General features: G+C 63.3%; 62 protein-coding genes. 34 read left to right on the top strand and 28 right to left on the bottom strand.

Annotated features, from left to right (window positions below):
• Positions 1 to 1,114 (top strand): Tn3 family transposase (locus tag ABFX23_RS17655; RefSeq protein WP_346034185.1); only part of this gene is annotated, 1,114 nt, incomplete at its 5' end.
• Positions 1,115 to 1,172: 58 nt separating this feature from the next.
• On the top strand, positions 1,173 to 1,547 hold the full coding sequence (locus ABFX23_RS17650) for an SOS response-associated peptidase family protein (RefSeq protein ID WP_346034184.1): 375 nt from the start codon (positions 1,173 to 1,175) through the stop codon (positions 1,545 to 1,547).
• A gap of 42 nt (positions 1,548 to 1,589) precedes the next feature.
• Here ABFX23_RS17650 and ABFX23_RS17645 read toward each other — a convergent pair whose 3' ends face one another.
• From ABFX23_RS17645 to ABFX23_RS17575, 15 genes are all read right to left on the bottom strand, one after another.
• Complete coding sequence (locus tag ABFX23_RS17645; RefSeq protein ID WP_346034183.1) at positions 1,590 to 2,438, bottom strand: LPD7 domain-containing protein; 849 nt, start codon at positions 2,436 to 2,438, stop codon at positions 1,590 to 1,592.
• Complete coding sequence (locus tag ABFX23_RS17640; protein WP_346034182.1) at positions 2,428 to 4,326, bottom strand: type IV secretory system conjugative DNA transfer family protein; 1,899 nt, start codon at positions 4,324 to 4,326, stop codon at positions 2,428 to 2,430. The genes ABFX23_RS17645 and ABFX23_RS17640 overlap by 11 nt, the downstream gene beginning before the upstream one ends.
• On the bottom strand, positions 4,304 to 5,296 hold the full coding sequence (gene virB11, locus ABFX23_RS17635; protein ID WP_346034181.1) for a P-type DNA transfer ATPase VirB11: 993 nt from the start codon (positions 5,294 to 5,296) through the stop codon (positions 4,304 to 4,306). Before virB11 ends, ABFX23_RS17640 begins: the two co-directional genes overlap by 23 nt.
• A complete protein-coding gene (gene virB10 / locus ABFX23_RS17630; protein ID WP_346034180.1) occupies positions 5,293 to 6,537 on the bottom strand; it encodes a type IV secretion system protein VirB10 in 1,245 nt (414 codons plus the stop codon). The genes virB11 and virB10 overlap by 4 nt, the downstream gene beginning before the upstream one ends.
• Before the next feature lie 4 nt (positions 6,538 to 6,541).
• The gene (locus ABFX23_RS17625; RefSeq protein WP_346034179.1) at positions 6,542 to 7,387 is read right to left on the bottom strand and encodes a TrbG/VirB9 family P-type conjugative transfer protein; all 846 of its coding nucleotides are present in this window, start codon (positions 7,385 to 7,387) and stop codon (positions 6,542 to 6,544) included.
• Entirely contained in the window at positions 7,384 to 8,070 is a 687-nt protein-coding gene (locus tag ABFX23_RS17620; RefSeq protein ID WP_346034178.1) for a VirB8 family type IV secretion system protein, read from the bottom strand. Before ABFX23_RS17620 ends, ABFX23_RS17625 begins: the two co-directional genes overlap by 4 nt.
• A gap of 338 nt (positions 8,071 to 8,408) precedes the next feature.
• Entirely contained in the window at positions 8,409 to 9,425 is a 1,017-nt protein-coding gene (locus ABFX23_RS17615) for a TrbL/VirB6 family protein (RefSeq protein WP_346034176.1), read from the bottom strand.
• A gap of 53 nt (positions 9,426 to 9,478) precedes the next feature.
• The gene (locus ABFX23_RS17610; RefSeq protein WP_346034175.1) at positions 9,479 to 9,796 is read right to left on the bottom strand and encodes a hypothetical protein; all 318 of its coding nucleotides are present in this window, start codon (positions 9,794 to 9,796) and stop codon (positions 9,479 to 9,481) included.
• Positions 9,793 to 10,509 carry a type IV secretion system protein gene (locus tag ABFX23_RS17605; RefSeq protein WP_346034174.1) on the bottom strand — a complete coding sequence of 239 codons (717 nt, stop codon included), beginning with the start codon at positions 10,507 to 10,509 and terminating at the stop codon, positions 9,793 to 9,795. The genes ABFX23_RS17610 and ABFX23_RS17605 overlap by 4 nt, the downstream gene beginning before the upstream one ends.
• A 13-nt stretch (positions 10,510 to 10,522) precedes the next feature.
• Positions 10,523 to 12,904, bottom strand: coding sequence for a VirB4 family type IV secretion/conjugal transfer ATPase (locus tag ABFX23_RS17600; RefSeq protein ID WP_346034173.1), 2,382 nt, complete (start codon positions 12,902 to 12,904; stop codon positions 10,523 to 10,525).
• Entirely contained in the window at positions 12,894 to 13,238 is a 345-nt protein-coding gene (locus tag ABFX23_RS17595) for a VirB3 family type IV secretion system protein (RefSeq protein WP_346034172.1), read from the bottom strand. Before ABFX23_RS17595 ends, ABFX23_RS17600 begins: the two co-directional genes overlap by 11 nt.
• A 5-nt stretch (positions 13,239 to 13,243) precedes the next feature.
• Positions 13,244 to 13,582 (bottom strand): TrbC/VirB2 family protein, encoded by a 339-nt coding sequence (locus ABFX23_RS17590; protein WP_346034171.1) that lies wholly within the window; start codon positions 13,580 to 13,582, stop codon positions 13,244 to 13,246.
• Between the two features lie 22 nt (positions 13,583 to 13,604).
• Positions 13,605 to 14,258, bottom strand: a complete 654-nt coding sequence (locus tag ABFX23_RS17585; RefSeq protein WP_346034170.1) for a lytic transglycosylase domain-containing protein — start codon at positions 14,256 to 14,258, stop codon at positions 13,605 to 13,607.
• 14 nt (positions 14,259 to 14,272) lie between these two features.
• Positions 14,273 to 14,671 carry a hypothetical protein gene (locus ABFX23_RS17580; RefSeq protein WP_346034169.1) on the bottom strand — a complete coding sequence of 133 codons (399 nt, stop codon included), beginning with the start codon at positions 14,669 to 14,671 and terminating at the stop codon, positions 14,273 to 14,275.
• Positions 14,672 to 14,733: 62 nt separating this feature from the next.
• Positions 14,734 to 15,027: a hypothetical protein gene (locus ABFX23_RS17575; RefSeq protein WP_346034168.1), complete on the bottom strand. Its 294-nt coding sequence runs from the start codon at positions 15,025 to 15,027 to the stop codon at positions 14,734 to 14,736.
• A 191-nt stretch (positions 15,028 to 15,218) separates the two neighbouring features.
• On the opposite strand from ABFX23_RS17575, the gene ABFX23_RS17570 reads away from it, so the two are divergent.
• The 7 genes from ABFX23_RS17570 (at position 15,219) to ABFX23_RS17540 (ending at position 21,293) form a co-directional block, all read left to right on the top strand.
• Positions 15,219 to 15,434, top strand: coding sequence for a hypothetical protein (locus ABFX23_RS17570; RefSeq protein WP_346034167.1), 216 nt, complete (start codon positions 15,219 to 15,221; stop codon positions 15,432 to 15,434).
• A 307-nt stretch (positions 15,435 to 15,741) separates the two neighbouring features.
• Positions 15,742 to 16,578, top strand: a complete 837-nt coding sequence (locus tag ABFX23_RS17565) for a hypothetical protein (protein WP_346034166.1) — start codon at positions 15,742 to 15,744, stop codon at positions 16,576 to 16,578.
• Between the two features lie 101 nt (positions 16,579 to 16,679).
• On the top strand, positions 16,680 to 17,561 hold the full coding sequence (locus tag ABFX23_RS17560) for a DUF7146 domain-containing protein (RefSeq protein WP_346034165.1): 882 nt from the start codon (positions 16,680 to 16,682) through the stop codon (positions 17,559 to 17,561).
• Positions 17,561 to 18,145 (top strand): thermonuclease family protein, encoded by a 585-nt coding sequence (locus ABFX23_RS17555; RefSeq protein ID WP_346034164.1) that lies wholly within the window; start codon positions 17,561 to 17,563, stop codon positions 18,143 to 18,145. The genes ABFX23_RS17560 and ABFX23_RS17555 overlap by 1 nt, the downstream gene beginning before the upstream one ends.
• Before the next feature lie 471 nt (positions 18,146 to 18,616).
• Positions 18,617 to 20,395: a ParB/RepB/Spo0J family partition protein gene (locus ABFX23_RS17550; protein ID WP_346034163.1), complete on the top strand. Its 1,779-nt coding sequence runs from the start codon at positions 18,617 to 18,619 to the stop codon at positions 20,393 to 20,395.
• Positions 20,396 to 20,482: 87 nt separating this feature from the next.
• Positions 20,483 to 20,695, top strand: a complete 213-nt coding sequence (locus ABFX23_RS17545) for a hypothetical protein (protein WP_346034162.1) — start codon at positions 20,483 to 20,485, stop codon at positions 20,693 to 20,695.
• Complete coding sequence (locus ABFX23_RS17540; RefSeq protein ID WP_346034161.1) at positions 20,673 to 21,293, top strand: DUF6884 domain-containing protein; 621 nt, start codon at positions 20,673 to 20,675, stop codon at positions 21,291 to 21,293. Before ABFX23_RS17545 ends, ABFX23_RS17540 begins: the two co-directional genes overlap by 23 nt.
• A gap of 66 nt (positions 21,294 to 21,359) precedes the next feature.
• Here the strand turns inward: ABFX23_RS17540 and chrA are convergent, their stop codons facing one another.
• Both chrA and ABFX23_RS17530 read right to left on the bottom strand, forming a co-directional pair.
• Complete coding sequence (chrA, locus tag ABFX23_RS17535) at positions 21,360 to 22,757, bottom strand: chromate efflux transporter (protein WP_346034160.1); 1,398 nt, start codon at positions 22,755 to 22,757, stop codon at positions 21,360 to 21,362.
• Between the two features lie 2 nt (positions 22,758 to 22,759).
• A complete protein-coding gene (locus ABFX23_RS17530) occupies positions 22,760 to 23,710 on the bottom strand; it encodes a chromate resistance protein ChrB domain-containing protein (protein ID WP_346034159.1) in 951 nt (316 codons plus the stop codon).
• Between the two features lie 176 nt (positions 23,711 to 23,886).
• On the opposite strand from ABFX23_RS17530, the gene ABFX23_RS17525 reads away from it, so the two are divergent.
• The 3 genes from ABFX23_RS17525 to ABFX23_RS17515 all read left to right on the top strand — a co-directional run bounded on the left by ABFX23_RS17525 (position 23,887) and on the right by ABFX23_RS17515 (position 25,612).
• A complete protein-coding gene (locus ABFX23_RS17525) occupies positions 23,887 to 24,780 on the top strand; it encodes a DUF1259 domain-containing protein (RefSeq protein ID WP_346034158.1) in 894 nt (297 codons plus the stop codon).
• Between the two features lie 76 nt (positions 24,781 to 24,856).
• Positions 24,857 to 25,180, top strand: a complete 324-nt coding sequence (locus ABFX23_RS17520) for a hypothetical protein (RefSeq protein ID WP_346034157.1) — start codon at positions 24,857 to 24,859, stop codon at positions 25,178 to 25,180.
• Positions 25,181 to 25,255: 75 nt separating this feature from the next.
• Positions 25,256 to 25,612, top strand: a complete 357-nt coding sequence (locus ABFX23_RS17515; RefSeq protein ID WP_346034156.1) for a Rap1a/Tai family immunity protein — start codon at positions 25,256 to 25,258, stop codon at positions 25,610 to 25,612.
• 59 nt (positions 25,613 to 25,671) lie between these two features.
• Here ABFX23_RS17515 and ABFX23_RS17510 read toward each other — a convergent pair whose 3' ends face one another.
• On the bottom strand, positions 25,672 to 26,187 hold the full coding sequence (locus ABFX23_RS17510; protein WP_346034155.1) for a hypothetical protein: 516 nt from the start codon (positions 26,185 to 26,187) through the stop codon (positions 25,672 to 25,674).
• Between the two features lie 117 nt (positions 26,188 to 26,304).
• Between ABFX23_RS17510 and ABFX23_RS17505 the strand changes: the two genes are divergently transcribed.
• The 12 genes from ABFX23_RS17505 (at position 26,305) to ABFX23_RS17450 (ending at position 32,649) form a co-directional block, all read left to right on the top strand.
• Complete coding sequence (locus ABFX23_RS17505) at positions 26,305 to 26,742, top strand: hypothetical protein (protein WP_346034154.1); 438 nt, start codon at positions 26,305 to 26,307, stop codon at positions 26,740 to 26,742.
• A 276-nt stretch (positions 26,743 to 27,018) separates the two neighbouring features.
• Positions 27,019 to 27,240 (top strand): hypothetical protein, encoded by a 222-nt coding sequence (locus ABFX23_RS17500; protein ID WP_346034153.1) that lies wholly within the window; start codon positions 27,019 to 27,021, stop codon positions 27,238 to 27,240.
• Positions 27,241 to 27,682: 442 nt separating this feature from the next.
• Positions 27,683 to 28,555 (top strand): ArdC family protein, encoded by an 873-nt coding sequence (locus ABFX23_RS17495; protein ID WP_346034152.1) that lies wholly within the window; start codon positions 27,683 to 27,685, stop codon positions 28,553 to 28,555.
• A 142-nt stretch (positions 28,556 to 28,697) separates the two neighbouring features.
• Entirely contained in the window at positions 28,698 to 28,967 is a 270-nt protein-coding gene (locus ABFX23_RS17490) for a hypothetical protein (RefSeq protein ID WP_346034151.1), read from the top strand.
• Complete coding sequence (locus ABFX23_RS17485) at positions 28,964 to 30,244, top strand: Fic/DOC family protein (RefSeq protein WP_346034150.1); 1,281 nt, start codon at positions 28,964 to 28,966, stop codon at positions 30,242 to 30,244. Before ABFX23_RS17490 ends, ABFX23_RS17485 begins: the two co-directional genes overlap by 4 nt.
• A 186-nt stretch (positions 30,245 to 30,430) precedes the next feature.
• Positions 30,431 to 30,820, top strand: coding sequence for a DUF3768 domain-containing protein (locus tag ABFX23_RS17480; RefSeq protein ID WP_346034149.1), 390 nt, complete (start codon positions 30,431 to 30,433; stop codon positions 30,818 to 30,820).
• 10 nt (positions 30,821 to 30,830) lie between these two features.
• The gene (locus ABFX23_RS17475) at positions 30,831 to 31,079 is read left to right on the top strand and encodes a hypothetical protein (protein ID WP_346034148.1); all 249 of its coding nucleotides are present in this window, start codon (positions 30,831 to 30,833) and stop codon (positions 31,077 to 31,079) included.
• On the top strand, positions 31,076 to 31,522 hold the full coding sequence (locus tag ABFX23_RS17470) for a hypothetical protein (RefSeq protein ID WP_346034147.1): 447 nt from the start codon (positions 31,076 to 31,078) through the stop codon (positions 31,520 to 31,522). The genes ABFX23_RS17475 and ABFX23_RS17470 overlap by 4 nt, the downstream gene beginning before the upstream one ends.
• Positions 31,519 to 31,845, top strand: coding sequence for a hypothetical protein (locus ABFX23_RS17465; RefSeq protein WP_346034146.1), 327 nt, complete (start codon positions 31,519 to 31,521; stop codon positions 31,843 to 31,845). Before ABFX23_RS17470 ends, ABFX23_RS17465 begins: the two co-directional genes overlap by 4 nt.
• Complete coding sequence (locus tag ABFX23_RS17460) at positions 31,842 to 32,165, top strand: hypothetical protein (protein ID WP_346034145.1); 324 nt, start codon at positions 31,842 to 31,844, stop codon at positions 32,163 to 32,165. The genes ABFX23_RS17465 and ABFX23_RS17460 overlap by 4 nt, the downstream gene beginning before the upstream one ends.
• Before the next feature lie 35 nt (positions 32,166 to 32,200).
• Complete coding sequence (locus ABFX23_RS17455; protein ID WP_346034144.1) at positions 32,201 to 32,392, top strand: antitoxin; 192 nt, start codon at positions 32,201 to 32,203, stop codon at positions 32,390 to 32,392.
• The gene (locus tag ABFX23_RS17450) at positions 32,380 to 32,649 is read left to right on the top strand and encodes a type II toxin-antitoxin system RelE/ParE family toxin (protein ID WP_346034143.1); all 270 of its coding nucleotides are present in this window, start codon (positions 32,380 to 32,382) and stop codon (positions 32,647 to 32,649) included. The genes ABFX23_RS17455 and ABFX23_RS17450 overlap by 13 nt, the downstream gene beginning before the upstream one ends.
• A gap of 304 nt (positions 32,650 to 32,953) precedes the next feature.
• Here the strand turns inward: ABFX23_RS17450 and ABFX23_RS17445 are convergent, their stop codons facing one another.
• On the bottom strand, positions 32,954 to 33,298 hold the full coding sequence (locus ABFX23_RS17445) for a response regulator (protein ID WP_346034187.1): 345 nt from the start codon (positions 33,296 to 33,298) through the stop codon (positions 32,954 to 32,956).
• Between the two features lie 365 nt (positions 33,299 to 33,663).
• Positions 33,664 to 33,834, bottom strand: coding sequence for a hypothetical protein (locus tag ABFX23_RS17440; RefSeq protein ID WP_346034142.1), 171 nt, complete (start codon positions 33,832 to 33,834; stop codon positions 33,664 to 33,666).
• 301 nt (positions 33,835 to 34,135) lie between these two features.
• On the opposite strand from ABFX23_RS17440, the gene ABFX23_RS17435 reads away from it, so the two are divergent.
• The 9 genes from ABFX23_RS17435 to ABFX23_RS17395 all read left to right on the top strand — a co-directional run bounded on the left by ABFX23_RS17435 (position 34,136) and on the right by ABFX23_RS17395 (position 40,350).
• Entirely contained in the window at positions 34,136 to 34,840 is a 705-nt protein-coding gene (locus ABFX23_RS17435; protein ID WP_346034141.1) for a recombinase family protein, read from the top strand.
• A 389-nt stretch (positions 34,841 to 35,229) separates the two neighbouring features.
• Positions 35,230 to 35,544, top strand: coding sequence for a single-stranded DNA-binding protein (locus tag ABFX23_RS17430; protein ID WP_346034140.1), 315 nt, complete (start codon positions 35,230 to 35,232; stop codon positions 35,542 to 35,544).
• Positions 35,545 to 35,652: 108 nt separating this feature from the next.
• A complete protein-coding gene (locus ABFX23_RS17425; protein WP_346034139.1) occupies positions 35,653 to 35,904 on the top strand; it encodes a helix-turn-helix transcriptional regulator in 252 nt (83 codons plus the stop codon).
• 9 nt (positions 35,905 to 35,913) lie between these two features.
• Positions 35,914 to 36,381, top strand: a complete 468-nt coding sequence (locus ABFX23_RS17420) for a hypothetical protein (RefSeq protein WP_346034138.1) — start codon at positions 35,914 to 35,916, stop codon at positions 36,379 to 36,381.
• Between the two features lie 24 nt (positions 36,382 to 36,405).
• On the top strand, positions 36,406 to 37,164 hold the full coding sequence (locus tag ABFX23_RS17415) for a ParA family protein (RefSeq protein WP_346034137.1): 759 nt from the start codon (positions 36,406 to 36,408) through the stop codon (positions 37,162 to 37,164).
• On the top strand, positions 37,161 to 38,156 hold the full coding sequence (locus tag ABFX23_RS17410; RefSeq protein ID WP_346034136.1) for a ParB/RepB/Spo0J family partition protein: 996 nt from the start codon (positions 37,161 to 37,163) through the stop codon (positions 38,154 to 38,156). Before ABFX23_RS17415 ends, ABFX23_RS17410 begins: the two co-directional genes overlap by 4 nt.
• A gap of 177 nt (positions 38,157 to 38,333) precedes the next feature.
• A complete protein-coding gene (gene mobC, locus ABFX23_RS17405) occupies positions 38,334 to 38,882 on the top strand; it encodes a plasmid mobilization relaxosome protein MobC (RefSeq protein ID WP_346034135.1) in 549 nt (182 codons plus the stop codon).
• Positions 38,869 to 39,909, top strand: coding sequence for a relaxase/mobilization nuclease domain-containing protein (locus ABFX23_RS17400; RefSeq protein ID WP_346034134.1), 1,041 nt, complete (start codon positions 38,869 to 38,871; stop codon positions 39,907 to 39,909). Before mobC ends, ABFX23_RS17400 begins: the two co-directional genes overlap by 14 nt.
• Before the next feature lie 141 nt (positions 39,910 to 40,050).
• Positions 40,051 to 40,350 (top strand): hypothetical protein, encoded by a 300-nt coding sequence (locus ABFX23_RS17395; RefSeq protein ID WP_346034133.1) that lies wholly within the window; start codon positions 40,051 to 40,053, stop codon positions 40,348 to 40,350.
• Between the two features lie 83 nt (positions 40,351 to 40,433).
• On the opposite strand, the gene ABFX23_RS17390 is transcribed toward ABFX23_RS17395, so the two are convergent.
• From ABFX23_RS17390 to ABFX23_RS17360, 7 genes are all read right to left on the bottom strand, one after another.
• Complete coding sequence (locus ABFX23_RS17390) at positions 40,434 to 41,078, bottom strand: MgtC/SapB family protein (protein WP_004213231.1); 645 nt, start codon at positions 41,076 to 41,078, stop codon at positions 40,434 to 40,436.
• Between the two features lie 203 nt (positions 41,079 to 41,281).
• Positions 41,282 to 41,683, bottom strand: a complete 402-nt coding sequence (gene merD / locus ABFX23_RS17385) for a mercuric resistance transcriptional repressor MerD (protein ID WP_037492485.1) — start codon at positions 41,681 to 41,683, stop codon at positions 41,282 to 41,284.
• Positions 41,684 to 41,742: 59 nt separating this feature from the next.
• A complete protein-coding gene (gene merB, locus ABFX23_RS17380; protein WP_004213233.1) occupies positions 41,743 to 42,369 on the bottom strand; it encodes an organomercurial lyase MerB in 627 nt (208 codons plus the stop codon).
• A gap of 11 nt (positions 42,370 to 42,380) precedes the next feature.
• A complete protein-coding gene (gene merA, locus ABFX23_RS17375) occupies positions 42,381 to 43,811 on the bottom strand; it encodes a mercury(II) reductase (protein WP_004213235.1) in 1,431 nt (476 codons plus the stop codon).
• Between the two features lie 2 nt (positions 43,812 to 43,813).
• Complete coding sequence (gene merF, locus ABFX23_RS17370; protein ID WP_004213237.1) at positions 43,814 to 44,062, bottom strand: mercury resistance system transport protein MerF; 249 nt, start codon at positions 44,060 to 44,062, stop codon at positions 43,814 to 43,816.
• Positions 44,063 to 44,072: 10 nt separating this feature from the next.
• Entirely contained in the window at positions 44,073 to 44,405 is a 333-nt protein-coding gene (locus tag ABFX23_RS17365; protein WP_004213238.1) for a heavy-metal-associated domain-containing protein, read from the bottom strand.
• A gap of 27 nt (positions 44,406 to 44,432) precedes the next feature.
• On the bottom strand, positions 44,433 to 44,831 hold the full coding sequence (locus ABFX23_RS17360; protein WP_004213240.1) for a mercuric transporter MerT family protein: 399 nt from the start codon (positions 44,829 to 44,831) through the stop codon (positions 44,433 to 44,435).
• 105 nt (positions 44,832 to 44,936) lie between these two features.
• On the opposite strand from ABFX23_RS17360, the gene ABFX23_RS17355 reads away from it, so the two are divergent.
• Positions 44,937 to 45,323: a MerR family transcriptional regulator gene (locus ABFX23_RS17355; RefSeq protein ID WP_428831683.1), complete on the top strand. Its 387-nt coding sequence runs from the start codon at positions 44,937 to 44,939 to the stop codon at positions 45,321 to 45,323.
• Between the two features lie 92 nt (positions 45,324 to 45,415).
• Here ABFX23_RS17355 and ABFX23_RS17350 read toward each other — a convergent pair whose 3' ends face one another.
• Positions 45,416 to 45,973, bottom strand: a complete 558-nt coding sequence (locus tag ABFX23_RS17350) for a recombinase family protein (protein WP_346034186.1) — start codon at positions 45,971 to 45,973, stop codon at positions 45,416 to 45,418.
• Positions 45,974 to 45,989: the final 16 nt, after the last annotated feature.

Genomic DNA, 45,989 nt, shown 5'->3' with positions numbered 1-45,989 from the left:
CAGCAGCCGCCTGATCGGCGCAGAGCGACAGCCTACCTCTGACTGCCGCCAATCTTTGCAACAGAGCCATGACGCCTATATCCGCGACGACAGCTACCGCGCGGCGCTCGCCGTCCTCATCAATGCGCACCACCGCCTGCCATTCTCGCGGGTCTGGGGCGATGGCACCACGTCCAGTTCCGATGGCCAGTTCTTCAGGGGCGCGAAGCGCGGCGCATCGGGGGGCGACATCAACGCCCGCTATGGCGTCGATCATGGCTTCAGCTTCTACACCCATAATTCCGATCAGCGCGCGCCTTACCACGTCAACGTGATCTCAGCGGCGACGCATGAGGCGCCCTATGTCCTCGACGGCCTCACCAGCCACGGCACCGATCTGAAAATCGCCGAGCATTACACCGACACGGGCGGGGCGACCGATCATGTCTTTGCCCTGTGCGCCATGCTTGGATTTCGCTTCTGCCCGCGCCTGCGCGACTTTCCCGACCGACGGCTCGCGACGATCGCGCCGGTTGCAGCTTATCCGTCCCTCACCCCGCTATTGGGAAAGCGCATCCGGTCCGACATCATCGCTGAGCAATGGGACGACGTGCTGCGCCTCGTAGGGTCGATCAAGGCCGGACACGTGGCGCCGTCGGTCATGCTGCGAAAGCTCGCCGCCTATGAGCGGCAGAACCAGCTCGACGTCGCGCTACAGGAAATCGGCAAAATCGAGCGGACGCTGTTCATGCTGGATTGGCTGGAAAATCCCGATCTACGCCGGCGATGCCATGCCGGCCTCAACAACAGCGAGCAGCGCCATGCCCTGACGCAGGCGATCTACACATTCCGCCAGGGTCGGATCATCGACCGCAGTCATGAGGCACAGAAATATCGCGCATCCGGCCTCAACCTGGTCATCGCCGCGATCGTCTATTGGAACACGATCTACATGGATGCCGCTGCCCAACATCTCCGGTCAACATCGGTCGCGGTGCCTGATGATCTGCTTGCCCATACCTCCCCTGTTGGCTGGGAGCATATTGCTTTCTCCGGCGATTTCCTCTGGGATAGAGCCGCTGCTTCCAATGGCCGCAAGGCCCTCAATCTGCCGCCGGATAGCCGCGTCGCCTAAGCGTTCCCTGACTGTTCGTCCTTAGCGTTGTCTGGCGTACTTTCCACGCTACGCCCTCTTGAAGAAGGCCGTTACCAATGTGCGCAATCTCTCAAGCCCAAACTGGAAAGCAACGCTCGCGTCGCCGGCACAACGCTGCCTGGTGCCGTTCTCGCGCTTTGCAGAGCCGAAAATAGGAGAGGGCCGGGCCGAACACTGGTTCAGTGTCGCCGCGCGCCCTACGGCCTGTTTCGCGGGTATCTGGCGCGTATCGGAAGGCTTGCCGCGCTTCGCCTTCCTGACATGCGCTCCGAATCCGCTGGTAGCGCCGTTGCACCCGAAAGCCATGCCCGTGATTCTACAGGAGGACGATCACGACAGATGGATGCAAGGAGCCGAGGCGGCCGAGTTCGCGCATCCTTTCCCATCGCAATTGATGACGCTCGAAACCTAGACACGCGCGCGGTGGCACGTGCCACCGCGATCGCCACGCCGGCTACCGGCTGCGCGTAGGCGAGCGTTCCGGCTGTCGCAGGACGGTATTCTCGCGCGTCAGGCGCTCCGCCTCATTCTGGCGCTGTTGCTGCTGCTCGAAACGAGCCGCTTGGACCGGAGAACCCGTTTCCAGGCGCTTCGCAACCGCTTCCTTGACCTTCTCAATGAAGCGGTCCCGGTCCTTCTGTTCCGGGAACCGCGTGCGCGCCTCGATCGAGGCCGCCAGCACGTGCGACTGTGCAGCCTGGAATTGGGGATTGGCGGCATTCTCGCGATGCGAGTTGCGCCGAAACTGATCGGCCGCCGTGCGGGCTTCCGAAGGGTCTTTCTTTGCCATGCTTGCCGCCTTCGTTGGATCTTGCGCCTCGCGGGCCTTGTCCCGTGCCGCCAAGCGCTCGCCCTCGAGCTTGAGCTGAGGGGAGGGCTTGTAGCCTGTGACCTCGAGCCCGGCGCGTGACGCTTCGAGGTAGACCGCCTTCTGAAAATCTTCGCTCCCGTTCACACGGATCGTCTGCCAGCCATTATGCTTGGCGATCGCGATCGCATCGCGGATCGCGGAGTCGTCGTTGATCCGGATGCCGGTATCTTTGCGCATTGTCAGGCCCGGCTTTTCGTCCAGGCCGCTCCGGAACAGCTTGTCGCCGTCGCGCAGATACTTCCGGGCCACGGCCGGGGGCAATTCCAGCTCGCGCGCTTCCTCCGGTTTGGCGCGCCGGCGTGCTTCCAGCTCCGCCGCTTTGGTTTCAGGCAGCGGCTCACCGTTCAGCGTCGGCTGTTTCGGCGCGCGATCGCGGCCGTCGTTTGCCGGGGCAGGGCGTCCCGCTACATTCATAGGATCGTCACCGGGCATAATCCTCTCCTTCGCTCAGCACCAACTCCCGCCGCCGATTATCCGCTTCCTCCTTCGAGGGATCGGGACCGAGAATGTCGTCAAAGTCGATTTCATCGAACGCGAAGCCGCCCTTGACCGTCAGGCCCGGCATTTCGCGTTCGAGCGCCAGCACGTCGACCGGCAAATCTTGAATCTGATCGAGGGCCAGGTTCCCACAATCGTTGAAGCTGGCGAGTTCTTCGTCGCTCAGATCATCGAGCACAGGGAGCGGCGCGGGCGGCGCTGGCAAGGCCGGCACTTCCGGCGCTGGCATCACCCGGCTCTTGAACACCTTGTCGAGATAATACCTGATCTTCGTGCCGCGAACGACCGGAATACCGCCGCGGATCACGAGCAGATCGGTATCCGGCATTTGCATCAGCTCTTGCGGCAACATCAGCGCGCGGCGCTGTTCCGAGATCGTCTTGCTCCGATTGGCTATCATGCCGTGAATCGTGAGTGAGCGGCTTTCCTGATTCTGACCGTGAAAGCCGAGCCGTTCCGACAGCTCTTTCGCCACCCGCAGCTCTTTCGGCGTGAAGGCAATCTCTACGCCGCAGTTCGCGACAATCTCGTCTGCGCCGTGCTCGCCGTAGACTTGCCGGAGCTGCGAGCGCGATTGGATGACGGGCAGAAGCCGCATCCCGTAGCCGGCTACGTAGGAAAACGCATTGGCGATCACCTGGGCGCGGCCGAGGCGCGCAAATTCGTCGAGGATGACCAGCACCTTTAGCTTTTCATCCTCGCCGGGGAGCTGGCGGGTGTTGAGGTCGACGAGCTGCTGAAAGAACAGGTTGTAGAGCGGCGCTACCCGGTCGAGTTCATCCGGCGAGACGCCGAGATAGATCGAGGTCGGGCGGCGGCGCAGATCGGAGAGCGAGAAATCGCTTTCGGCCGTCGCGCGATCGACAACCGGATTAATCCAGAGATTGAGCTTGGCGGTGATGCTCTGGACAATGCCCGTGAACGTATTGTCGGCGCTCGCGGTGAAATCCGACAGCGCTGCGCGGCATCCATCGGATAACGAGCGATCGCGCGCCTCATTGCCAAAGAACGCCTTCATGCCGGGCATCGTGATCGTGCGGTAGATCTCGCCGAAGGTGAATGGTCGTTCCGGCTTTGCCGCGATCCACGCTCCCACACCGACAAAGCCGGTGCGCGCAGATTCGGTCCAGAAGGCTTCGCCCTTTTCTGGCGGAACATAGAGCATGGTGGCGATCTTTTGCAGCTCCACCAGCACTTCGATTGGGTTGCTCCGGTCGATATAGCTCAGCGGGTTGTAGCGCGCCGTCCGGCCCGCCTTGTCAGTCGGATTGAACAGAACGACCTTTTGCCCGCCATCCTTCCGAAAGCCTGCCGTGGCGGCGAAGTTCTCTTGCTTCACATCGAGAACCACGACCGAATCTTGCCACGAAAGCAGGTTCGGGATGACGACGCCAACGCCCTTGCCGCTTCGCGTGGGCGCTTCGAGCAACACATGCTCGGTTCCTCCGAACAGGAGAAAACGCCCGCCAGCGCGGCCGAGCAGGATGCCCGCTTTGGCGCGAAGCCCGGCCTTGGCTATTTCGCTCTCGCGTGCGACCCGCGCGGTCCCGTGAAGATCCTTTTGCGGCCGCAGGATCAGAAACAGCCCCAGCACCGTCAGGGGCACCGAAACGACCGCGGCCAGGCCCAAAGCGTCCCTCACGACCGGATCATGCCGGTAATACCAGTAGAAGCGCGGGAGGTTCGTCGGATCGTAGGCCGCGACCGGCATTTGAAGAATGAACCAGGCCACTGTTCCCGTCACCAGCGCGAGGAACAGCACGGCGATGGGGAGTGCGATAAGCGCTTTCGTTCGCGCGCTAGAGCCGGTTCTGAGGGTCAAAATAAATCTCCGTGACGCGGAACCGCCCGTCGATCTTCTTGGTCTGCACAACCACGTCCACGAGCAGCTTTAGGAGGCTGCGAATATCATCGCGGGCGAGATCCGCCCCGCCTTCGCTTTCCTTCACGAGCAGCGTCAGTTGCTCGAACGCCAGCTCGGCAGAGTCAGCGTGAATCGTCGTGATCGAGCCAGGATGCCCCGAGTTGACGTTCCGCAGGTAGAAGAACGCCGTCCCGTCCCGCAGCTCTTGCAACAGGATGCGGTCAGGCCGCATTCGCAGCGCCGATTCTAGCAGGTCTTTGGCCGTGATCTTGGCCGTTCCCTGCCTATCCTTTGCATAGAGCAGATGCACGACATTGCGATGCGGCACCACCAGCTCGCGCGTGTCCTCGATCGTCAGAAGCCGTTCGTGCGGCGGGATGAGCTGGATGAGGCCCTTCGAGAATGTGGTTTTGCCGGAGCCCGTCGCCCCGGAAATGAGAATGTTCTTGCGGCTCTCGACGGCCAGCTTGAAGAACTCGACGTGGCGGCCTTCCGCCAGCAGCTTGCTCAGCTTCTCGTCTACGGGAGACACCCGGCGCGTTACAATTTGCGTCTCGCTGAATAGGCCGCCGCGCTCGAAATCCTCCATCGTCAGCGTCACCGACGATGGCTTGCGGATCGTGATTGAAACCGTGCCCGCCGGCACAGCGGGCGGCACCACGAGCTGGACACGCTCGCCCGTGGGGAGAATCGTGGAGCAGATCGGCGCCGATTGGCTAATATCCTGATGCGTGAACGCCGCCGAGGCGCGCGCCAACGACAGCAGGGATTTCTCGTCCAGGCCCTCAAGCTCTTCCCATGTCCAGCCTTCCCCGGTTTCAATCGCCGCTTCGTGCGGGCGATTGATAACAACTTCCGTCACGTCCTCGCGATCGAGCAGAGGACGCAACGGAAGCAGTGCGTTTTCGAGGACGGCAGTATTGCTCATCGGCGCATCTGGAGCCCGTAGACGTCCGAGAAGTCGAAATCTCGCGCGACCATGATGCCGACTTCCGCGCCCTGATTGACCTTGAGCACCGGCTGAATCTGCATCGTGTCGCGCAAGATCGTGTCAGCCGCCCGGGACGGTGCCCGCGCGGTCTCTTGCGCGTCGGAAACGGACTCTGCGAGCACATCCATGCCGTCGTCGATCGCGCTGAAGAGCAAGGCCGCGCCGAAACGCTCCCAAAAGTAGTTTTCGACGCCGCCAGCAACGCCGGCGCGACCGAGCGCATCGCTCGCCGGCGAACCGACGTCGATCGCAACGCCTCGAGGAGTGACCGCGCGGCTCCACATCACGAAGAGGCGGTAGCGGCCGCGCGAGATTCCGGCCTGGTATTCGCCGAGCACGCGCGTTCCCTTTTCAAGCAGAACGACCCGGCCATTGTCCGAGTAAATGTCGCGCGGGATCACGCAGCTCGCATAGCCTGGCTGACTGGAATCCATCGCTGTTTGCAGCACGCACGGGATGAACGTGCCGGCCAAAATCAGCATGTCGCGATTGCCGATCGAGCGGCCAGAGACACGCGTGATTTCCGACGTGCGGCGAAGATTGTCGAGTGTCGTGCGGCCGCCGCCTTGGCCGCTGTCAGCGCCTTGCGGCATTTCGGCCGCGCCCATGCCACCGCCCTGCACACCGCTGCCGGCGATGCCGGAAAGTGCGCCAGCGACGCCGCCACTGTCAGCCCTTCCACCAAAGGCCATGATACCGGCTCGCCGCTGCGCTTCGGCGATGATTTGCGCTTCCGACTTTTGCGGCCGCCCGTCGGTGGTGGCACGTGCCACCGCCGTCTGTTGGCCATCGAGAGCCGGCACTTCAACCGGAGCATTCGGATCATTGGGCGCATCGGCCAGCGTCGGCGCGATGATCGACTCTGGATTGTAATTCGCCAGCGCCCCTTCGTCGGGCTCTTCCGTTTGCTCGGCTTCTTGAACTGGATCGCCGCGCATCGCGTCGATCGCGCCGAACCCGAGGACCAGCGCGGCGGCGGCAACCGACGCGAGGACGATTGCCCGCTTGGAATCGATTCCCCGCCCGGGCAGCGCCGCAATCTTCGACTGGCGCTCGCCTTCGCGGTCGATTTCATCCGGATCGGGCACCGGCTCGCTCGCCAGCGGCCGATTGTCTACGGCCTCACCTTCCGAAATGATGTTCTCGCTTTCGCGGCCGTTTTCCGTTTCGTTCGCCATCGGCTTACTCCGTCGCGGTGGTGCGCTCGACCAGCTCGGAAGCTGTGTCGGTTTTGGGGTCCCGCCCGTAGTAGTCGGGCGACTGATTATGGATGCAGAGCACTTCGAGGCCGCGGCGCAGCCGGATCGTCCGATAGACCCCGTGCAGCACCACGTATTCGTCGCGCACATCGAATGACGCGACGCCCTCCGAGCCGTCCGGATTGACGACGAAGAACGCCGGCAGCTCCCGTTGGTTCGGGAAGCGCATCACCGTGAATTGCCCGTTGTCGGAGACTTCGGACGGCTGAATCGCCGTTGAGCCCTGGACCACGTAGTTTGTGTTTCGCGTCCCTTCGAGCACTCCGATGTCGAGAGCGCTTTTCACCAGCCCACGTTCGGCCGCCTCGAGCGCGGCGAGCTGCGCCGAGGCTTCCATGGCGCGCCGCTCCGCAGCCTCTTGTTCGGGATAGCGGAATATCACCGTGAAGAACCCCGTCCCTCTATGCGTCGGCGTGAGCGCAAAGCGGTAGGTTCGCGGACCATAGCGCGAGCGGGTAATCACCGTGAGGTTCGTCGCGCCGGCCCTCTCACGCGGCTTGACGAACAGCGAGCTTGCCGCCGGCGCCACTTCCCAGGAGACGCTATCGCCAAGGGCGACGTGCTCGACAACTTCGCCATCGGAAAAACGGATCTCCGTCGCGATCCGGAACACCCCCGGAATCTCGAACACCTGCGCTTCGTTATAGACCGCCTCGCGAATGCGGGGATCATGCTGCGTCGGATTGGGAATATCCTCGGCGAAAGCCGGCGCGGCAACACCGGCGAGCGCGGCGGCCAACACCCCGCGCGTGACAAACTTGCGGATCATGATTCAGGAACCTCCACGTCCGAGCGGTAGCTTTCGACCTGGTAGCCGAGCGGATTCTTGAAGCGGTCGGCCTCTTCGCTCGGCGTCCCGCCCACGCTGTATTTGATCGTCGCAACGGCATCCGTTGTCGTCGTCGTCGTCCCTGTCCGGGATTCTTTCGTGAAAAAGACCTGGGCAACATTGTCGCCGAGGAATGAAATGCGCCTGATCTCGACGAACACGCCGGTTCGATCGGCCAGCACGTTTTGCGGGCTTTGGGGGTTGTCGACCTTGAAATATTGCGTCCAGCGCTCTTGTTCAGGACGCGCCGACATGACCATCACATTGTCGAAATATTCTTGCCGGGCGGCGCCAATCCACCCCTCGCGGTATCGAACATAGGTCGCGAGGAAATACTTCGCGACCGCCTCGTCATAGGTGATTGACGCATCGCCGTGCAGGCCAGCGGTAATCTCCGCCTGGCCCGTGTTGCGATCGACGCTGATAACGTAGGGTTGGACCGTCTTGAGCGGCGTGAGCATAGCCACCGCCGCCACGCCGGCCACAGCGAGCGCGCCGGCGACACCAGCAACGGTCCACGCGATCTTCTTGGATCGTTCGGCCGATCTTAGCCGATCCTGCTCCCAGCTCGCCGCATCGGCGAAATAGGTTTTCAGCTCATCCTTTGGGACACCAACAGCCATCGTCCTACCTCAACAGTTCGAGAGAATGGGCCGGCGCAGAGCTGCGCTCAGCCGTGGAACCTCGACTTGCCCCGAGGCGTCCGATTGCTCATTGCCGGGTGCGGCCGCCCCCTCCGTCTGCGATTCAGGCGGGAACACGTCGACTTGTGCTGGCGGCTCCGTCCCTTGAGCGGGCGCACGGACGCTTGCGCTCGGCAGCGACGGCAATGTGACGCCATGGGGATTTGCCGGCCGCAGTTCCCCCTTGCACTGCGTTGGTTCCTCGACTGGCGACGTCACACATGCCGCCAGCGCTAGGCAGAGTCCGAGTCCGATCATCTTGCGCATTTGCAAACCCCTTAAGCTCGACTGATTGTGTTCCCCCGCCAGCGGCCGTAGGCCGCCCGTGCGCCGCCGTAGGCGCGCCCCCATGAGAAGCCGCCGCCGCCGCCGCCCGATTGGGCGGCGCGCCGCGAGGCCGCCGATGGCATCGGATTGATCGCGTTCGCGAATTGCGAGACCATCGCCGCGCTGCCGCCGCCGAGTGAGGCTGCAATTCCCGGTATCTGGAAGAAGAAGAACGCAGCCAGGACGTAGAAGGCGATGATCCGAATGGACGTTTCCCAAATGTGGTTGAAGTCGCCATCAAACGTCGCGGTAGCCGAGTCCGCGACATTCGCGACGACTAGGACCAGCAGAAGAGCGAACAGCGAAAGCATCAGATAATTGACGACCGCGCCGAGCCAGGAGAAGAAATAGCTGCGCGTGGAGTCGAAGAGCAGCGCTGCGACGAAGATCGGGCCGACGACCGCGAGGACGGCAAGCGCGAACAGCGCGTAGAGCACGATGACGAAGCCAACAGCCAGCGCGAACAGCGCGGCAATTGCTGTCAGCAAAATGATTACTGTCGCACCGATGGCCTGCATAATCGCCGCGGCGGCCCCCGGCATGTCCATGAACGTGACGTTCTCTTGGACATACTCGTTGGTTGCTTGCTGCATTGAGGCGAGCGCGAGATCTACCCTAGCCCACATTTGATCGAACGAGCCGCCAACTCCATTCGGCGAACCGCCGATTAGCCCCGCAAATTCATTGGGAAGGCCCGTGACGATCATATTGGCGACCGTGCCGCCGTAGAGCGACGTGACCGCCCAATAGACCGCAGCGAGCATCAGGGCGCGATACACGTATTCGCGGAACGGATACTGGACCGCGCCGCGCAAAATCGCTCCGCCCAGGAGAATGATGTAAATTATCATGCCCGTGCGCAGGGGGCCGGAGATCCATCCTACGAACGCGGCGTAGTTCGACACGACCGACGAGTTCAGTTCGTTGACAAAGCCTTGGTAGGCGTTCGTGAATAGATCGTATTCCACCGAGATCCCCCGCGTGTCGCCTTAACGGCCGCTCCGATTGGCAGGCGTTGTTGTCATTGGCCCTTGGCCGCCGCGGCCGCGCGCGCGCGCCGCTCTTCCAAAGCGCGTGAGCGTTCGATGGAAGCGAGGTTCGATTTGATGCTTCCGCAATTCCGCCAGACCGGTATCGGGAGGTCGTCGCGGCCGAGCTCGCTGTTCATTATCTTGTCGCACTCGGCCACGATCTCGGGAATCCGATCTTCGTTGGCCTCAAGCCAATCGGTATCCCGGTAGGTCATCAGGACCTCGGGAAACTCAGGCGCGCGATCGCAGCCAGCTAGAGTGCTGGCAGAGATCGCGGCGGCGACAAGTATTCTTCTGCTCATGCTCATTGTCCCTCCGCTGCCGCTGCGGCACGCGCGCGCCGATCTTCCAAAGCGCGCGATGATTCAGCTAAGGATTCGGCCAATCGAGCGCCGGCTTCCGCCTTGCGCGCGCGCTCCATCGCCTCGACACGAAGTTGATCGTTCATCATGGCGGCCGTTTCGAGCTGAATACGCGCTTGGAGATCGGCAACTTCCTTCGCGGTCGAGGCCGTAGCCAATCGCGCTCGCAGCTCTTCCAGACCCTCGCCGCGCGACATGGCCGCTTCGCCCATGCCTTGCGCCATGGCCTTGTCCATCGCGATCATTCGAGCGTTTTGCTCAGCGCCGCCCCGCGCGTTATCGGGGACCGCACCAATCCTCTCCATGAGATCTTGGTAGATCGCGTTCGAGCGCACGCTGTAGCCGGAATTGCCAGCGCCGAAATCGCCTCGCGCCATTCGCTCGAGCGAGTTGACGTCGACGCCGAGCGTGCGAAGCGAGTCAGACTTGAGCTGGTCCGCGATCGAGGAAATGTCGGTCAGCTTGTTCAGATCGTTGTAGAGCCGCTGGGCCTCGGCAATCTGTTGCCGGCCCTGCTCGATCATCTGCATGGTATTCCGGATTTGCTCGATCTGCTTCAGCAGCGAAGAGCTGTCGAAAACCGGAATGCCTTGCGCCATTGCCGGCGACGACACCGACAAGGCCAAGGCTGATACAGCCGCCGCGATTGTTCGCTTCATCGTCTCACTCCTTTCAGCTTGAGCGCCGGCGCCGGTGGAACTCCGGCAACCAGACTCTCGGTTCATTGCCGACTTCGGCAATCACTTCGCGGGCAACCGCGGTCGTTTCCGCGCGGCCCGACAGCACGGCCAATTCGTTGTCGAGCCCGTTCAGATCGAGCGCGACGACGACGGAATCATGGCCCTGTTTGACGAGGAATTTGCGGCTCTCGGGTGACAGCTCTTCGCGGACCAGCTTGAATTCCGCTTCCGACAGCGAGAACCCCTCGACGTAATCGCGACGCTGCCCAAACGGGTTGGGGAGCAAAATCTTCGTCGCGACTTGCTCAAGGATCGAATGGCTGATCGTGGAGCGCAGCGCGTCGGCCGGCGACTGCGTAGCGAACACAAGGAACGCATTTCGCTTACGATAGGTCTTGAGACCGTCCTGGGCGAACGCGGTGAAGGCCGGGTCCGCCAGCGCCTTCCAGAACTCGTCGATCGCGATTACCATGCGTTCGCCGGTCAGCAGAGCGTCGATGCGCTCGAACAGGTAGAGCATGACCGGCGTGCGAATTTCCGCGTTTTCGAGGAAATCCGTCATATCGAAGCCCATGAACCGGCCTTCGAGCGACATGGAATCCTCCGGGTTGTCGAACACCCAGCCTAGCGACCCCTCGGAGGTCCACTTGACCAAGCGCGCGCCGACACCCCCCGAATCCGACATGCCGAGCATCGTTCGCAGCGCCGACAGCGAGCGTTGCTCGCGCGGCAGCTTCATCACCGACTCAATACCGTCGTCTATCAGGTGCGATTCCTGAACTGTGATCGGCGCACCCTCTTGCTTCACGAGCTGGCGGATGAAGCGGCCGAGAAAGGCCCGATGCTCCGCCGTGTCGTCCAGCGCCTTGAGCGGCGCAAACCCCGTCGGCTCGCCGTTGCGAAGCGCGAGATAGGTTCCGCCGCTGGCACGAACGAAGATCTCTGCGCCCTGGTCCTTGTCGATGAAAATGTGCCGCGCGTTGAACTTCTCGAGCTGGGCCATCAGGAAATTCACCAGCACCGTCTTACCGCCGCCCGAAGGGCCAATGACCATCGTGTGGCCGAGATCGCCGTTATGGAAATTGAAATAGAAGGGGCTCCGCGCGCTTGTCTTGAGCAGCGCGACCGCCGGCCCCCAATGGTTCCCATCTTCGTGCCCTGCCGGGAACGTGTGGAACGGCGAGAAGGCGGCGAAATTCCGCGACGTGATCGGCGCGGGCCGCGCTCGCCACGCAAAATTGCCGACGAGCTGCGACCAATAGGCCGCTTCGAGAGCCGCGCTCTCGCGAGCCGCGACCATGCCGGTGTCAGCCAATGCGGCGCGCGCGACCGACATATTATCGCGCAGCTTTCGCACATCATCGCCGAACACCGTCAGCGTGAAATGATGATCGCCCAGGACGAAGCGGTTCGACTGCAAATCGTCGGCCGCGTCTATCAGCTCGTCGTGCTGGCTTATCGCGCGATCGCCGGCGTTCTCCATCTGCGTCATGCGCAGCCGGAACTTCTCGGTTGCGCTGGCCCGCGAGAGGAAGGTGAACGACTGCGTGATCGCGAAGCTGAAATCGACCGACAGGAGCGATTCGAACTGGCGCGGCGTCGTGCTGGCGGGATACTCGCGAATGCCGAAGATCCCGCCAAAGGTCGAATAGTCCGCGTCGCGGACCTCGAATGTCTCAGCACCGATGATCGCGCGGCTCGCATAGAGCGCGGAGCCCAAGTGTCCTCGCACGAGCGGGCAGCGCCGAAAGCGGCCCGTCAGCACTTGGTTCATGACTTCCATCGGCTCCGAGAAGAGCAGCCCGCGGAAATCGTAGAGTCCGAGCCGGCGCGGCCGAACCCGGATCAGCAGCTTCTCCAGGTCGCGAACCTTGTCCTCGAGCAATTCGAGCGCTTCCGCGATGCTCACATTCGGGTCCGCGTCCTTCTTCCGCAGAAAGGAAAGCAGCTTGTCGCCGGCGTGAAGGTTTGGCCGAACCACAACGGTCAGGAAGAAGCGGTTGCGGAACATCCGCTCGCCGGTCATCCGCTCATAATATTTGCGGTCCAGTTCGGCCGCGAAATGCGAGCGGAACGTGCCGCCCGGATAGTCGCGAACGCGCATCCGCAGAAGGTGCGTCCAGATCGACACCCGTTCATCGTGAATGTTGCGCCACACCCCGTTGAGCTTGGTGTGCCAGTCATTCAGATCGCGAACACCCGAGGTCTCGAAGGCCCTGCCATCGACTTCGAGCATCAGCATCAAATCGCCGTTATCGAGCGCAATCACGTGGTCGTTCACGTGGCGCGAATACGGCAAGAACTTCTCCGGAAGCTCTTCGCGCTTGGCTTTGTCCAGCGGCACTTTTTCCGCGAGTGCGCTCTTACCGAACATTCCGCGCAAATCCTTTTCTCTTGAGGCCATAGAGCGGGAGAGGCGTGTAGCTAGACCCGCCCCAAAAGCCCCTGTTTCGGTTGGCCGCCTTGGTGCGGCACCACATGAACAGCAGCCGGAAGGCATTCACGTCATGACGCACCACAAGGCGCGCGATCGCATAGAGGACGATAGAGGCCGCGAGGCCGTAGAGGGGGTTCCCCGTCCCAACGAGCGTGATCGCGCCCGTCAGGATGATGAGGCCACCGGCCTCCATGGGAACCCCCGCCCACATCGCGGGGCGCGTGACGGCCAAGAACAGCGGATCTTTGGCCATTTGCTCCGGGCCGTCCATCGCTGTCAGCCTATCACCGTGTCGACGATCCAGGGCGCCGAGAACATGATGACGATGCCAATGAGCACGGTGACGAAGAACTGGACCGAAGCCCGGCCCATGAGCCACATCGCGCCAACAGCGATCAGGGCGATGATCGCCAGCGTCCGCAGCAGGCTATTCGAGAGCAAGCCGAGAATGTTGTCGGCCAGGCCCTCGAAATTCTGCGCATAGGCCGGTTCCGCTACAAACAGGCTCGCCAGCAAAGCGAGCGGCAGGGCACGCGCCATTTCTGGCGACGGCTTCATGGCGGCGAGTAACGTATCGAGCCGCCTTTCCGCCCGATCCTTCAACTTCTGCAACATCACAAACGCTCCTTTCGGTTGACTACGAGCTGGCGCGGACGAACGACGCCCGCGCGAACACATCCCACGCAGGCGGGGCCGGCTCCGGCTCTACCCTGTTCTCCGCTGCGATTTCCTCGGGATTCAGTTCGGCCGGGGCCGAACCATCGCCGGCTTCCGCAGGCGCGCTTAGCGCTACGAGCGTCGGAATGCCGGTTGCCGGCAGACCGCTTACCTTGCGACCTGCCCGTTCCACGCGGGCGACGTAGCCGTTGCGGAAACCTCGCGATTGTGACCCGGTGTTATACATGCTGAGCGCGACCCGCAGCGCCTGTTGCGGCGTGCGGCCGTCTCGCACCGCGCGATAATTCGTCAGCAGCACGCGACCGGCTGCCTCGACATTGACGCACGGCTCGAACACCGTGTCCCACGTCAGCCCGAGCCAACGCATGTTGTTCGAATTGATCTGGCCCAGGCCCATGTCCACCGAATGGCCGCGCGCCACATAGGCTTTCGCCGTGGCGATGGCTTCGGCTTCGTTGCGCGGACGGCGCGGTTGCCGAGCCACTCCGTTCACGTTGATCGCATAGAGATAATTGCTCGATTCCGCTTGGACGATCGCGGCAATCGTATGTGGCGCTACCGCTGGGGCGCATTGCGCCGCCAGCGATAGGACTGCCCCTGTTTCGAGAAACACGACCCCCGCCCGATCTACTGGAGGTCAACGTTTCGCGGCACCTTCCATTCGGGAGGTCGGCCGGGAATGGTGGGCGTCGGCCTGCTCGACGTGCGGCCCTGGTAGAACGTCTGGCGTCGGCCGTCGGTCCATTCGACCGTCAGCCGCGCCGGGCGGCCATCATCCGCCTTGTCGTAGTCGGTATCGCGGATGCCCGAACCCGTGCAGGTCGGGAAGCCGCCACCGAACGCCAACGTCCGCCAGAGCTTCGTGATCGGCGGGACGCAGGCTGAATACTGCGTCGGGCCGCCTGGGTTCGACAGGCACAGAACGACCTCGCAAGCCCAGGTGTTGTCGTCGGCAAATGCCGGAGGCGCCGACAGGACTGACGCTCCCGCGAGAGCGCCGGCGAAAGCGAGATGGATAGGCTTCATAAGCATCCCCTACTTCACCGAGATAGTGCAAAATATCACGGTCCCGGAGAATGTCACCCCCATTAAAAGGAATTTACATTCTTACCCGCCTTGTTGGGGATGACGGTAATGTGTCCCTCGTCATATCCGTAGTCGAGAATGACATGCCGAATGGCCCGGCTAAGTCGCTTGTAGCGCTTGAGTGTTCGCCGCTCCCAAAGGCAGACATCCAGCCATATATTACCTTTCCATGACACCTGGACGTTGATGATCCATTCGCTTGTGTCGAGCTGGACGATTGCAACCGCGAGAATTTGGCCGCCCGCTGGACGGCGAGTGGTCAGCTCCCTTTCAAAGATTGGCTCGTGCTCGGTCACATCCTTTGGAAGCATCGCGATTTATCCTTATTTCCAGATGAGCTTCATATGCCAGCGCGCGCGCAATCGACAAGTGCATGCACGTTTTCGCCTTGGAGCGCCCCTCTCACCCTGCTAGATTTCCCCGCAAACTCACAGACTGTCTTGAGATTATGCCGCGTCCGAAACGCCAAGAAGATCCTCTCCTGCCGGTGCCGCTCCCCAGGCGGCGGCCGAGCCGCGCGAACACGCGCAATCTCGTTTCGGCAGTCAAACCCGAACTGGCGCAGAAGATCAAATCTCTCGCCGACGTCGAGCAGACGAGCGTGGCCGCGCTGATCGAGGAAGCCTCGATCAATCTCTTGCGCTCGCGCGGGATCGAATACCCCGACTACTTGCGCCACTATCAGCGGGACGCGGTCGGCTAAGCGCCGCCCATAAGCGTGCATGCACGCTTATTCTTGCAAATCCCCGAATCTTACCGCACTAATTGCGCCCGAGTCCGGCAACGGATTCGGCAAAATCTCTGTCTGATTCGGGAGGGCTAGCCCGGAGATGGCAGAAACGAAAAACCCTCGCGGGCTAGGCGAGGGCTGATCGTGCCACGGAACGGGCGTCTAAAGCTTTGGTCGGCTCCCCCTATCCGTGGTTCGGCAGCAAAAGTCAACTCAAAAGCACCGCTTTTGAGAGCGACGGCGCTTGGCTTGGCGAGGCCCACTGAGGGAGGGCCTTAAGATGAGTGTTTCCATAGGCACCGCGCTAGCGCGCGGTGGCCACGCCGCGGCGGCGCAGCTCGCGCCTGGTCGCAGCTCGCGTCCGTCGAGCGGCGATCGCGTAGTAGATCTACTGCGCTCGCTTTCGCGCCTCACCAGCGCGGCCCAGGTGAACGACTTTCTCAGGCTGTTGCACAGCCAATTATCGCAGCTCGCCGGCGGCCCGCTGGACGATCGCGAAACGCAGCTTATCCACCGCATGGCCGAGGAACGCCGCCTCGAGCTGCAAGAGGCGCGCGAGCGCCGCCTCCCGCCAACGCACAGCTACTTCCCGACGCGGCCGAAATCGGAGCTTTCGCGCTCCGAAGCCGCGAGCGGAAAACGCAATCCGCTCCGGTGGGCGCGGAAGCAGCGACTTGGCGGCCTCGCCGCCGTGCCCCCGATCGCCGACTACAACGGCTTCACCGAGGGCGAGCGCGCCGTGCTCTACATCATTGCGGCCGACATGCGCGCCTTCGGCGCTTGCCGCTGCACGACGCAGGAGATCGCCGATCGCGCCGGCGTCGGCCGAACCACCGTCCGCAATGCCGTGCGCAAAGCCCGGCAGATCGGCGCCGTAAAGGTCGAGCACCGCCCCCAATGGCGAGGAAAGTGGCTCTCCAACATCATCACGATCGTCTGCAAAACTTGGCTCTCTTGGCTTCGCCGCTTCCGCCCGAACCTTGGTTTGCGGTTCAAGGGTGTCAAAAAAGCGAAGCCCACAGATACCTCCGGATTAAATCATAACAGCAGCCGCGATTTTCAGCCGGAAAGTCACAGCCAAAACCATAGATGGAAGCGGCAAAAGGAATGGCCCTAGTCGGGCCATGCGTTTTCGTTAGCAAAATCCCGAGCTGTTGCGCCCCACCGTGAAGTATGGCAATTTCGCGGTGTCCGGATAACGTAGACGGAAGAAGTTCGATGTCGATGGACGTTGACTCACGCGCACGCAAAATCGTGCAGGACATGAAGGGCCAGTGGCGCGGCTCTTATGGCATGGTCTGTTGCCCTGCTCACAACGACCGCACTCCGTCGCTCCAAGTGACTCCGGGCCGATCGGCCGTGCTCTTCAAATGTTGGGCCGGTTGCTCGCAAGAGGCGGTGCTTGCCGCCCTCAACAGCCAGAAAATCAACCGCTACACCAGTGGCGAACCCGGCGACCGCGCACCCGAGCCTTCGCGCCGCAAGCTTGCGCTTCAGCTCTGGGATTCCGCCGTGCCGATCGCCGGCACCTCGGCCGAACGCCATCTGCGTTCGCGCGCGATCGACCCCACCGGCCTAAAGGTGCGCTTTGCTCCGCGCTGCATCGTCGGCCCGCCCGACGATCGCGAAGAGCACGCCGCGCTTCTCATCCCCTTCGAGACGGACGAGGGGATAATTGCCGTGCAGCGGATCTTGATCGACCCGGTGACAGGCGAGAAGCGCTACCACGCGGGGCTTCGCGAGGCGAAACTGACGCTCGGCCTGGTCCGCAACGCGGCCATGCGGATCGGCGGCCAACCCACCGGCGACACTCTGCGCCTGGCTGAAGGCTTCGAGGAAGCCGTTTCCGTCACCCAGCTCAGCCAGGGCCGGTTGAAGGTGTGGGGCGCGGGCGGCATCCGCCGCTATGGCCTGATCGCAATTCCCGAACGCATCCGGAAAATCGTCATTTATTCGCAGCACGGCCCGGAAGCGGCCGAGGCCATAGAAGCCGCGCGCGAACACCTCACCGACACCGACCGCGAGCTGAAAATCATCCTCCCGCCAGCGCCGGCGCCGATGGATTGGAACGACATTTTGAAGGAGCGGGCCAAGTGCTGATGAGCGGTTTCAAAAAATGGCCAACTCACCAAAAGATCATCCTGCCAATTCTCGTCGTCCTGGGCTTCGGGATGCTGGTCAATGAGACGCAGATACGCGAGCCGAAGCCAGTCAATCTGCTGGTTTCCAATCCCGAGATCGTCGACGGTGACACCTTCCGGATTGATGGGCGGCGCTATCGGCTGATCGGCATGGATGCGCCGGATTCCGATAGGAATGGCGACGTGCTTAAGACCGCAGCGGGGCTCTACCTCGAAGAGCTGGTGCGGCAGAACGGGCCGATGGATTGCACGAGCACGTTTCTCGACAAGCCTTTGGCGGCCGAAGGTATCTGCCGGCAAAATCGCTCGAGCTGGGGCCGGATGAATCTTTCGTGCCGGTTTCGGTCGAATGGAGCGTCGGTCGGGGCAACGATGGTGCGACACGGCTATGCAGTCGATTTCCGCCAGCATTCGGGGTTGGCTTACGCCGCGTTGATGAAAGACGCAGCGCGGGAGGCCCGCGGGCTTTGGGGCGTCGATTATCGGGCCATGCGGCAACTCGCGATCGAGCGTGGCCGGTTGCCGGAATCGTGCGAGAAGTAGGAGCCGGGAACCTGCTCTACTCCGCCGGGCGGCTTCGCCGCCCGGCTCCACGGAGCCGCGCCAAGGCGTCTCCGCCCATACGGGTGACGATCAGGGCTATTGTCGCGGCTGACTACGACCAAGGAGAAGGCCATGATCTTGACCGCCGTTTTCATCGTTGGCGTGCTGTTCGGGGCTGTCCTCACCTACGCAATCCTCCGCCCCGCAATACGCCAGGACTGACTCTCCGAGCATCGAGCGGCCTTCGGCCGCGCGCCCTTGGTGGTGGCACGTGCCACCGGGGGAACAGCCGGGACGCCGCCCCGCGTTCCCCGAAGCGAAATGGACAGGGCCGTGGCTCAGTCGCTTCGCTCCCTGCGCCCGCACCACCCCCGTCAATTTCGCTTCTCCCCTCCCCACCCCGCTCCTCGCCGGAGCGGCAGGGCCGCAGCCGCAGGCAGGCGGCCTTGCCGACCAAGAAGGAGTGAAACCATGACCATCCAGACTATCGCTTTGAACAAGCTCGCCATCTCCGAACTCAATGTGCGGAAGGTGAAGCCCAAGGAGATCGAGGCGCTTGCCGCCGACATTCAGGCGCGCGGCGTCTTGCAGAACCTTATCGGCTACGAGGAAGGCCAGAAGGTCAAGATTTGCGCCGGTGGACGGCGCTACCGGGCCTTGAAGCTGTTGCAGAAGCAGAAGGCCATTCCCGGCACGTTCGAGGTTCCCGTTGAAATCCGCAGCAAGGACGAGGCGCTGGAAATCTCGCTTGCCGAGAACGAACAGCGCGAGGACATGCACCCCGCCGACGCCGTTATGGCCTATCGGGCAATCATCGACAGCGGCAAAGAGGTCGAGGACGTTGCCGCGTCGTTCGGCGTCTCCCCGGCCTATGTGCGGCGCGTGTTGAAGCTGTCGGCGCTGCATCCCACCATCCTCAAAGCCTTCCAGAATGATGAAATCGGTATGGGATCGGCGCAGGCGTTCGCGCTGACCGACGATCACGACCGTCAGTTGGAGGTTTTCAAGCGCACCGGCGACAACCCCCATCAAATCCGCGCGATGCTGACACAGGAGAAAATGGCCGACGACGACAAGTCGTTTCAGATCGTGGGCGAGGAAGCCTATCTCGCCGCTGGCGGCACCTTCACCACCGACCTGTTCGGCGAGCGGCGCTATTGCGACGACCCCGGCCTTGTCATGGACCTTTTGCAAGATCGGCTTGAGGCTATCGCCAAGGCGGCGCGCGAGGACGGTTGGAGGGATGCCGAGGCGCAGCTTTCCCGTCCTGACAGCTATTGGATGCGGACCCACCTTGAGCCGGCAGGCGAACGCGATCCGACCGAGGACGAAGCCGCCGAGCTGGCGCAGATCGAGGCCGCTATCGCCAAGCGCGAAAGCGAAGTCGAGGACGACGAACGCTTTTACGACGACGAGTTGCGCGACCTGGGCCGAAAGCAACAGGCCATTCGCGGCAGCCTGAAAGTGTTCACCGACGAGCAGAAGGCGGAACACACCCTGATCGTCTTTGTCGGCTACGATGGGATCGACCAAGTAGCGTTCACTCGTTCGAGCAGGGGCGGCGCTGGCGCTGACGGTCCGAAGCCACCCCGCCCCGACTACTCGCAAAAGGTCATGAACCAGCTTGGCGCTATCCGCACCCTTGCCGTGCGCGAGGCGGTAGCGGGGGACCCCGAATTGGCGCTGGACGTGCTCTTGAGCGGACTTCTCGCGCAGGTTCAGGGGCGCGGTTTCAGCTTCGAGCAGGCGGCGGAAATCCGGGCCGAGAATAGCCCGTTCCACATCGACGAAGCGGTTATGTCCCATTCGTCCATGCGCGAGATCGGCGAGCTGGCAGAGGCGGACCTTGCCCGCGTTGGCGACGAACCGACGCTGGCCACTTTCCGCGAGATCGACACCGAGACGAAGCTACGGCTTCTCGCCTACTGCGTTGCCTCGCAGATCACGAGCCTGTCGTTCCATAGCGAGCGTGACGGCCAGTTGGCGCAGATCGCCGAGGCGGCGCAGATCAACATGGTCGAAAAGTGGGAGCCCAATCAGGCGTTCTATGACCAGCTTAGCAAGGCGACCCTGTTGAAGCTGTTGGCAGAGGGATGCGGCGAAGGTGCCGTTGAGAACTGCCAGAAGATGAAGCGCGCCGAGCTTGCGGTTGCCGTCAATGAACGGCTCGCAGGCCGAGGCATCCTGCCTCCGGCGCTCCGCATGACTGCCATGGCCGAAGCTGCCGACAGCGAAAGCAAGGCGGCGTGAGCCACGGGGGGCGCGATTCACTCCCGCGTCCCCCGCAACCTTTGGGGTGGTGGCACGTGCCACCACCCCGCCTTTGCGGAGGCACCTATGGCCCGCCATCCCGTCACCCGAGAGCAGCGCTATCATCCTGCGCCGAAGATCATCGGCCAGCAGCCCGATCTATTCGGCGGCCCGACCGTCACCCACGAAGTTTCGCGCCGCAGCGTCCCGAACAACTTCGGCCGTCAGCTTCTCGCCTATCACCTTGCCGATCATATTGCCGACCTGGAGAACGACCATGAAGCCGCTCCGCAGCCTTGACCGTGATACGCGCCGCGCGCGCCTTCTCGCCGCCCGCACTCGGCCCGTTGGAGGAATCAACCGCAAAGGGATCTTCGCGGGCGATTGGGACCGTGGCAGCGTCGTCGGCCAGTTCCGCAGCGGGCGCGGTTCGTGGCGCGGCCTTGCGGCCTACAAGGCCCCGCCAGCCCCGCGCGCCGTCTACCTTGTCGCCTGTGTGAGCCAGAAGGGAGAGCAACGCGCCCCGGCGCGCGATCTCTATCGCTCCGATTGGTTCCGAAAGGCGCGGGCCTATGTCGAGGCGACGGGCTGCGAATGGTTCATCCTTTCGGCCGAGCACGGCCTGTTGCACCCCGACGCGCCCATTGCCCCCTATGATACGACCCTTGCCAAGCTGGGAGCCGAAGGCCGCGCGGCATGGGGCGAGCGCGTTGCCGCGCAGATCGACGCGGCAATAGGCCCCGACTTCGCCGGCGAGCTGATCTTTCTCGCGGGGGAGCACTACCGCTCGCCGCTTGCCGCCTACGCCGGGGACCGTGCCCGCGTTCCGATGGCCGGGCTTGGCATCGGCCAGCAAAAGGCATGGCTTGCCGCCCAGCTCGCCGAGGTCGAGGAGTGACGAACGCCTTTGGGCAAAGGTGGATCTTCCCCCATGTTTGGTCCGCATGCGCTACACGTTAGTCCTTCAGATGATCAGCACATATGCGGCGCCAAGGGCCGAGCAGACGCCTAGCACCGGCAGCATCCGGGCCTTGAGCCAGAACATGGCAACTATCGCGCCCAGCGCCAGCGCCAGCGCTGGCCAATCGACGGTCGTCAGCACGGGGATATCGATGGCACCGAGCGCGAAGGGCACTCCGCGGACTTGCCCGAACAAGGTGTGGATACCAAACCAGACTGCCAGATTGAGAATGACACCCACCACTGCGGCGGTGATTGCTCTAAGCGCGGCCGACAACGCGCGGTTGCCACGCAGCCGCTCGACGAACGGCGCGCCGGCGAAGATCCACAGGAAGCAGGGCACGAAAGTGACCCAGGTGGTGAGGATCGCACCCAGCGTCGCGGCGACGAGCGGCGGCAGCCCGGTCGCCTCGCGGAAGGCAGCGAGGAAGCCAACGAACTGCGTCACCATGATCAGCGGACCCGGCGTTGTCTCGGCCATGCCGAGCCCGTCAAGCATCTCGCCGGGCTGGAGCCAGCCATAAGTCTCGACCGCCTCCTGCGCGACATAGGCGAGCACCGCGTAGGCGCCGCCGAAGGTCACCACCGCCATCTGGCTGAAAAAGGTGGCGATGCGGCTGAATACGTCGTCCGCACCGAATGCGAGCAGCAGCGCCGCGATCGGCGCCAGCCAAAGCACCAGCAGAATGCCGGAGATGCGCAGCGACCAGGAAAGGTTCGGCCGCGCATGGTCGGGAAGGCCCTCGCCAAGCGCAGTGTCGCGGTCGTGGATTATCTCGGCACCGGCGGGACCATGTCCGCCGCCGCCCTTGAATGCGGCGTAACCAGCGCGGCCACCGAAGAAGCCGATCAGCGCGGCGGCAAGCACGATCAGCGGGAAGGGAACGTCGAGCATGAAGATCGCGACGAACGCCAGCGCGGCAAGACCGCGCATGACGTTGTTCTTCAAGGCACGCGAACCCACCCGGACCACCGCCTGCAGCACCACCGCCAGCACGGCGGCCTTCAATCCTAAGAGCAATCCCTCGACCAGCGGCACTTCGCCGAGCAGCACATAGACATAGCTGAGGCCTAAAATCGCAAGGAAGCCGGGCAACACGAACAGCGCGCCCGCGACCAGCCCACCCTTGGTCTTGTGCAAGAGCCAGCCAATATAGACCGCTAGCTGTTGCGCTTCAGGGCCGGGCAGCAGCATGCAATAGTTGAGGGCGTGGAGGAACCGCTCCTCGCCGATCCAGCGCTTCTCCTCGACCAGGATGCGATGCATCACCGCTATCTGGCCCGCCGGTCCGCCGAAGCTGAGCAGCGCGACCCTGATCCAGACGCGCACCGCCTCGCCGAAGCCGATGCCGTGCTCGTGCGGCCTTTCGACCGCGATCTCAGCGCGTGCGCTGGCCTCCATCGTCAATCCCCTTTTCGCCGGGTGAAGTGAGCATAGAAACCGTCGAGTGCGGTCGATCCGCGCGCGATCCGCTCCTCGTCGTCCTCGGTGCCGGCACAGATCCCGGCGATAAGTGCGCTCACGCCCGGCGTCTCCGGCCGCTCAAACCGCGCATCGGCGATATCGAGGTCGTGAACAATTTCGGCGAGTGCGCGCAGCGCCGGGTCGGTCTCGAGACCGGTGCGGAACACCAAGGTCTCGAAGGAGCAGCGGTCGCCTTCGTGGGTGAATTCAGCGTCCGCCATGTCGAACCTGAGTTCATCAGGCTCCGGCGTATAGCCTTTGCCCTCGACGAACTTGAAACGCGCCTCGGAGTCGATGAAGCGGCGAATGAGCCAGGCGGACGCGATGCGATCGACATGGACATGGCGGCGCGTCACCCAAACGCGGCGTTTTAGCTCAGCCGGCGTCAGCTCGGGTGCTCCGGGCCCGCTCACATCGGGATGTTGGTGTGAGCGGCGCTCTGCCTCGGCAATGGCGGCTTCAGCGGCCTGCTGGCCGTGCGCACCGAAAAAGTCGATGGTTGCGATCTCGTTCAGGCGCTTGCGCAAGCGGCCCACATCCGCCGCCGCGACGTACTCGTCCTCGCACAGAGCGCGCGCCTCGCGCGCCAACTCCTCATAATCGGCGTCACGGGCAGCGTCGAACACTCCGCGGAGCTCCGCATCGCCCATGCCGCCAGCAAGCCGCGCTTCGAGGATTAGCGCCTCGCCGCCATTCTCGGTGATCTCGCAATGCAGCTCTTCGAAAAGAGCGCGCGTGTCTTCGCGATTGGGGAGCGCATGGACTGCGTTCTTGAGCGGCGCGGCCCCGATCGCCTGCAAACGCCGCCATACCTTCACCCGCAAATATGCAGGTTTGGCGGGGAGTTGCGGGATCAGGAGCAACCAAGGGGAAACTTGTGTGTTTGTCATAGTTGTATCGTAACTGGCTTACGAGTGTAAGGGTTGCATCACAAGTCCCATAAGCATAGGACCGCTTATCACGAAGAGAGAAACCGGAGCGCGATGCTGGGTTTGTCACGGTTGGCTGGCGGCGCGCTCGCATGACGTGAGGCTTTCCGTGTCGAGTGCCTGATGAAGGATCAATTATGCTGAAAAAGACCCTCGCCTTGGGATTCACCAGCCTCCTGCTTGCAAGCCCGGCATGGGCAGCGCCGGACTGGTCGGCGGTCGACCGGGCGATAGGACGAGCGGGAGCAGAACAGGCAGGGGGCGTTCACCGCTACAGCTTCCCGCGTTCGGACCTGAGCGTCACGCTGGATGGGGTGACGATCAAGCCCTCCCTCGCGCTCGGCTCCTGGGCGGCGTTTCAGCCGATGGGCGATGAGGCAATGGTGATGGGCGATCTCGTGCTGACGCACGACGAGGTGAACCCGGTGATGAGCCGCTTGCTGGCAAGCGGCTTCACGATCACCGCGCTCCATAATCATCTGCTCCGCTCGTCGCCGGCAACGATGTACATGCACATCGCCGGCCACGGAGACCCAGTGAAGCTCGCGGCCGCGCTCCGGCAAGCGCTCTCGGCCAGTCGGACTCCGCTCGCCGCGCCGCAGCCACACTCGGCCAGCGCAGCCGCGTCGTCGCCGCTCGATCTCGATGTGGCTGCGCTCAACCGGTTGATGGGCAGTGAGGGCCAGGCCGCCGGCGGCGTCCTCAAATACAGCTTTCCGCGCGCCGAGCGGTTGATGGACGGCGATATGGAGACTCCGCCGACGATGGGCACGGCGACCGCGATCAACTTCCAGCCTACCGGGGACGGCCGAGCCGCGATCACCGGCGACTTCGTGCTGGTCGCCAGCGAGGTCGATCCGGTTCTGCGCGCGCTGCGGACGAACGGGATCGAAGTCACGGCGCTGCATAATCACATGCTGAACGACGAACCGCGGCTGTTCTTCATGCACTTCTGGGCCAACGACGACGCGGCCAAGCTCGCCAGTGGGCTGCGCGCGGCGCTCGACAAGATGAACAATCAGAGGAGTTGAAACCGGACGACGGCTCATAGGGCCGTAACCGCCGCCCGTTCGACCCACGGCCCTCAGCCAGGAAGTGGAATGGAACATGCCTAGCAAACGAACTCTCACTGCCCTCGCGGGTGTGGGCGCGGCCGCACTGGCGATCGCGGGCGTGGCGATCGCGCAAAACCACGAGGAGAACGAGGACCGGATCATCGGCGAGCACAGCGAAAGAGATATCCCGCTCGATCAGGTGCCCGAGGCAGCGATGAATGCCGCACGTGCGCAACTCGCCTCAATAAGCAAGGCGGAGCAGGTCACCCGAAAGGCGGACGGAAGCACGCTCTATGAGATCAAGGGCAAGAACAACGACGGAAAGACCGTTGAGCTGTTCGTCACGCCTGAAGGCGAGGTGCTCGGCAGCGAATGAAGGAACAGCACGGGCGTCGGCCGTTGAGGGCCGATCTGCCCGTTTCGAACCGATACTGCGGAATAGGAGACGAAAATGCGGCCAAGGCGATGGATGTTGTTATGCGCCGCTTTGGCCGCCCTGCCTGGTAGCGCGAACGGCCAATCCGAACCCGCGTCGGCGACGGGCTCGGCGTTGCTCGCAAGCTGTCAAGCGAATGAGCCGCGATGCGGCGCCTATCTCCAAGGTGTGCTCGACATGATGATCGTTGCGCGCAAAGCGGATTGCGGTGCTCCACGTTACGACCGGGCAGCGCTGCGCGCGGCATACCTGCGCTGGGTTGAACGAAACAGCTATTTCAAGAGTGTCCACATGGTGGCGGGTGCTAAGCAGGCGCTGGATGAGACATGGCGGTGCGAGGCGAGATCTGCCTCTAATGAAAGCCGAGACTGATCAGATGTCGCGCGCCCCGCGAGACGCGCGATCTCCTGCCCCCCTCAGCAACGGTCGAGTTATTCAACCACGTTGAGATCCGCTGCCGTGTTCAGCGAGGCGCTGAATTTGCAGTCGGGGCCAATATCCGCGCCGGTCAATGTGAACACCGTTGGCGCGTCGCCGTGGTTCTCGATCGTGAACGGCACCCAACCGTTGGTCCAGCAGAAGGTCGAGAGGCCTTCCTTGATCCTCAGCCCGATAAACCGTCCTTCCCCTCCATCGCCGTCGACTGAGATAATCTCCCACGTTGTCGGGGAGATTGTAATATCGGAGCAGGCCGATGGCGCTGGCGCACTGCCGCCCGTCACCGACCCGCTCGATGCGTTCGGCGGATTGGTGCCCGTCGCAGGACCGGACACCATTTTGAAGTTCCATGCGCAGGCCCAGCTCTCCTGTCCGCCGTTCTTCACGAGGTTGCCCGGCCCATAAATGCTGAAGCTGTAATTGGGCGGGACAATCCCATCTGCGAACGAAGGGCTGGCGAGCGCGAACGTCAGGCACGCGCCGAGGCACGCTGTTAAGGCCATTTTCATGGCATCCTCCTACTTTCGTTGGGTTCGAGGGCCGCTCTTCGCGCCCTCGCCTGTCTCGCTATCGAGCAGGCCATGCGATTGAACACCGCGCCAGGCCGCAAGGGAAATCAACTTTCCGTGAACGCTCGCCCAGCCTTGTTGATCGTCGCGCTCGCCGTCGCCGGGCCGATCAGCGCGAGCGCTGCCGGCGAGGCAGTAGCGCCGCGCACGATCGAGCTTCAGGGCCGATGCGACTACAGGTCCGCCGCCGAGAGCGTCGGCCCTGACACCGGCTTTGCCGTGTGCAATTCCGTCGCCATCACGCGCAACGGTGATAGCAGCGCGATCGACTTTCGCCGGTCCCTGGGCGGATCGGAGTTCCGCTATGAAGGCGCGCTTTCGGGCGACTCCATGACGATCGCGCGTCTCCGGATCAAAGGCCGCGTAGCGCAGGACGCGGACGGGGAATGCACGATCTTTCGGCGCGGCGAGAAGATCTCCACCGTCACTTGCGTAGCCAGGTCCGGTTGGAAAACCTTCGCCGCGAACTTCGTAGCTTCCAGAATCAACCCGTAATTGGAGCGCCCTTTGGGCGCGCCTCTAATGGATCGGCGGTGGCACGTGCCACCGCCTGAAAAGCGCGGGCGTCGGGCTCGGGGATGGGTTTTCGCTCTGTTGTCGTCCCAGTGTGGCATGGGTGCGCGACGCCTATCAAGGATCGGCGGTTCCCCCAATTTGCTGCGCAAATCGGCTCCCCCACCGCCCGCTAGCGCGGCCGCTTCGCGGTCCTGGACAGCCGCCGCCGGAGCCCATGCCAACCGGTCACTCCCAACAACGCAGAAGGAGAACCGGATGCACGTCAAATTGTATCAATCATTGAAGTCGGTTAATGTGTCGGATGACGCAGCAGCCGAGGTTGTAGATGCTGTTGAGGAGTATTTGGCAGTGAAGATCAAGGAAGCCACCGCAGGAATGGAAGCCAAGCTGAACGCCCTCACGTGGCTCGTCGGCTCGATCGGCGTCCTGCTTTCGGCCGCGGCCATCATCGGCACAGCGGCAGCGTTCTTCAAGTGACGCATCGAGGGAGGCTCCGGCCTCCCTCTTTTTTTAACGCCGCTTCCAGAACGCTGCCGCCAATGCCGGTTGTACCGGCACGCTAGATCGCTAACGTCGTTTTCGCGCTGCGGGTGAGCCCCTGCCCCCCAAGGCATCGATCCCCGCAGCGCACCACCACCCATGATGAGCGGCCCAGGGCCGCACTCCAATCTCTGGCACCTGCCACGTTAGATCGTGCGGCCTTGCGGCCGCGCGCCATCGGTGGTGGCACGTGCCGCCAGTGGAACAGCCGGGGCTCCTGCCCCTCGTTCCCGGAAGCGAAATAGACAGGCCGAGGCTCGCTTCGCTGCGCCCGCACCAACCCGTCGATTTCGCTTCCCCCTCCCCTCCCCGCGCCTCGCCGGCGGGTCAGAGCCGCAGCCAGCAGGCAGGCGGCTTTGACAAGCAGGAGTGAGGAAAAATGCCGAAGAACACCAACCGGGTCGATCTCTATCAGGCAGTCACCGACGACATTCTTTCGATGTTGGAGGCAGGCACCAAGCCTTGGGCGAAGCCGTGGAGCGGCGGCGCTTCGATCCCCCTTCGCCACAACGGCATTCCCTATCGCGGAATCAATATTCTCAGCCTTTGGGCGAGCGCCATGCGGCAGGGCTTCGCATCGCCCTACTGGCTGACGTTCAAGCAGGCGCTGGAGCTGGGCGGCAACGTCAAGAAGGGCAGCAAGGGAACCACCGTTGTCTATGCGAACAAGCTGGTCATCAAAGACGAGGAAACCGACGACGAGCGCCGCATTCCGTTCCTGAAACGCTACACCGTCTTTAATGCCGAGCAGGTCGAGGGAGTCGAAGGAAAATACCCGCCCCCGCCCGCGATCATCAACAATCCGGACAGCCGCGACGACGAGCTGGAAGCCATGTTCGGTCGCATCGAGGCCGACTTGCGCCACGGCGGATCGAGCGCGTTCTACCACATTCGCGACGATTATATTCAGATGCCGGCATTCGAGGCGTTCCACACCGGCGATGACTACTATGCGACGCTCGCCCATGAGGCCACCCATTGGGCCGGCGCTGAAAGTCGCCTCAATCGCAAGACCCTCACGTCAACGTCCCGCGCTGACTACGCGCGCGACGAGCTGGTCGCCGAGCTGGGCGCGGCCTTCCTTGGCGCTACCATCGGCTTCAAGGTCGAGGAACGCGAGGACCATGCGGCATATATTGAGCACTGGCTTGCCGCGCTGCGCAACGATAAGCGCGCGATTTTTGAGGCCGCGCGGGAAGCGCAGAACGCCGCTGACTACCTGCTGGCGATGATGCAGGAGGGGGGCGGGTGACGTCCCCCCGCACCGGCAAAACCGGGTCGGGCCACCGCGCACGCGCGGCGGCCCGTCGCCATGGCGGAGAAGGAGAGAGGCGCTAGTGATTTATCTTCAAATCCCGGTTACAACCACAGAAGTAATCGGGGGAACGGAACCCATGGAAGAAATCCTAAAACACTACCGCGATCGCATTGAAGCCATGGACTTCGAGCCCCTGTCCGATGATGAGGCCGCCGCGCGCCGCGCCGCCGATGCCGAAGGGGTCGCTAGCGTCCGCCTTGAAGGGCTAGAGCTGACGGCGATCGACGCCGCTTTCCTCGATATGCTCGCCGAATTTCGAGTTCCGCAAGAGCTGTCCAGCGCGCTCACGATTGAGTTCACCCGCGACATGCTCGCCGCCAACACACACGCGCGCCATGACGCATGAACGATCCATATACCTACCGTGATAGCCGCGTCTTACAGAACAAGCTCGGCATTCGTGACGAGCGGACCCTAAATGAGCGCGAAGCCCTTCTCACCGCCCGGCGCTACGGCGAGGTTCTAGCCGCGCGCACCGCGCCCGCGACGAACACGCGCGCCTATCAGGATCTTCACCGCCAGCTCTTCCAAGACGTTTATCGCTGGGCCGGTCGATTGCGCATCGTCGACATAAGCAAGCCGGGCAGCACCTTCGCCCGTGCGCATCTGATAGAAGCCAGCCTAGATCGCGAGTTCAAGCAGCTTCCCGACCTCGACACACTGCGCAAGATGGACCCCGACCGCTTCGCGGACACCATGGCGCGTCATCTCTCCGAGCTGAACGCCGCCCACCCGTTCCGCGAAGGGAACGGGCGGGCGATGAGGCTGCATTTGCAGCTTCACGCCATGGCGGCCGAAAAGACGGTTTCCGTTCAGGCCATCAATCGTGTCGAATGGCTCGAGGCGAGCCGCACCAGCTTTCTCACGGCCAATCATGCGTCGCTGGCGAAGGTCATTCGCGACGCCATGGAAGGCGAGCGGCAGAAGGTCGAGCCGATCCGCGGAGCTGCCGGCATCGCCATGCCGCCGCAATTGGACATGCTCTTGCCGCCGGGGTCGAAACAAACAATCTCGGTCGACCAGGCCAAGCAACAGATAGAGCGCTATCTACCCACGGCACAGGTCATGGCCGCGCGGCAGCACGAGCAACTTAGCCGCCTCGCGCAAACATCGAGCGACATGCGCCAGCTCGCCGAGCGCTCGGCCCAGGAGGTTGCGTTTCTTCGCGACCCCAAGGGGCCTTTCCACCATCTGCAATTGATAGAGCAGCGCCGCTACGACAAGTTCGAGGTCAACTGGTCCGAAGGCATGGACCCGTTGCAGCGGGTGCGCTCGATCAGTGCCGGCAGCGCCGCGTTCCTTTCAAAGATGGCGGAACGCGACGTCAAAGCCGCCGATCGCGCGCTTCACCTTTCGCCGATGCCGCGCGGCGTCGGCCAAGTGGAGCGTCGCCTTGCCGATCAATTCATGAAGAACACGGCGGCCGAGAACCGGGCCGATCCGCGCCTTGCGCCATTCCAGCTCGCCGTCGAGCGCCACATCGCCGATGCTCGCGCCGAGGGCGCGACGAAGGCGCAGCTCGCGAAGGTCGCCGACAGTGCCAAGCGCTCGGTCGCCGAGGACCTGGCGCACGGCAAGACGCCCGAGAAGATCAACGACAAGTCCAAAGGTCGCGAGCGCTAGCCTGACCGGGTGAATGGAGCGGCCCAGGGCCGCGCACCAATCTCCGTCCCCCGCCACATCAGATCGAGCGGCCTTGCGGCCGCAGCACCCCCGTCGAATCCGCTTCCCCTCCCCAACCCGGTCCTCGCCGGACCGGCAGAGCCGCAGCCCGCAGGCAGCGGCTTCGCCGAACAGGAGTGAGGACAAATGGCTTATACCGAAGTGCAGATCGCAGAGATCGCGGCGCTCAATGACCTTGCGCGCGCCGCTATGGGCGTGACGAGCAAGGTTGTCATGACGCAGGGAATCGCGGCCCTCGACGACGCAACGCGGTCCCGAATTTTCGAGCTGGTCGAGACATTCAACGACTTCACGCCCGATAACGACCCACACGGGGAGCGCGACGTCGGTTTCCTTTACCGTGACGCGAGCGGCCAGTGGCGCACCCGCTGGACGAGCGAGGTCGAGAAGCCGGCGCTCTCGGTCATGTGGAAGATCGACTATTACGACCGCGCGCTTGAGTTCGGCAGCGAGGAACCTTGGAACCCCCAAGTTACCAAGCGCGTGCTGACCATCCTTCTCGCCAGCGAATACTAGGGGGCGAGGGATGCGCGCAGATTGGCGATTGGAAGCCGAGTGGCAGGCCGCCCTAGCCCGCGCGGCCGAGGCGGCGAAAGCCAGCTACACCCCCAACCCGACGGAAGGACCGGCAGCGATTGTTTCCGATGCGCTGGTGCTTCTCGATTGCGTCGAGCACGCCGAATGCTTCGACGGCGCAACGGGCGGATTTTTCATCCTTAGCGACGGCCGAGAGTTTCGGTTCTCGGTCGAGCCTGCCGAAAGGAATGACCGATGACCCATCATTGGACCGATGACGCGGGCGAGATTGCCAATCTCGCCCGGGCGGCCGACGCTATCGAGATCGCGGGTTGCCGTGAGGTCGAGGGCACCGTTGAGCGTTGCAACGGCGAGCCGGCGAGCTTCTACAGCGTCTATTTCCATTTCGATCCGGAGTGGCGGGAGGACCCGAACGACCTGAGGGGCGCCATGTGCATCGCCGACCGGTCTACGCTTCGCGAGGCGATGGACTTCGCCGACGAGCAGGCCGCACGCTGGTCGCTTCCGATCAACAATATCGCCCAAGGCGAGTTGCACCACGACGCCCATGTTCGTCAGATGGACGATGAGGTTTACCGACTCCTCGAGCCGCGCTGGTCGCAGGCGGAATGCCGCCAGCTCTGGCGCGATGCGGCGCGGGCACGGACTGAGCGGCGCGCCGCCGAGGGAGGTTCGCGATGACGAAGCTTTACTATGACGCCGGCGCGTGGACTGTTCCCGGTCAGCAGAGCCGCGAGGCTTGCCGCGTGGATTTGCCGAACAGTCCCGCAGAACTGGCGATCTGGCTCAATGATCGAGGCGTGCGGCCGAACGTGGCGGCCGCGAGCGCCGACGCGCCGAAAGCGGACGTGGCGGCGGCCAGTGAAGATCCAATCGCCATCGGCGATTGGATATTGGACCGCGCCACGCCAGCACAGATCGAGCAACTATTCGCCATGATCGGCGCGCGCTTCCATGAGCTGCGCACGGCGGCCGAACGACGCCGAGCTGGGGGCGCACCATGAAGCGCGCGATCGTCGCCACGATCAACGGCGTCAGCTTGGTGGTGGAGGTTGAGGATAATCCGCTAGGCTGGCGCTGGTGGAGCTGGACGGAATGGGACGCGGACGATTGGGCTCCCCTCGCCCAGCACCGGATTGTGCCGCTGACCGAGCTGGCGGACTCGATGGGCCGCCGAGCATGGCTTTGTGGTTTGGAAGGCGGCGGATTCCGCTTGCTCGGGGCGTTCCGCGTCTTCCCGATCCTTGAGCAAAACCCTGATGAGGCGCGCGCCTTTGTCGAGCGCCTGTTCGTCGACCACGCGCGCGAGCCAGCGCTGTTCTAGCCGCTGGGGCGGCCGACGATGGATTCCTAGTGAGAATGCGCTATATTGGCGGCATGAACGCAGAACGCGCCCTCTACGAAGACCCCGCTGCGCTCGACTTGTCGCGCAAGCGTGCGCTTGCCGACATCGAGGCGGGACGCGTGGTGCCGAACGAGGCGGTGACGGACTGGCTCAAGACCTGGGGCACGGCCGACGAAAAGCCGATCCCGGCTGAATGGCTCAAGTAGTCTGGACGCGCGAGGCGCTGTCAGACCTCGCCGCCATTCGCTCTTACATCGGACAATTCAATCCGGAGGCAGCGGCCCGCTTCGCCGAACGGCTGATTGAGGCTGCCGAAAGCCTCGCCGAATTTCCGGCCAAAGGCCGGAGCATCGGCCATGGCTTGCGGCAGTGGTCGCTGATTCGACCCTACCTCATCCGCTATCTCTTCGATGGCGATCGTGTCTACATCATCGACATTGTTCATGGTGCTCAGGACGAATAAGCGCCCTCCCCTTGCGAGCGCGACATGTGCCGGATGTTCCCTAACTGTTCCGTTTGGCGCATATGGGCATGATGGCCGCGAACTACCATCGCCCGAAACCGATCGATCCAATTTGGTATCGCCAGAGCTGCTATATTAGCATCCGCTGCGCGTGCGGGCGCTCGCTTGTCGAACCCCTCGGGGACTTCGCACGGTCGCGCGGCATCCACTTCGACACGCACATATATAAGTTGATAGATCGGCTCCGGTGCAGCCGGTGCGGTGGAGAGCCGTTTGCCGAGGTGACGCTTTATCGTAACGGCAACTAGGTGCCTCCAAGCATCTGGACAACGCGGACGGCCATTTCATCTAGATCGTAGGGCTTGGCAATGAACTCGCCGTTCGCCGGCAGCTCCGCCGCATCGGGCCTGATCCGGCCCGACGCAATCACCACGCCGATCTCCGGCCATCGCTCGTGAATTGTCGCGGAGAGAGCCAGGCCGTCGATTCCGCCGGGCATTTCGATATCTGTCAGAACCACGCGAATATCGTTGCGCGCGTCAAGCACCTTCAGAGCGTCGGTAGCGTTGACCGCCTCAAACACCGTGAGCCCTGCGTTCTGCAGGGCCTCAGCCATGCATATGCGGAGCAACCCTTCATCCTCGACCACGAGAACAGCAAAGCTTTGGTCAGATGATGGAGTCACGTAGGCGCCCTCCCCTTCGATCCACGGTGTCGCGATTTTAGTATAAATCCCGAATACGCGACAGGTTCCCCGTCCAGCGCAATTTTAGATGCCGGGTTGATCCAGTCCTTTCATCGCGCGCTCAGCGTTCATCAACGCGAACTGCGCCGTGGACGTGATGCCCTTTTCGCACCGATGATCGTCGGAATGGCGGACCTCCCAAGACCAACTCAGGCGATCCCTACTTCGCGCGTGCCGCACGCTTAGATTCCAATGACCGCCGCTCCGGGCAGGAACCTTCGCGCTGTGTGGCAGTCCCAGCGACCAGTGAATTGCCGGCTCGCGATCGCTCACGGCACCTTCTCGGATTGAGCGAGCGGCTTGGGCGCACCGCTGCCGGCGTCGATCGCCGCTTGAAGATGGCAGGCGGCCGCGCTCGTGCCCTCGCCCGCTTTGTCGAGAAGCGCCAATGCCATTTTCATGAGTGACACGGCTGTCTTCGTGTCGTTGCCCTTATCCATGAACGTAACTGCCCGAGATTCTGCACACGATCACGATGTAGCGTTGCAGCGGTTGCTAAGAGGATAAGAGAAGCCCCGCCTACGCCGCGCCGCTGGCGGGGCTCCCCTTCTCAAGCCAGCTTCTCAAGGCCGGTGACGACCATCGCGCGGAACGGGGCCACGCGCAATTATTGCGCCTTCGTCTTGTAGAGTCCACCTGGCGCGAAATCTCGGCCATTTGGGGATGGCGCATTAGGGTTGCGCCTGAAGAATTTCGCGCCATGGCTTTCGCGCCTAGCGCGAAAGGTATAGGTTACGCGCCATGACCGCAGGCCGCAGCGATACCCCCTCCCCTCCCCCGCAGATCGCGCGCGTCTATTTGCGCGTCAGCACGGACGCCCAGGACTTGCGGCGGCAGGATGCTATCGCGGCCGACGCGAAGGCCGCCGGCTACTATGTCGCGGCCGTCTACCGCGAGAAGGCGTCGGGTGCGCGGGCCGATCGACCCGAGCTGCTACGCATGATCGCCGACCTTCAGCCCGGAGAGGTTGTGATCGCCGAGAAGATCGACCGGATAAGTCGCCTGCCACTTGCCGAGGCGGAAAAGCTGGTCGCGACGATCCGGGAGCGCGGCGCGCGGCTCGCCGTCCCCGGCGTCGTCGACCTGACAGACCTCGCGGCCGACGCCGAAGGCGTCGCCCGCATCGTCCTCGAGTCTGTTCAGGACATGCTCTTGAAGATCGCCTTGCAGCTCGCTCATGACGACTACGAGGATCGCCGCGAACGGCAACGTCAGGGGATCGCATTGGCTAAGGCCGAGGGCCGCAGCGGCGGGCGCAAGAGCGATCGCGCGAAACATGCGCGGATCATCGCCTTGCGGGAGGCGGGCAAAAGCATCGCCCGAACCGCCGAGCTGGCCGAGTGCGACCGCAGCACCGTCAAGCGGGTTTGGGCGGCGTATCGCGCCGCCCAACAGCCGAAGGCCGAGCCCGAGCAAGCAGATAAGACCCGTGAGCGGACGCGCTGACTTCCCGCGCTATTCAGGCTCTAGCCGGTGGCACGTGCCACCACCCTACCTTTTCGCCAGCGGACTTGCCCGGTCCTGCCGGATGCGTTGGGAGTCCGATCGAGCCGTTCCACCTATCGCCCTGTCGATCGCGCGCGGCGGTCGATGGCCGACAAATGCCGGTGGCACGTGCCACCGCAGACAAAACGAAAGGCGTCTCTCGCAGGACGTGCCTTTGGGGCGTTGCTTTCTGACGGATAAGAACTCCGCTCAGACCCTAATGCAAGCAAGCAGAAAACCGGCCTTCGGCCTTGGGTTTCCGCAAGCGGACCCTCCCATTTTCAGCTTGCCCGCGGGCCTTCGCTCCATCCTGAAAAATCCGTCAGCAACGACCACCAAAGGAGACTACCATGCAGAACATCGCTGAATTTCGGATCATCGGTCGCGTTGGCGACGTGAAGCCGAGCGATAACGTCACCCACGTTTCGGTTGCCGCGAACTACAATCGCAGGGACGGCGACGATTGGAAAACCGACACGCTCTGGAACCGCGTCACCTTTTTCAAGCAGCTCGCGGAACGCGCCGGCGATCTGGGTAAGGGCGACCTGGTCCACATCACCGGTCGGGTGCGCCAGAACAGCTACGAGGCCGATGGCGAAACCCGATACACCGTGGATCTGATCGCTGACGGGCTCGGTATCCTGGCACGGGCAGGGGGCGAGTAGCCCCCTCCCCTCCCCCGCAAAGTTGGGCGGCCTAACGGCCGCCCTTTTTTTATGGACAATGCCTGTCCCTGCCCCTATTTTTAATAGGGAAACTTTTGCGGAGAGCCCATGGCGGCAAAGCTCTTTAATCGCGTGGCGATGCTGCGCCGCGCTTCGGGACTTACACAGGCCGAGCTTGGGCGGGCTGTTGGTGTTACGCCCGAAACCATCGGCGCGATCGAGAACGGTCGCCAGGATGCAACACTACTCACGGCGCTTCGCATGGCGGCAGTCCTGCGAACGCCAGTGCCGAACATCTTTCGGGAGCAGCCGTTCCCGCAGTTGGTCGGCCCCAACGGAGGCGAGAGCCAACCAACTTAGGAGGCTGCGATGCCCAAAGAACCTGTCCCGGTCGACGAGCTTCCGCTCGACGTGCTCGCGCTCGATCGCGATATGCCCGGCCTGACGGTTGAGCGGCCGAGCACCCCCCAGCGCCTTCGCGCCGCCGCTCGGCGGTTCGCCGAGCTGATCGGCGCCGGCGCGCGGATTACCCGCTTGGTCGCCATCGCCATCGCTGTCCTGGTTGTGCTTGCCATCGGCCTCGCGCTGCTGGCGCTTTTCGTCACGCTCTTCATTTTGCTGTCTCACGCAGTTGGTTTCCTCGAGGCGATTGCCTGCGTTGGCGGCATTGCCCTTGTCGCCGCGCTGCTACCGGACAGGCGCAGCCGGGCTTTCGTTCCCGATGAGAACGGCGCGGGCTTCGCGGCGGGCGATGATTTTTCGAATACGCGCATGATCCTCGGCACCGACTTTTCGCCGGCGGGCCAGGATCGCCACGAACGCTACTGGAATCACTGACGCCACACGGCGGGGAGACGAATTATGCGAACGATCGTAGTCACGAACGAGAGGGGGGGGATCGGCAAAACCACCCTCACTTGCCACATCGCTTGGCACCTAGCCGAGCAGGGCAAGCGCGTCGTGGTTCTGGACCTCGACAAGCAGTGCCATAGTGCGGGGATGCTGGCGGCCGAGTTCGAGCAGCTTGGGCCTATTCAATCCATCCTCGACTTCGAGCCAGACGGTGAGCCGCCGGCGCTCGCTTGCTTCAAGAACACTCGGCAGGTTGTCGAGCTGACCACGGACGGACCGCAGCAAGGCCAGCATATAGCCGCCTACGTTCGCGCCATTCGTGCCGGGCTCGCGCAGTACTACGATTATTGCATCATCGACACGGCGCCGGCTTGGGATGGCCGAAATCTTATGGCGCTGATCGCGTCCGATTATGTCGCGGTGCCGCTGGACCCCGACAAGACGGCTCGCCAATCGCTCAGCGAAATCTCGCAAAGCATCCACCTTGCGAACAAGGTTCGAGGGGAGGGCAATCACGCCCGCTTTGGCATCGTGTTCAATCGCGTTCAGGCGACGAGCGAGGTTTCGCGGCAGCTCATGGACCGGATCGCCCAAGCGCTTCCCGCAAACGTCATCCCGCACACCATTCCTCATCGAGAGCATGTCCGCGAGGCGGCCTTGCTTGAGGTGCCGGTGTGGCGGCTCGCCAAAGACACGCGGCGAAGTGCGCCGATCGTGCGCGAGGTTGTGTCCTACATTGTCGATCAAGCCGAGAAGGAAGCCGCATGAACAAGGCAGCAACTAAGCCGGTGAAGAAGAGCCTCGCCGACTTCAATATGGACGCGATGGATTTTTCCGCAGTGCCGGCGAACAGCGAGTTCAAGGCGGCGGGCCGATTCCAGCGCTTGCCGATCGCTGACATTGACCCGGACCCGTCGCAGGTCCGCACCGAGTTCGACCAGGCCGAGATTGAGGCGCTGGCAGCGACGATCGCGCAGCGCGGTCTTTTGCAGCCGATCACCGTTTCGCCGACGCCCAACGGCCGTTACGTCATCCGCTATGGCGAACGGCGCTGGCGAGCGTGCAAGCTGCTAGGGCTCGACGCTATCGACGTCGTGCTGGACCAGGGCGAGGCCGACCGCGACGTTGGCATTGACCAGTTCCTTGAGAACGAACAGCGTCAGGCTCTCAACCTTGCCGAGCGAGTGCGCTTTATCGCGGCGCGTGTCGGCGATGATCTTTCGACGAAGGATCTCGCCGAGCGCATCGGAAAGCCGCATTCGGAAGTGAAGCGGCTCTACTCGCTTCGCACGCTGCCCGACGACATTCTTGACGAGATGAAGGATTGCGCCACGCGCGCCGCCGCGGCCGTGAACCAGGCAGTCAAGATCGACGGCGATCGGACGCGGGCTTGGCTTTCCGAGAACGCGAACCCGAGCGTCGTCCAGGCCGAGCAGTTCCTTGCTTCGTTGCAGCCCGATCGCGTCGAGCGAGAGGGGAGGGCGGCCGACGACGATCCGACCGCTCGCAGCATCGCCGATAGTGCCGCGGCCGATGAGAGTTCGGCCGACGACGCAGCGGCCGAAGAACCGGCGCCGGAAGCGAACGGCAAACCACTCGCCGAGGTCTATGCCACGAAAGAGGGCAGGGCGCGCCGTCAGCCGAAAGAGCCCGACAGTGCGCCGGCGATCATCATTCAGGGCCGCCGAGGCGTCATTGTCAGCGGTCAGGTTTCAGTCCGCTTCGATGGTGAAAGCGAGCCTCAAAACTTCGAGTTCTAAACGCGATTTCACCATCAGCGTTCAACCTGGTGCATTTTTGAAGCGGTGGCATGTGCCACCGCTTTTTCTTTGCATGGGGGGGGTAGGTAGATTGATGGCAGGATAAGCCTTGCGGCGGCGAATGTAGACCGCTACCCTCGCAACTATCGTTCGAGCTACGCGGAGATACCTACCCCCATGCAGACGCTCAGCTTCAAGATCGAGCGCGACAAGATTGCGCAGCTCGACGCGCTGGCGGAGGGAAGGGGAGGGCGCGGCCCATTCATGCGGCAGGTTGTTGACGCTGTGCTACGCCAGGCCGGCGCGGCGTTGAGCGATACGCCCGTGCCGGAACGCGAGAACGCCGGCTCGCACCGTCTCTACCTTCGGCCGACGCAAACCGAGCTGGCAGTTATTCGTCACCGGGCACACGAACGGCGTATGTCGCCGGCGACTTGGGCAATGGCCCTTGTGCGTCGGCACCTGGGCATTGCCGCGCCGGTCGACCGGGAGTTGCGCGAAGAGCTGTTGAACTGCCGTCAGGCGCTTCAACGCATCGGCATCAACGTCAATCAGATCGCGCGGGCCGCGAACAAGATGGCGCTTGCCGATAACGCTGCCGAAATTGTCGAGGAGTTGCACGCCGTCAACGAGCTGCGCGGCGCGATCGGAGCGGCCGTCGAAGGCATCGGTGCCGCGACGAAGGGCGACCTGTCCTATTGGGAGGTTCCCGGTGAGCGACTTTGATTCCAGCTTCGAGGGCCGCTCGCTCGCGCAGCTCTTTCGGCCCCGCATGGTGTCCGACCCGAACGCAAAGGGGATGGACCGGCTTTTGCGGCCGAACGGCCCACGGCGGCCGAGCGTGCTTGGCACCAAGGCGCGGCTAGGCCGCGTCGTCAGCCGCGCGCCGGAGGTCATGGTGAAAGTCACCGGACGGCCGAAGGGCAAAAATCACGTTGCGGCGCATTTCGATTATATCGGCCGCAAGGGCGAACTCGCGCTTGAGCGGCGAGGCGGTGACATTCTCGCCGATCGCGAGACGCGCAATGAGGTAGCGGCACTGTGGGGCGATCCCGTCTACTGGCGCGACAATGCCACCACGGCCGCCGTCAGCATGATCTTTTCGATGCCCCAGGGCACCGACCCGGCGAAGGTCCTAGCGTCCGTTCGGGCCGTCGCGCAGTCGGAGATCGAGGATGAATGGGATTACGTCATGGCGCTGCATACCGACACGCCGAGGCCCCATGTGCATTTGACGGTTGCGGCGCGCGGAGATACCGGGCGGCGCTTCAATCCTCGTCCTCACACCTTGCACCATTTCCGGGAGCGCTTTGCCGAAGAGTTACGCGCCAGGGGCGTGACGGCGGAGGCAACGCCGCGCGCGGCGCGCGGCATCGGCCGCGCTGGACAAAGCATGGCGCTTCATCAAATGCGCCAACGCTTGAAGGCCGGGACTGCCATGCAGCCCCGCGCCAATCGGCAGTTCCGCTCGGCCGTCATCGGCGACTACCAGCGCAAGACCCCGCCCCCGCCATTCGTGAAGCGCAGCAAAGACTCCTGGGCCGAGACGCGTCGGCTCTATCTAGCCGCTGCCGACCAGCTCGCCGGCAGCGGCGATCCGGACGACCGCAAGTTGGCCGACCAGGTTCGTGCGTTCGTGAGGGGAGGGCGGACACCGACCGCCCATGAGCAGGCGCTTGCGGCGATCGAGCGACGCGCGGAGCGGCAGCGTCAGCCGGAACGGCGGCCGAAGCCGCCCGATCGAGCACGCTAGGCCGGTGGCACGTGCCACCGGCTGCGCGGCGCCTCGAAATGCAGCGGCCGAGCTCGGTCAAGGTTGTCGCCGGCGATGCCTCTGGCTTGGTCGCTTCGCGATGATACAAGCGCCTTCATTGACGACATCGCGAGAGGGCGCATGTGCAATCACTATAAGCTGTGGGCCGAATATGAGCGCGTGATGCGGCGAACCCCTGGCCTCCACGAAGAGGCGCACGGATTCGCCGAAGGGATCGAGCGTGAGCAGGTCGACATTTGGCCTACCCGGCCCACGGCGACGGAATCTGTATCGGTGAAATATCCCGGCACCGTCATTCGATGGGACGGCGATCGTCAGATTGTCGAACGCATGGCCTGGGGCATTGTGACGACGATTAAGGGCGCCAGGGGCCAGCCCTTGAAGAGGGCACAGCGTGGAAAGTACGCCAGACAACGCTAAGTGAGAACGTTCGGAGAACCGTCGATCGGGGAAGGGGCGGGCCTCCATCGAGTAACCGCGATCAACCTGATCACAGCCTGACGTCACAGCACCCTGACATCTGTGACGTCTGACATCTTGCGGAGCTGCTCCAAGAATTCACGGTGCCGCGTGGGAGTGTCGCAGAACGAGATATGCATCCGGGTTACCCCGTCCTGTCGTTCGTATGCAAGCGGACCTTCCTGTAATCGGCATTTGCTGAGAGCGTCGTGGATGGCTTGGACAACGCTCTCGTTCTCATATGTTGTAATTTGATATTCGAGGATTTGCCACTTTTCGCCTAAGCGTTTTTCGATGAGCGCAAGCACGCGCAGCGCGGCCAGCGCCAGACCGACGCCTACGCCCGCCAACACATACTCCTGCGTGGCGGCAGCAAGGCCCAACGCGCCGTTCACCCAGATAAGAGCGGCGGTCGTCAACCCGCGCACGGTGCCGCGATGCTGCAATATAACTCCCGCACCCAGAAACCCGAGGCCCGTCACCACATTTGCCGCGACCCGTCCGGTTTCCATCCCCGGAATTGAGCGCCCAGCCAGGACGAATATGGCCGTGCCCAACGTGATCAGAAACTGTGTCCGAAGGCCTGCGGGTTTGCGCGCCAGTTCACGCTCGAAGCCCAGTGTCAGGCCGACCGTCGCGGCGGCGACAAGCGGCAGCAATGTGTCGATGATGAACTCAGAAAACGACATTGTCACAGCAGGAACGGGGGGCGGAAATCAAACGCGGCGCGACGAGAGATGATGCGCCGCATCGCCGCCGCGAACAGGCGATCGCCCGGGCGGGGGCACGGGTATGATCGCCTATGGTCAGCGATGCGGCGCTGGCCGGGCGCAATTGCGGCGACCCGCCCGGCCAAAGGCGGCAGTGGAAGGATGATTCGGAAGCAGGGTTGTCAGGCACGGGCGGATTCTTTGGCGGTGTCGGCACCGATGGCGGAAATCATTTGCTCCAGATGCCCGTCCAGCACGTCCAGGGCCGCGCGCCGCGCGGCAAGTCGTGCCCGCAGGCATAGCAGAAATTCGATGGCATCGCCGCCGCCGCCGTCCAGAGCGTGACACAGCCTGGTCAGTTCATCGAGGCCGACGCCCGCCTCGAACAAGGTGCGCACGAAGCGCATCCGCTCCAGCGCATGATCGTCATAGAGACGGTGACCGCTCTGCGTGCGGCGCGCCGGGCGCAGCAGCCCGCGCAGCACATAGTCGCGCACAATATGTACGCTCACTCCGGCATCATGGGCCAGACGGGACGCTGTGTAGGGGGCATCGGACACCTCCCTCCTCTGTCGGCAGGGCATGCGCTCCCCGGAGTTCGATCCGCGCGCTGCAAATCCGATGTCAACTGGGTTGTATGCGATCATGGCGTTGCCCGGTGTGGCGGGTGCAACAGCTGTCGATTCAGCTCCTGGCCCACACAAAAAGCCTCCCGAACGCCGATGATGGTCAACCCCGGACGCTTGGAGGCCCAGTCTTGCGCCACATGGGTAGAAGCAAAGAAATGGACGTGGCAGCAGAAGGACCGACGAACGTCGTTCGTTTCCTGCGGCGGCACCAACGACACCGCCACGTCGGCGGGTTCAACAGCCCGTATCTCGTTGGGTGACACGGTAAGCGAAACGGGCGCTCCGGTGGCAGCGCAACGCGATGAGACGCGGGCTGTACAGCCGAGCAGCGCCGGAAACATCAATGTATCCAAAGCGCACCAGGCGTAGAGGCGGCGGCCGTCGATCTCGAAGGAATGCGCCGTTTCGCGTAGGGTGAGGCCGTGGCCGATGATGTTTCCGTCATCATCATATTCGGTACTGGCGGTTTGCGCGAGCACGGCGGCGATGCGCTCATCAGGCCAGTTGAGAATCCCGGCAAGCGTGGTTCGCGATACCGGGCGCCCCTTGGCGAGTTCCCGCAACAGCGCGACGAGGAGTTCCGCGGAATCTTGAGACCGACTGATCGACGGGAAATGCTCGATATATGTAGTGGGGCTCATGACGCTCTCTTTCATCCTGCGCAGCAGGACAGTTTTGCCACATCCTTGCCGAAGCCCTGTGCGGCGAGTTTCAGGCCCTCGACCGTGGTGAGATAGGGAAAGATCGTCTCGCCCAGCGCCTTCGTCGTCATGCCGTGTTTGATCGCGAGCACCATGGTCTGGATGCTGTCGGCTCCCTCGGGCGCGACGATTTGACCGCCCAGCAGGCGATCGGACGTTTTGTCAGCGACCAGCTTGATCAACCCCCGTGTGTCGCGAGCGGCCAGTGCCCGCGGCACCTGGTCGAGGGCGACGATCGAGGTCTTGGTCTCGAAGCCCGCTGCCTGCGCTGCCCTTTCGCTCAGTCCCACGCCCGCCACCTGTGGGTCGGTAAACGTGACCCAGGGCATGACCGTATTGTCGTAGACGAGGTCGTCGCCGTTCAGCGCGTTGTGCGCGGCGAGCTTCGCGCCATAGGCCGCCATATAGACAAACTGATCGCGACCGGTGACGTCGCCGGCCGCATAGACATCCGGTCTCGAGGTGCGCATCCGGTCGTCCACGACCACACTGCCGTTGTCGGCTTGGGCGATGCCCGCTTCGACAAGGCCGAGGCCATCGGTATTCGGCGCCCGTCCGGTGGCTACGAGCACCTGCTCGGCGGCGATCACCTGCTGTGCGCCGTCGGTGGTGATACTCAGCTCGACGCCGGCAGCCGTGCGCGCGATTCCGCGATAAGTTAGTCCGGTCCGGACGGTAATGCCCTCGTCGCGGAGATAGCCGGTCAGCGCCTCGGAGATTTCCGGCTCGGCCTCCGGCAGCAAGCGGCGGCGGGTGATGAGCGTCACCGCCACGCCGACGCGCGCGAACATCTGCGCCAGTTCGCAGCCGATATAGCCGCCGCCGATGACGAGCAATGAGCGCGGTAGCGCGCCAAGTTCCAGGGCAGTCGTGCTGGTGAGATAAGGCACCTCCTCAATGCCGGGAATGTCCGGCAGGGCCGGCGAGGTGCCGGTCGCGATGATGATCTTGCCCGCTGAAATCGCGGCGCCATTCACCATCACGCCCTGCCCGTTCAGACGCGCCGCGCCTTCCAGATAGGCAACGCCGTTGTACTCGGGCAGCAGGTCAATATATTTCTTCTGCCGCAAGCTGGTGACCAGCTCGTCCTTGGCCGCGACGAGCGCGGGCCAGTTGGCCACGCTTGCTTCCCCGACCAGGCCGGGAAAGCGTTGCGCGGCCCGCACACCATGCAGCGCCTCGGCCGCGCGGATCATCGTCTTCGACGGCACGCAGCCGACATTGACGCAGGTGCCGCCGATGGTGCCGTGGCCGATCAGCGCGACATTGGCGCCCTGATCGGCGGCGGTGATCGCGGCCGAGAATCCGGCCGATCCGGCGCCGATGACGGCAAGGTCGTAGCCGCCCTTACGGCTTCCTTCGGTGGTGCAGCAGTCTGACATGTTCAGCTATTTTCCTTGTTCGTTTGTGTTTCAGTCGCACAGCAATCTGCGGCGCGTTGTCGGCGCCAGAGGCCATAGCCGGTGAGCGCGACAAAGAAGGCGAGCGCCGGCATGAGGACATAATCGATCCAGCCCAGCCAGGCCGACAACCCGATCGCGCCGAGCAGGACAACCAGCAAAGGCGTGGCGCAGCAGATCACAGCAATGAGCGAGCCGGCGATGCCGGTCTTCAGAAGCGTTGCGTCCTTCATGCTGCGGTCCTCATCCCGCCGGGCGGGCCGGATAGCCGGCATTGGTGGACGCGGCGGCAATGGCTGCGACGGTGGCGGTCGCCGGGTCATAAATGACCGTCGCCGTCTTGGCGGCGAAGTCGACAGTGACGGACTTCACTCCGGCGACGCCTTTCATCGCCTTTGTCACTGTCACCGGGCACATGGCGCACGTCATGTTTTCGATGCTGAACGTTGTCTTCTGGACCGCGGCGGCTTGCGCGGGGGCAGCTTGCGCGGCGAGCGGTGAAATCGTCGGCGCCGAGAGAAGGCCGGCGGCGCCCAGGGCCGCCGCGCCGAGCGCGATGAGAAGGGGGCGTTTCATATGGGTTTCTCCTATGGGGTAGCGTGATCAGTAGAACAGCGGCGCCCACCAGCTGATTGTCAGGGCAAGGAGGACCAGAACCGTGGCCAGCCACAGCGCCGACTTGGTGATGCGCGAGGCTTGCGGCCGAGCGCAGTAGGAATCTTCCGCGCAGGCCCCCTTCGGCTTGAAATAGACCTGCCGGAATCCGAGCCCGATAAAGACGAGCGCTACGGCGGCGGCGTAGGGCTTGTAGGGTTCAAGGGCCGTGAGGTTGCCCATCCAGGCGCCGGAAACGCCGAGCATCAACAAGAGAAGCGGCGCGATGCAGCACGTCGAGGCGAGGATCGCTCCGACCACACCGCCCGCCGCGAACCATCCTGGCCGGCGGCTCGCCGTTGCCTTTGGCTGCTCAAGAACCTGCATTTGCATATTAGCGCGATCCATGCGACTCGCCTCTCGATTGCTATTCCACTTCATGCTACGCTCTGTAGGTACTACAGACTCAAGAGGTTTTTTGGACCGATGAGCGATCACGTTTTCGGGAAGGGAATGCAGCGCGCTGACTTGGCCAAGCTTACGGGCTGCAATCTGGAAACCATCCGCTATTACGAGAAAATCGGTATGATGCCGGACCCGCCGCGCACGGCCTCCGGCTACCGCATTTATGGCGAGGACCACGTATCCCGCCTGCGCTTCATCTTGCGCGGCCGCGAACTCGGCTTTTCGCTCGACGAAGTACGCGGCCTGCTTGCCCTCGTCGAGGGCGGCGCGCAGACCTGCGCAGAGGTCAAGGAGCGCACTGAGCGGCATCTGGCCGATGTGCGCGCGAAGATCGCCGATCTCAGGCGCATCGAGAAAGTGCTGACCCAGACCGCCGCGCAATGCTCCGGCGATATGGTGCCGGACTGCCCGATCATCGAGGTGCTCGCCTCATGACCCGCTGAGCGTTAGGATTTCGTGTTCTCCCGCAAACTACCCCTTCTTGCGCAACAGCGGAACGACTGCAATTCTCCACCCTACCCCGCCGATCAGGCGGGGCGCTCGATACCCAATCTGCGCATTTCCCGGTAGATGGTTGATCGGCCGATACCGAGCTGCCTTGCGGCTTCCGTTGGCGATATCCGGGCTTCCACCAGTTTGATGGCGGCATCGACCCTGGCCATGTCGAGGGGCTGACGGCCAGGCCGCTTTCCCTTGGCGCGGGCAGCAGCGATGCCATCTTTCGTCCGTTCGGAGATCAGGCGCCGCTCGAAATGGGCGATGGCCCCGAACACATGGAAGATCAGTTCGCCAGCGGCCGACGACGTGTCGATCTTCTCCTCAAGGCTCAGCAACGCCACGCCCTGGGCGCGCAGCTTCTCGACCGTAGCGAGAAGCTCGGCGAGCGAGCGTCCGAGCCGATCGAGGCGCACCACGGCCAGCGTGTCGCCCTTGCGGGCGTAGGCGAGAAGTTCGACGAGGCCGGGACGATCCATGCTCTTGCCGGACATGACGTCGGTGAACACCTTAATGGCACCGGCTTTCTCGAGACGGCTCTGTTGCAAAGATTGGCGGCAGTCAGAGGTAGGCTGTCGCTCTGCGCCGATCAGGCGGCTGCTGCGA

Origin of the sequence: Erythrobacter westpacificensis (assembly GCF_039542285.1) — a bacterium.
In the GTDB taxonomy this organism is placed as follows: domain Bacteria; phylum Pseudomonadota; class Alphaproteobacteria; order Sphingomonadales; family Sphingomonadaceae; genus Alteraurantiacibacter; species Alteraurantiacibacter westpacificensis.
The sequence above is the reverse complement of the archived record's forward strand: the minus strand, read 5'-3'. Positions and strand labels throughout refer to the sequence as shown.

Bases quoted from the DNA above. Each gene is read 5' to 3' on its own strand.
- virB10 (WP_346034180.1), bottom strand. From the start codon at position 6,537: ATGGCGAACGAAACGGAAAACGGCCGCGAAAGCGAGAACATCATTTCG.
- ABFX23_RS17500 (WP_346034153.1), top strand. From the start codon at position 27,019: ATGCACGTCAAATTGTATCAATCATTGAAGTCGGTTAATGTGTCGGAT.
- ABFX23_RS17525 (WP_346034158.1), top strand. From the start codon at position 23,887: ATGCTGAAAAAGACCCTCGCCTTGGGATTCACCAGCCTCCTGCTTGCA.
- ABFX23_RS17455 (WP_346034144.1), top strand. From the start codon at position 32,201: ATGCGCTATATTGGCGGCATGAACGCAGAACGCGCCCTCTACGAAGAC.
- ABFX23_RS17390 (WP_004213231.1), bottom strand. From the start codon at position 41,078: ATGTCGTTTTCTGAGTTCATCATCGACACATTGCTGCCGCTTGTCGCC.
- ABFX23_RS17550 (WP_346034163.1), top strand. From the start codon at position 18,617: ATGACCATCCAGACTATCGCTTTGAACAAGCTCGCCATCTCCGAACTC.
- merF (WP_004213237.1), bottom strand. From the start codon at position 44,062: ATGAAGGACGCAACGCTTCTGAAGACCGGCATCGCCGGCTCGCTCATT.
- ABFX23_RS17555 (WP_346034164.1), top strand. From the start codon at position 17,561: ATGAGCGGTTTCAAAAAATGGCCAACTCACCAAAAGATCATCCTGCCA.
- ABFX23_RS17590 (WP_346034171.1), bottom strand. From the start codon at position 13,582: ATGTTGCAGAAGTTGAAGGATCGGGCGGAAAGGCGGCTCGATACGTTA.
- ABFX23_RS17495 (WP_346034152.1), top strand. From the start codon at position 27,683: ATGCCGAAGAACACCAACCGGGTCGATCTCTATCAGGCAGTCACCGAC.
- ABFX23_RS17605 (WP_346034174.1), bottom strand. From the start codon at position 10,509: ATGAAGCGAACAATCGCGGCGGCTGTATCAGCCTTGGCCTTGTCGGTG.
- ABFX23_RS17620 (WP_346034178.1), bottom strand. From the start codon at position 8,070: ATGGCTGTTGGTGTCCCAAAGGATGAGCTGAAAACCTATTTCGCCGAT.
- ABFX23_RS17625 (WP_346034179.1), bottom strand. From the start codon at position 7,387: ATGATCCGCAAGTTTGTCACGCGCGGGGTGTTGGCCGCCGCGCTCGCC.
- ABFX23_RS17430 (WP_346034140.1), top strand. From the start codon at position 35,230: ATGCAGAACATCGCTGAATTTCGGATCATCGGTCGCGTTGGCGACGTG.
- ABFX23_RS17485 (WP_346034150.1), top strand. From the start codon at position 28,964: ATGAACGATCCATATACCTACCGTGATAGCCGCGTCTTACAGAACAAG.
- ABFX23_RS17450 (WP_346034143.1), top strand. From the start codon at position 32,380: ATGGCTCAAGTAGTCTGGACGCGCGAGGCGCTGTCAGACCTCGCCGCC.
- chrA (WP_346034160.1), bottom strand. From the start codon at position 22,757: ATGGAGGCCAGCGCACGCGCTGAGATCGCGGTCGAAAGGCCGCACGAG.
- ABFX23_RS17435 (WP_346034141.1), top strand. From the start codon at position 34,136: ATGACCGCAGGCCGCAGCGATACCCCCTCCCCTCCCCCGCAGATCGCG.
- merB (WP_004213233.1), bottom strand. From the start codon at position 42,369: ATGAGCCCCACTACATATATCGAGCATTTCCCGTCGATCAGTCGGTCT.
- ABFX23_RS17560 (WP_346034165.1), top strand. From the start codon at position 16,680: ATGTCGATGGACGTTGACTCACGCGCACGCAAAATCGTGCAGGACATG.
- ABFX23_RS17530 (WP_346034159.1), bottom strand. From the start codon at position 23,710: ATGACAAACACACAAGTTTCCCCTTGGTTGCTCCTGATCCCGCAACTC.
- virB11 (WP_346034181.1), bottom strand. From the start codon at position 5,296: ATGAGCAATACTGCCGTCCTCGAAAACGCACTGCTTCCGTTGCGTCCT.
- ABFX23_RS17420 (WP_346034138.1), top strand. From the start codon at position 35,914: ATGCCCAAAGAACCTGTCCCGGTCGACGAGCTTCCGCTCGACGTGCTC.
- ABFX23_RS17545 (WP_346034162.1), top strand. From the start codon at position 20,483: ATGGCCCGCCATCCCGTCACCCGAGAGCAGCGCTATCATCCTGCGCCG.
- ABFX23_RS17395 (WP_346034133.1), top strand. From the start codon at position 40,051: ATGTGCAATCACTATAAGCTGTGGGCCGAATATGAGCGCGTGATGCGG.
- ABFX23_RS17645 (WP_346034183.1), bottom strand. From the start codon at position 2,438: ATGCCCGGTGACGATCCTATGAATGTAGCGGGACGCCCTGCCCCGGCA.
- ABFX23_RS17470 (WP_346034147.1), top strand. From the start codon at position 31,076: ATGACCCATCATTGGACCGATGACGCGGGCGAGATTGCCAATCTCGCC.
- ABFX23_RS17410 (WP_346034136.1), top strand. From the start codon at position 37,161: ATGAACAAGGCAGCAACTAAGCCGGTGAAGAAGAGCCTCGCCGACTTC.
- ABFX23_RS17600 (WP_346034173.1), bottom strand. From the start codon at position 12,904: ATGTTCGGTAAGAGCGCACTCGCGGAAAAAGTGCCGCTGGACAAAGCC.
- ABFX23_RS17565 (WP_346034166.1), top strand. From the start codon at position 15,742: ATGAGTGTTTCCATAGGCACCGCGCTAGCGCGCGGTGGCCACGCCGCG.
- ABFX23_RS17520 (WP_346034157.1), top strand. From the start codon at position 24,857: ATGCCTAGCAAACGAACTCTCACTGCCCTCGCGGGTGTGGGCGCGGCC.
- ABFX23_RS17490 (WP_346034151.1), top strand. From the start codon at position 28,698: ATGGAAGAAATCCTAAAACACTACCGCGATCGCATTGAAGCCATGGAC.
- merA (WP_004213235.1), bottom strand. From the start codon at position 43,811: ATGTCAGACTGCTGCACCACCGAAGGAAGCCGTAAGGGCGGCTACGAC.
- ABFX23_RS17515 (WP_346034156.1), top strand. From the start codon at position 25,256: ATGCGGCCAAGGCGATGGATGTTGTTATGCGCCGCTTTGGCCGCCCTG.
- ABFX23_RS17480 (WP_346034149.1), top strand. From the start codon at position 30,431: ATGGCTTATACCGAAGTGCAGATCGCAGAGATCGCGGCGCTCAATGAC.
- ABFX23_RS17425 (WP_346034139.1), top strand. From the start codon at position 35,653: ATGGCGGCAAAGCTCTTTAATCGCGTGGCGATGCTGCGCCGCGCTTCG.
- ABFX23_RS17440 (WP_346034142.1), bottom strand. From the start codon at position 33,834: ATGGATAAGGGCAACGACACGAAGACAGCCGTGTCACTCATGAAAATG.
- ABFX23_RS17580 (WP_346034169.1), bottom strand. From the start codon at position 14,671: ATGAAGCCTATCCATCTCGCTTTCGCCGGCGCTCTCGCGGGAGCGTCA.
- ABFX23_RS17510 (WP_346034155.1), bottom strand. From the start codon at position 26,187: ATGAAAATGGCCTTAACAGCGTGCCTCGGCGCGTGCCTGACGTTCGCG.
- ABFX23_RS17595 (WP_346034172.1), bottom strand. From the start codon at position 13,238: ATGGACGGCCCGGAGCAAATGGCCAAAGATCCGCTGTTCTTGGCCGTC.
- ABFX23_RS17610 (WP_346034175.1), bottom strand. From the start codon at position 9,796: ATGAGCATGAGCAGAAGAATACTTGTCGCCGCCGCGATCTCTGCCAGC.
- mobC (WP_346034135.1), top strand. From the start codon at position 38,334: ATGCAGACGCTCAGCTTCAAGATCGAGCGCGACAAGATTGCGCAGCTC.
- ABFX23_RS17540 (WP_346034161.1), top strand. From the start codon at position 20,673: ATGAAGCCGCTCCGCAGCCTTGACCGTGATACGCGCCGCGCGCGCCTT.
- ABFX23_RS17465 (WP_346034146.1), top strand. From the start codon at position 31,519: ATGACGAAGCTTTACTATGACGCCGGCGCGTGGACTGTTCCCGGTCAG.
- ABFX23_RS17355 (WP_428831683.1), top strand. From the start codon at position 44,937: ATGCAGCGCGCTGACTTGGCCAAGCTTACGGGCTGCAATCTGGAAACC.
- ABFX23_RS17415 (WP_346034137.1), top strand. From the start codon at position 36,406: ATGCGAACGATCGTAGTCACGAACGAGAGGGGGGGGATCGGCAAAACC.
- ABFX23_RS17365 (WP_004213238.1), bottom strand. From the start codon at position 44,405: ATGAAACGCCCCCTTCTCATCGCGCTCGGCGCGGCGGCCCTGGGCGCC.
- ABFX23_RS17460 (WP_346034145.1), top strand. From the start codon at position 31,842: ATGAAGCGCGCGATCGTCGCCACGATCAACGGCGTCAGCTTGGTGGTG.
- ABFX23_RS17475 (WP_346034148.1), top strand. From the start codon at position 30,831: ATGCGCGCAGATTGGCGATTGGAAGCCGAGTGGCAGGCCGCCCTAGCC.
- merD (WP_037492485.1), bottom strand. From the start codon at position 41,683: ATGCCCTGCCGACAGAGGAGGGAGGTGTCCGATGCCCCCTACACAGCG.
- ABFX23_RS17360 (WP_004213240.1), bottom strand. From the start codon at position 44,831: ATGGATCGCGCTAATATGCAAATGCAGGTTCTTGAGCAGCCAAAGGCA.